The 57,671-nt window shown below is 39.9% G+C and carries 46 protein-coding genes (2 of these 46 cut by a window edge); 26 read left to right on the forward strand and 20 right to left on the reverse strand.

What is annotated here, in order from left to right; genetic code table 11:
* The 6 genes from RIC88_RS01425 to RIC88_RS01450 form a co-directional block, all read left to right on the forward strand.
* A protein-coding gene (locus tag RIC88_RS01425; protein WP_350215639.1) for a Na(+)-translocating NADH-quinone reductase subunit A crosses the window boundary here: on the forward strand, positions 1-573 show its final stretch. It extends 792 nt beyond the left edge of the window; the window shows 573 of its 1,365 coding nt (coding positions 793-1,365); its start codon lies beyond the left edge, outside the window; it ends in the stop codon at positions 571-573.
* Between the two features lie 7 nt (positions 574-580).
* Positions 581-1,771, forward strand: coding sequence for an NADH:ubiquinone reductase (Na(+)-transporting) subunit B (locus tag RIC88_RS01430; protein WP_350215640.1), 1,191 nt, complete (start codon positions 581-583; stop codon positions 1,769-1,771).
* A complete protein-coding gene (gene nqrC / locus RIC88_RS01435; RefSeq protein WP_350215641.1) occupies positions 1,758-2,498 on the forward strand; it encodes an NADH:ubiquinone reductase (Na(+)-transporting) subunit C in 741 nt (246 codons plus the stop codon). Before RIC88_RS01430 ends, nqrC begins: the two co-directional genes overlap by 14 nt.
* A 3-nt stretch (positions 2,499-2,501) precedes the next feature.
* Positions 2,502-3,215, forward strand: a complete 714-nt coding sequence (locus RIC88_RS01440; protein ID WP_350215642.1) for an NADH:ubiquinone reductase (Na(+)-transporting) subunit D — start codon at positions 2,502-2,504, stop codon at positions 3,213-3,215.
* A gap of 27 nt (positions 3,216-3,242) precedes the next feature.
* Entirely contained in the window at positions 3,243-3,854 is a 612-nt protein-coding gene (gene nqrE / locus RIC88_RS01445) for an NADH:ubiquinone reductase (Na(+)-transporting) subunit E (RefSeq protein WP_350215643.1), read from the forward strand.
* Positions 3,855-3,958: 104 nt separating this feature from the next.
* A complete protein-coding gene (locus RIC88_RS01450; protein WP_350215644.1) occupies positions 3,959-4,525 on the forward strand; it encodes a porin family protein in 567 nt (188 codons plus the stop codon).
* On the opposite strand, the gene RIC88_RS01455 is transcribed toward RIC88_RS01450, so the two are convergent.
* The 7 genes from RIC88_RS01455 to RIC88_RS01485 form a co-directional block, all read right to left on the reverse strand.
* Positions 4,514-4,702 (reverse strand): hypothetical protein, encoded by a 189-nt coding sequence (locus tag RIC88_RS01455; RefSeq protein ID WP_350215645.1) that lies wholly within the window; start codon positions 4,700-4,702, stop codon positions 4,514-4,516. The genes RIC88_RS01450 and RIC88_RS01455 overlap by 12 nt on opposite strands.
* A gap of 47 nt (positions 4,703-4,749) precedes the next feature.
* On the reverse strand, positions 4,750-5,469 hold the full coding sequence (locus tag RIC88_RS01460; protein WP_350215646.1) for a DUF547 domain-containing protein: 720 nt from the start codon (positions 5,467-5,469) through the stop codon (positions 4,750-4,752).
* 106 nt (positions 5,470-5,575) lie between these two features.
* Entirely contained in the window at positions 5,576-6,238 is a 663-nt protein-coding gene (locus tag RIC88_RS01465) for a CPBP family intramembrane glutamic endopeptidase (RefSeq protein WP_350215647.1), read from the reverse strand.
* Positions 6,219-8,045 (reverse strand): NAD(+) synthase, encoded by a 1,827-nt coding sequence (gene nadE, locus RIC88_RS01470; protein ID WP_350215648.1) that lies wholly within the window; start codon positions 8,043-8,045, stop codon positions 6,219-6,221. Before nadE ends, RIC88_RS01465 begins: the two co-directional genes overlap by 20 nt.
* Positions 8,042-8,767, reverse strand: a complete 726-nt coding sequence (rnc, locus tag RIC88_RS01475) for a ribonuclease III (RefSeq protein ID WP_350215649.1) — start codon at positions 8,765-8,767, stop codon at positions 8,042-8,044. The genes nadE and rnc overlap by 4 nt, the downstream gene beginning before the upstream one ends.
* Positions 8,768-10,021, reverse strand: coding sequence for a beta-ketoacyl-ACP synthase II (gene fabF, locus RIC88_RS01480; RefSeq protein ID WP_350215650.1), 1,254 nt, complete (start codon positions 10,019-10,021; stop codon positions 8,768-8,770).
* 26 nt (positions 10,022-10,047) lie between these two features.
* A complete protein-coding gene (locus RIC88_RS01485; RefSeq protein ID WP_089358163.1) occupies positions 10,048-10,284 on the reverse strand; it encodes an acyl carrier protein in 237 nt (78 codons plus the stop codon).
* 114 nt (positions 10,285-10,398) lie between these two features.
* On the opposite strand from RIC88_RS01485, the gene RIC88_RS01490 reads away from it, so the two are divergent.
* Both RIC88_RS01490 and pyk read left to right on the forward strand, forming a co-directional pair.
* Positions 10,399-10,827, forward strand: coding sequence for an IPExxxVDY family protein (locus RIC88_RS01490; protein ID WP_350215651.1), 429 nt, complete (start codon positions 10,399-10,401; stop codon positions 10,825-10,827).
* The gene (pyk, locus tag RIC88_RS01495; protein ID WP_502879991.1) at positions 10,828-12,267 is read left to right on the forward strand and encodes a pyruvate kinase; all 1,440 of its coding nucleotides are present in this window, start codon (positions 10,828-10,830) and stop codon (positions 12,265-12,267) included. It abuts the gene before it with no gap.
* 110 nt (positions 12,268-12,377) lie between these two features.
* Here the strand turns inward: pyk and pyrE are convergent, their stop codons facing one another.
* Positions 12,378-13,022 carry an orotate phosphoribosyltransferase gene (pyrE, locus tag RIC88_RS01500; RefSeq protein WP_350215715.1) on the reverse strand — a complete coding sequence of 215 codons (645 nt, stop codon included), beginning with the start codon at positions 13,020-13,022 and terminating at the stop codon, positions 12,378-12,380.
* 103 nt (positions 13,023-13,125) lie between these two features.
* Here pyrE and RIC88_RS01505 point away from each other — a divergent pair, with 103 nt between their 5' ends.
* Positions 13,126-13,800: an NUDIX hydrolase gene (locus tag RIC88_RS01505; RefSeq protein WP_350215653.1), complete on the forward strand. Its 675-nt coding sequence runs from the start codon at positions 13,126-13,128 to the stop codon at positions 13,798-13,800.
* Between the two features lie 424 nt (positions 13,801-14,224).
* Here RIC88_RS01505 and RIC88_RS01510 read toward each other — a convergent pair whose 3' ends face one another.
* Both RIC88_RS01510 and RIC88_RS01515 read right to left on the reverse strand, forming a co-directional pair.
* Complete coding sequence (locus RIC88_RS01510) at positions 14,225-14,560, reverse strand: single-stranded DNA-binding protein (RefSeq protein ID WP_350215654.1); 336 nt, start codon at positions 14,558-14,560, stop codon at positions 14,225-14,227.
* A 157-nt stretch (positions 14,561-14,717) separates the two neighbouring features.
* Positions 14,718-15,797 (reverse strand): RelA/SpoT domain-containing protein, encoded by a 1,080-nt coding sequence (locus RIC88_RS01515; protein WP_350215655.1) that lies wholly within the window; start codon positions 15,795-15,797, stop codon positions 14,718-14,720.
* A gap of 163 nt (positions 15,798-15,960) precedes the next feature.
* On the opposite strand from RIC88_RS01515, the gene RIC88_RS01520 reads away from it, so the two are divergent.
* The 5 genes from RIC88_RS01520 (at position 15,961) to RIC88_RS01540 (ending at position 18,325) form a co-directional block, all read left to right on the forward strand.
* Positions 15,961-16,902 carry an IS1595 family transposase gene (locus RIC88_RS01520; protein WP_350215656.1) on the forward strand — a complete coding sequence of 314 codons (942 nt, stop codon included), beginning with the start codon at positions 15,961-15,963 and terminating at the stop codon, positions 16,900-16,902.
* A gap of 27 nt (positions 16,903-16,929) precedes the next feature.
* Positions 16,930-17,076, forward strand: a complete 147-nt coding sequence (locus RIC88_RS01525) for a hypothetical protein (protein WP_350215657.1) — start codon at positions 16,930-16,932, stop codon at positions 17,074-17,076.
* A 148-nt stretch (positions 17,077-17,224) separates the two neighbouring features.
* Positions 17,225-17,362: a hypothetical protein gene (locus RIC88_RS01530; RefSeq protein ID WP_350215658.1), complete on the forward strand. Its 138-nt coding sequence runs from the start codon at positions 17,225-17,227 to the stop codon at positions 17,360-17,362.
* Positions 17,363-17,655: 293 nt separating this feature from the next.
* On the forward strand, positions 17,656-18,015 hold the full coding sequence (locus RIC88_RS01535) for a hypothetical protein (RefSeq protein ID WP_350215659.1): 360 nt from the start codon (positions 17,656-17,658) through the stop codon (positions 18,013-18,015).
* 70 nt (positions 18,016-18,085) lie between these two features.
* Positions 18,086-18,325: a CDGSH iron-sulfur domain-containing protein gene (locus RIC88_RS01540; protein WP_350215660.1), complete on the forward strand. Its 240-nt coding sequence runs from the start codon at positions 18,086-18,088 to the stop codon at positions 18,323-18,325.
* A gap of 1 nt (position 18,326) precedes the next feature.
* Here RIC88_RS01540 and RIC88_RS01545 read toward each other — a convergent pair whose 3' ends face one another.
* On the reverse strand, positions 18,327-18,668 hold the full coding sequence (locus tag RIC88_RS01545; protein ID WP_350215661.1) for a hypothetical protein: 342 nt from the start codon (positions 18,666-18,668) through the stop codon (positions 18,327-18,329).
* Positions 18,669-19,052: 384 nt separating this feature from the next.
* Between RIC88_RS01545 and RIC88_RS01550 the strand changes: the two genes are divergently transcribed.
* Both RIC88_RS01550 and RIC88_RS01555 read left to right on the forward strand, forming a co-directional pair.
* Positions 19,053-22,820, forward strand: a complete 3,768-nt coding sequence (locus RIC88_RS01550) for a GEVED domain-containing protein (protein ID WP_350215662.1) — start codon at positions 19,053-19,055, stop codon at positions 22,818-22,820.
* A gap of 80 nt (positions 22,821-22,900) precedes the next feature.
* Positions 22,901-23,353, forward strand: coding sequence for a methyltransferase family protein (locus RIC88_RS01555; RefSeq protein WP_350215663.1), 453 nt, complete (start codon positions 22,901-22,903; stop codon positions 23,351-23,353).
* A gap of 51 nt (positions 23,354-23,404) precedes the next feature.
* On the opposite strand, the gene RIC88_RS01560 is transcribed toward RIC88_RS01555, so the two are convergent.
* Both RIC88_RS01560 and RIC88_RS01565 read right to left on the reverse strand, forming a co-directional pair.
* Positions 23,405-24,835 (reverse strand): alpha-amylase, encoded by a 1,431-nt coding sequence (locus RIC88_RS01560; protein WP_350215664.1) that lies wholly within the window; start codon positions 24,833-24,835, stop codon positions 23,405-23,407.
* Between the two features lie 173 nt (positions 24,836-25,008).
* Positions 25,009-27,834 (reverse strand): triple tyrosine motif-containing protein, encoded by a 2,826-nt coding sequence (locus tag RIC88_RS01565; RefSeq protein ID WP_350215665.1) that lies wholly within the window; start codon positions 27,832-27,834, stop codon positions 25,009-25,011.
* A 255-nt stretch (positions 27,835-28,089) separates the two neighbouring features.
* Between RIC88_RS01565 and RIC88_RS01570 the strand changes: the two genes are divergently transcribed.
* From RIC88_RS01570 to RIC88_RS01600, 7 genes are all read left to right on the forward strand, one after another.
* On the forward strand, positions 28,090-29,604 hold the full coding sequence (locus RIC88_RS01570) for a PKD domain-containing protein (protein WP_350215666.1): 1,515 nt from the start codon (positions 28,090-28,092) through the stop codon (positions 29,602-29,604).
* 67 nt (positions 29,605-29,671) lie between these two features.
* Positions 29,672-30,778: a glycoside hydrolase family 16 protein gene (locus RIC88_RS01575; protein ID WP_350215667.1), complete on the forward strand. Its 1,107-nt coding sequence runs from the start codon at positions 29,672-29,674 to the stop codon at positions 30,776-30,778.
* Positions 30,771-31,598: a glycoside hydrolase family 16 protein gene (locus tag RIC88_RS01580; protein ID WP_350215668.1), complete on the forward strand. Its 828-nt coding sequence runs from the start codon at positions 30,771-30,773 to the stop codon at positions 31,596-31,598. Before RIC88_RS01575 ends, RIC88_RS01580 begins: the two co-directional genes overlap by 8 nt.
* A 13-nt stretch (positions 31,599-31,611) precedes the next feature.
* Entirely contained in the window at positions 31,612-34,731 is a 3,120-nt protein-coding gene (locus RIC88_RS01585; RefSeq protein WP_350215669.1) for a SusC/RagA family TonB-linked outer membrane protein, read from the forward strand.
* A 10-nt stretch (positions 34,732-34,741) separates the two neighbouring features.
* Positions 34,742-36,295, forward strand: coding sequence for a RagB/SusD family nutrient uptake outer membrane protein (locus tag RIC88_RS01590; RefSeq protein WP_350215670.1), 1,554 nt, complete (start codon positions 34,742-34,744; stop codon positions 36,293-36,295).
* Positions 36,296-38,551 (forward strand): beta-glucosidase BglX, encoded by a 2,256-nt coding sequence (gene bglX, locus RIC88_RS01595; RefSeq protein WP_350215671.1) that lies wholly within the window; start codon positions 36,296-36,298, stop codon positions 38,549-38,551.
* A gap of 8 nt (positions 38,552-38,559) precedes the next feature.
* Positions 38,560-39,939, forward strand: coding sequence for a sugar porter family MFS transporter (locus RIC88_RS01600; RefSeq protein WP_350215672.1), 1,380 nt, complete (start codon positions 38,560-38,562; stop codon positions 39,937-39,939).
* A gap of 100 nt (positions 39,940-40,039) precedes the next feature.
* Here RIC88_RS01600 and RIC88_RS01605 read toward each other — a convergent pair whose 3' ends face one another.
* From RIC88_RS01605 to RIC88_RS01635, 7 genes are all read right to left on the reverse strand, one after another.
* Entirely contained in the window at positions 40,040-41,890 is a 1,851-nt protein-coding gene (locus RIC88_RS01605) for a glycoside hydrolase family 13 protein (RefSeq protein WP_350215673.1), read from the reverse strand.
* A 3-nt stretch (positions 41,891-41,893) separates the two neighbouring features.
* Positions 41,894-44,983, reverse strand: coding sequence for an alpha-amylase family glycosyl hydrolase (locus tag RIC88_RS01610; RefSeq protein ID WP_350215674.1), 3,090 nt, complete (start codon positions 44,981-44,983; stop codon positions 41,894-41,896).
* A gap of 5 nt (positions 44,984-44,988) precedes the next feature.
* Complete coding sequence (locus tag RIC88_RS01615) at positions 44,989-45,828, reverse strand: DUF8578 domain-containing protein (RefSeq protein ID WP_350215675.1); 840 nt, start codon at positions 45,826-45,828, stop codon at positions 44,989-44,991.
* Positions 45,829-45,832: 4 nt separating this feature from the next.
* Positions 45,833-46,279 (reverse strand): DUF5004 domain-containing protein, encoded by a 447-nt coding sequence (locus RIC88_RS01620; protein ID WP_350215676.1) that lies wholly within the window; start codon positions 46,277-46,279, stop codon positions 45,833-45,835.
* Between the two features lie 18 nt (positions 46,280-46,297).
* Entirely contained in the window at positions 46,298-47,656 is a 1,359-nt protein-coding gene (locus tag RIC88_RS01625; RefSeq protein ID WP_350215677.1) for a RagB/SusD family nutrient uptake outer membrane protein, read from the reverse strand.
* Positions 47,657-47,659: 3 nt separating this feature from the next.
* Entirely contained in the window at positions 47,660-50,698 is a 3,039-nt protein-coding gene (locus tag RIC88_RS01630) for a SusC/RagA family TonB-linked outer membrane protein (RefSeq protein ID WP_350215678.1), read from the reverse strand.
* Between the two features lie 74 nt (positions 50,699-50,772).
* Complete coding sequence (locus RIC88_RS01635) at positions 50,773-52,206, reverse strand: DUF4625 domain-containing protein (protein ID WP_350215679.1); 1,434 nt, start codon at positions 52,204-52,206, stop codon at positions 50,773-50,775.
* Positions 52,207-52,422: 216 nt separating this feature from the next.
* Between RIC88_RS01635 and RIC88_RS01640 the strand changes: the two genes are divergently transcribed.
* The 3 genes from RIC88_RS01640 to RIC88_RS01650 form a co-directional block, all read left to right on the forward strand.
* A complete protein-coding gene (locus RIC88_RS01640; RefSeq protein ID WP_350215680.1) occupies positions 52,423-53,445 on the forward strand; it encodes a LacI family DNA-binding transcriptional regulator in 1,023 nt (340 codons plus the stop codon).
* A gap of 133 nt (positions 53,446-53,578) precedes the next feature.
* The gene (locus tag RIC88_RS01645) at positions 53,579-55,993 is read left to right on the forward strand and encodes a glycoside hydrolase family 31 protein (RefSeq protein WP_350215681.1); all 2,415 of its coding nucleotides are present in this window, start codon (positions 53,579-53,581) and stop codon (positions 55,991-55,993) included.
* On the forward strand, positions 55,968-57,671 hold the 5' portion of the coding sequence (locus tag RIC88_RS01650) for an alpha-amylase family glycosyl hydrolase (protein WP_350215682.1). Its footprint extends 621 nt past the window's final position; the window shows 1,704 of its 2,325 coding nt (coding positions 1-1,704); its start codon is at positions 55,968-55,970; the stop codon falls past the right edge of the window. Before RIC88_RS01645 ends, RIC88_RS01650 begins: the two co-directional genes overlap by 26 nt.

The following is a 57,671-nucleotide window of genomic DNA, read 5'->3' on the forward strand; positions in this document are numbered from 1 at the left end:
GACACCTCTCGATTAGTAGCATTAACCGGATCGCAGATGAAAGATCGAGGCTATGCTAAAATGTATGCGGGAGCATGTTTAAATAAGCTTGCTGAAAACATTGAAGGGACAGATAACCGATACATTTCTGGGAATGTGCTATCAGGTGAAGGAGTAGGATTAGAGGGATACCTGGGATATTATCACAATCAGATTACTGTGATTCCAGAAGGAAAGCATGAAGAATTTATGGGATGGATAATGCCATCTACAAAGAAATTAAGTTTCCACAGAGCATTTGGAATGTTGACATTCCTCAATGGAAAAGATAAAGAGTTTGAAGTAGATACCAACACCCATGGTGAAGAGCGAAACTTTGTCGTAACAGGTGCTTTCGAGGATGTTATGCCAATGGATATCTTGCCAACCTATCTCTTCAAAGCAATCATGGCTGAAGACTATGATGATATGGAAGCACTTGGAATTTATGAGGTGATAGAAGAGGATGTGGCGCTATGTGAGTTTGTAGATGTTTCTAAAAATCCTCTCCAAGAAATACTTCGAGAAGGAATTGAATTAATTAAAGAAGGATAGCAGGAATATGAAGTTTTTGCAGAAAAAGTTCGATCAGTTAAAGCCCCTTTTTGAGAAAGGTGGAAAATATGAAAAGTTCTACCCGATCTATGAGGGTCACAGGACTATCTTTTTTTCACCCGATATTATAACGGGCAAAAAAGGTACTCAAATCAAGGACGCTACTGATTTGAAGCGTTTGATGATGACGGTGATCATCGCCATGTTGCCATGCTTGATTTTTGGTATGTGGAACGTTGGTCATCAGCACTTCATAGCTACTGGTGTAGAGGCCACTATTCTTGATGAATTTTGGATTGGTATCCTGAAAGTCGTGCCAATTATTGTTGTTTCCTATGGAGTAGGACTGCTAACAGAATTTACTTTTTGCGTCATCTATCAACGACCTGTGGAGGAAGGATTCCTTGTAACCGGAATGTTGATTCCTTTGATAATGCCTGCTACGATTCCTTTATGGCAAGTTGCAATGGCTACTGTTTTTGCGGTAGTTATTGGTAAAGAAGTTTTTGGAGGGACGGGAATGAACATTCTCAATGTGGCATTGACAGCAAGAGTGTTCTTGTATTTCGCTTATCCGTCACAGATTTCCGGTGATGTCTGGACTTATCTAGGAGATAAAACACCGGTAGATGGTTTTTCAGGAGCCACAATCCTCGCTTACGGGGCAGAGGCAGCTGCTAATAATACCAATATGATGGAACTAGCTGATAATCACTGGTATGCAGGCATGTTCGATTTCTGGAACATGTTCATGGGTGTTATCCCGGGAAGTATTGGAGAAACTTCGGTGCTAATGTGTTTGATCGGTGCATTCATCCTTATTGCAACCGGGGTAGGGAGCTGGAAAATCATGTTAAGTGTGGTACTTGGAACATTGGCCATGGGCGGATTGTTCAACCTAACAGGAGGCAATAGTTTCATGGAAATGCCCGCACATTACCATTTGGTAATTGGAGGTCTTGCATTCGGCGCAGTGTTCATGGCAACAGACCCGGTAAGTGCTGCACACACCGAAACAGGCAAATGGATTTATGGATTCCTTATAGGAGTTATTACGGTTTTGATTCGTGTGATAAATCCTGCATATCCTGAAGGCATTATGCTGGCAATACTATTCATGAATGTATTTGCCCCGCTGATTGATTTTTATGTTGTTGAAGCAAACAAAAAAAGGAGATTAAAACGTGCGACAGTCTAATTTATACGTTATACTATTTGCCATCGGACTTACCGTGGTATTTGGAGGTGCACTTTCCCTTACCTCAGTAGGGTTAAAGCCATTGCAAGACAAGCAAGTAGAACTAGATACCAAAAAGAAGATTCTGGGTGCTGTGATGGATATTTCTAAAATTGAAGATCCTAACGAAATTCTACGAATTTATTCAGAAAAGGTCAAAGCAATTGTCGTAGACATCAATGGAAACGAAGTAACTACAGACGAAAAGGGTAATCCGATTGTTGCTGAGAAAGTAAACATTCAAAAGAATTCAAAATTCGATCCACAGGAGCGCGTTTATCCTGTTTTCATGTTTAGCGAAAATGGTCAGGATGTAAATGCTTACATTTTCCCAACTTTTGGATCAGGTCTTTGGGATTGGATATCAAGTTATGTAGCCTTTGGGCCGGATTTGAATACAGTGAAAGGGATAGCGTTTGACCATAAAAGTGAAACACCGGGCCTGGGAGCTCGGATAACCGAAGCTACTGTGCAAAATAGATATATTGGAAAAGAAATCTACAATGATCAGGGAGAGCTGGTAAGTATTACCATGGTAAAAGGAGAAGGAAATGACGGACTAACTGAACATGAGGTGGATGGACTTTCCGGCGCAACCATGACTGCAAAAGGTGTGAATGCCATGCTGGAAAAATATTTAGAATGCTACGCTGCATTTATTGAAAAGACTAAATCTCAAAACAGCTAAAATATGAGTACTGAAATAGCAGAAGTGTCAGAAGAATCAGCTGTAGAATTAAAAACCAAAGAGGCTGCAGAGCCTTTATTTTCGAAGCGAAGAAGAAGGATCGTATCAGACCCCTTAAATGAGGATAACCCTATCACCGTTCAGGTTTTGGGTATATGCTCTGCGTTGGCAGTTACTGTTCAGTTTAAGCCAACAATGATCATGTCTATCGCGGTAATTTTTGTGATTGTATTCTCAAACCTAATTACATCGGTGATGAGGAAAATGATTCCAAACCGTATCAGGATTATTGTACAGCTTGCGATTATTGCCACCTTGGTAACCTTGGTTAGTGAAGTCTTAAAAGCTTATAGCTATGATATGTATAAGGTACTGGGAGCCTATGTAGGGCTAATTATTACCAACTGTATCGTGATGGGTAGACTGGAAGCATTTGCAATGGCAAACAAACCTTATGATTCAATTCTGGATGGTTTTGGTAGTGGATTCGGCTATGCATGGATTATTCTCGTGGTAGCTTTCTTTAGAGAGCTATTCGGAGGAGGTACTGTGTTTGTAGGTACACCTCTGGAATTTGACGTTTATGGATCATTGGGGAATTTGATGGGTACTACTCTTCAAACAAACGGATTGATGGTAGACTCAATTGGAGCATTCATTCTCCTTGGTTTTATCATTTGGGTTCAAAGAGCTAAAAACGGTTACGTAGAGCATTAATCTGCAGAAAAACGAAAGAATAGAACAATGGAAGCAATTAATATAGCAATCAAAGCAATCTTCATTGACAACATGATTTTTGCGTACTTCCTGGGCATGTGCTCGTTTTTGGCCGTGTCTAAGAAAGTAAAAACTGCATTTGGATTGGGAATGGCAGTGATTTTCGTATTGACGATTACGGTTCCGATCAACTGGTTGATTCAGGAAAATGTCTTGAAAGAGGGAGCTCTCGCTTGGCTGGGTGCTGATTTTGCTACGATAGACCTTACATTCCTTCAGTTCATCATTTTCATTGCAGTAATAGCAGCGATGGTACAGTTAGTGGAGATGATCATTGAAAAATTCTCTCCTTCACTATATGGTTCGTTAGGGATTTTTCTTCCACTAATAGCCGTAAATTGCTCAATTCTGGGATCATCACTTTTCATGGTGCAACGAGATTATACCATGGTAGAAGCTACTGCATTCGGATTTGGATCAGGGACAGGCTTCTTCCTGGCCATTATTGCATTGGCAGCTATCAGGGAGCGACTGAAGTATTCACATGTTCCGGATGGATTGAAGGGACTTGGAATCACAATGCTCATAACCGGGTTGATGGGACTTGCGTTTAAGTCCTTTATTGGAGTAGCATTGTAAATACAAAATTTTTAAAAAAAGGGGTGTCACACACCCTTTTTTTGTGTCTTTTTATTTAGGTGTATAGCATCTTTTACTTTACTAATACAAAACGAAAAACAATTATGAAAAAGACTTTATTAACATTATCATTAGCGCTTTTCTCAGTTGTGGCATTTAGCCAGGCATCAATCGGAATAGGCTTGAAAGGAGGTGCCAACTTTGCAAATGCTAGTGGTGACAATCTTAATGCCGATGGAATTACTTCATACCATGTAGGTGCTTATGGATTGATCAAATTGACGAATATTGGAATTCAACCCGAATTATTGTTCTCCAAGCAAGGAGCTAACGTGGATGGAAATGACATAGATCTTAGCTATGTGAATATTCCTGTTATGTTGAAGTTCTATCTTCCTGCTGGTCTTAATCTTCAAGCTGGTCCTCAGTTTGGAATGTTGACAAACGCAAAAGATGGGGATGGAGATGATATCAAAGAGTCATTCAAAAACAGTGATTTAAGTGCTGCCCTGGGAGCTGGATGGGATGCTCCTTTCGGATTACAAGTTGGAGCGAGGTACGTATTTAGTTTATCTGATAACGGTGATAGTATTGATGATCCTACGTTTGAATACAAAAACAAAACCTTCCAAATTTATCTAGGCTACAGTCTGTTCAAATTAGGAAACTAATTCTAATAAGAAAGAATCAAAGAAGCCTTGTTCACCTGACGGTGGATGAGGTTTTTTTTGTGAGGTTGGTGCTATGTCTTTCCCATTCACTTCTTTTGATCGGAGATTGGATATAATGAGTAAAACAGCTACTATAATCCCTCCAAAGAGAATTAATATTTGCTTTCGATTTTTCATGGTTAGGTTATAGGTATAAACACCTAACCCATTAATTCCCTTACTCCCTAGCGATCATTTAATGTCCAGTCGTACTCTTGAAACTCTACTGCATAATCTTCAGGAACCTTATAAAACCGGTATTTATTTACGTATTTAATAAGAGAACCCGCATTAGAACTAAATTGATCCCCATACCAATCGAAAATCTTATTTAAAACAACCTTCTTACTCTTTTTATCTACATGGACATAATTAGGACGGTCTATAATCAATTCTGTACGGAAATTTAGCTGCTCCTGAAGCTTGTCCGGATAGAAAGCATTGTCATACAGGAAAGGACAACTTCTCGCACCACAACCCAATGCGAAGTGAATACGTGGATCTTTCGTAGGACCAATGAGCTTGGTAAACTCTATTGCATCCAAAGTCAGGATTTCCCCAGCCACTGTAAATGTATTGACCTTAAAAAAACCTTGAATATCCATTGGACTGTTTACAGGATAGTTATCCGTAATTTGTTTGATTACCAGGATATTGTATGCATTGATATAAAAAGCAGTTCGGTGATCAATGGATAGGTTAGATGTGTTATAATTCGCTATTTGATTTACAAGGTCATTTAACTCGTTGGGCTCTTTTTGTAACGTTTTATAATCTACCAAACCAAATACAACTTCATTCAGCATAAAGCTATTGAAATCATCAAATATGTCAGTGGTATCATTATCCTGACAAAATGATGAAATTGAAAGAAAGGCGAAAGTGATGCTCAAGACATATTTCATGATAGTTCAGGATTAATTTCTCTAAAATACGGGCTGTTTAAGATTTGTTAGCTGACTTACGATGTTTTGCTGCGAAATGTATTTCTGAAGACAATCTTTTGAATGGCTACTTAAGCAAAAAACCGAATACTTCGAGAAAGGGGTCTTTATCTACTACAGTATAGTAGAAGATGGCTCCAAGCCAGCCATGGAAAATCCCCAGGATATATAGGTTTCTGTTTTTTAGATAGACATAAGTGTAAAACAAGGCCAGAATAAAGGTACCAATCATGAGCCACCAGTAGGGGAAATGCAATAGCCCAAACAAGATTGCTGAGAGCACAATGATTGTGCGATGTTTGTATCGGTTTAAATCCTGGAGATTCCCTGCCACAAGTGCCATCAGAAGAAACTGTTGAAGGACACCAAATATTGGATATAGAAAGAGGAGTGGAATGATATGCCAATGCGGATTGAGCGTTCCTTGTAGTGTTCCAACAATCAAACAGGCCATCAATGCCAAAAGGCCAAAAGGTAAAATCTTGTTCAAAACCGCCATGAAATTATCAGTTCTAAATCCCCATTTGGTAAGAACCGATGGTGATTGCCTAACTCTGCGAACTAAATAGACACTCCAAAAACCGAAGATTAATATGATGAATAGGAGCCTTTGATCCCATATATCGTAGAAGAGAAACTTCCCCGTCGCAGTGATTATAACTGCAATGATTTCAACGGCTCGATGGTCGGAGGAGGCCATTCGTAAAACATCAAAGCTTCTCCAACTCATCTTTATACCCTCCACTCAAAATTGGGAAGCGATACCAGGATCGGGGATCAATATTGAAGTCATCAAAATGAAAGCTGGGAGCATAACGCTCACGCTTCCATTGGTTTCGGGTCCATAGCTGAAAAAATTTCTTTAGCCAACTTTTCAGCGTTTCTTGATCATACTCTATTTTAAGGATATCAAAAACCTGCTTTGGTGAGCGGCCATTTAGAATGGCTTCCCTTTCTATTTTCATAAGGACCTCATAAGGCATCAGGTCATCCTCATCTGTTTGGTGCTGATCTTCCGGACGTAGTTCAGCAGTGGGCGTGAGAGCATTCACTTCTTTCAGCCCTTTGAATCCAAGCTCCTCTTCGGCATATTTCAACCATTGTAGTATGAAGTGTTTGTCCACTCCGGCAATAGGAGAGATGCTACCACTTGTGTCGCCATCCATTGTTGCGTACCCGACATCTCCCTCGCTTCGGTTAGAGGTAGCTAATAATAGCTTGTTTTCGAGGTTGGCTAACATCCAAATGATCGGCGAACGAGCCCGAGCCTGTATGTTTTGTAGTGCAATGTCATCTTGTTCCCAGGTTAGTTTTCTCCCTATAGCCGCTTCGATCGTCGACCGATACTGATCAACTTCGGAATCAATCTCCCAGCCATAAAATTTTGCCCCCAAACTACCAGCTAAATGTTTGGCGGAATTGAACGTATCCTCAGAGGAGTTTTTAGTGGCCTGATAAGCAGTTGTCAACAATTGCTCTGTAATGGTCTCGGTAGTTGCTCCATCTAACCGAAAGCCCATTTTTAGTTCCAGCTCAGCCTTTCCTAGCTGATTCAAAGCGGTACGAATAGCAAAACTCACCAGTGTTGCAATCGTGCTGGAATCAGCTCCACCGCTTAGTGATAGTACAAAACCATTGCTCCGACTTTTTCTGCAATAATCGAATAAAGCGAGCGAGGCAGCATGCGCGAATTCCTCATTTTGGCTCTCATAATCCGGTTTTATGTTTGAAACTGCAGTGTTAGCATCAAAATCTACGTCTACTGTAAGTAGTCGATAATCATGAAACCACAGCCGATGATTTCTACCAATCAGCTTTCCTTTTTGTGCGATTAAGATGTCCCCATCATAGATCATGCGACCGGCCTCATTACCTAACAGGTTTGCATACAGGTATATACAATTATACTTTTTTGAACTTTCTACCACTAACTCTTCTCTAAAATGAGCTTTTTTGAAGGCAAAGTGGGAAGCGCTTGGATTAAGAACCAAGTCTACTTTTTGATCAAGGTGTTCACACGGTCGATCTTCTTGCCATGCATCTTCACAGATTTCGAAAGCAATGGAGATTCCTTTATGATCAATTTGGATATGCCCGAAAGGAAACTCTTTTCCGTCGATTGTTAAACGGTTGATTTCACCTGTTGTCCATGGAGTGAACCACCTAGGTTCGTAATGAACTCCGGCATTAGCAAGTTTTTGTTTGGCGTAGAAGCCTTTTATCTCACCATCAGCTATGAAGCAGGTAGTATTGTAAATTTGGTTATCGAACCGAACAGGCAAACCTACAGTAACAGCGATTTCCTTAATAAGGGGGATAATATCGATTAGTTTTTCTAATGCTTTTTCAGGAAGCCATTGACTAAAAAACAAATCTTCGCAACCATAACCAGTAATGCACAGCTCCGGAAGGCATAAAATGTCCACTCCCGCACTTTTCGCTTCATCAATCGCTGACTTTATGTTTCGAAGGTTATTATCCCAGTCAATTGGAGTCTGGTTGAGGCACGCACCTGCAAGTTTTAGTTTTCGACTCATTCGTCTAAGTTAAGTTGCTCATAGGTTTTCTGAGCAGCATCTTGTTCCGCTTTCTTCTTGCTAAAACCAAAACCTTTGGCTTTTGGTGCGTCATTGAGAAACACCTGAGCAGTAAATTTTCGATCCTCTTCAGAGATGATCTCAAAACGCAAGTCTTTACCCTCTTTTTGTGACCATTCCAGCAGTCTGCTCTTGAAGTTGGTTGTTCTGGAGATCAATTCATCAAGATCATAATGAGGCTTTATTAGTTTCTTGATGATAAACCTTTTACAGAATTTAAATCCATGGTCCAGGTATACCGCTCCGATTAAAGCTTCCATACAATCTCCGTAGACAGAACGGTGAGCGCGAGAACTTTGATTGTATTGAACCAGTTCTTTCAAGCCAATTTTTTGGCCCAACCGATTGAGTGATTCCCTGTTGACTATTTTAGCACGTATTTCCGTGAGAAACCCTTCTTCTTTGAAAGGATAAGTGCGATATAGGTGTTCTGCGATGATCATACCCAGAATAGCATCTCCAAGATATTCGAGTCGTTCATAGGAATTTTTGATTCCCTGATCATTGATGGCGGCTACACTGCTGTGTCGCATCGCTTGCTTGTAAAGAGCGAGATTAATAGGGGATCTACCAGTGATCAGTCCGAAAGACTGGCGAAGTTTTTTTTCAGATTTGAAAGAATTAAGAAGTCGGCCCGATAATCTTTTCGGAAACGATGACACTTATCCGTTGTATTTACCGATAATAATAGAGGTATTATGTCCTCCAAATCCAAAAGTATTGCTCATAGCAATATTGACTTCACGCTCTTGTGCCTTATTAAATGTCAGGTTCAGATTCGGATCAATTTCCGGATCGTCCGTGAAATGATTAATGGTTGGCGGAACGATTCCTTTTTCTAATGCCATAAGACAGGCAATGAACTCTACAGCTCCTGCGGCACCTAGTAAGTGGCCTGTCATGGATTTGGTAGAGCTGATATTCATTTTAGCTGCATTACCACCGAATACACGTTGGGCAGCTTTGATTTCACCAGCATCTCCTAATGGAGTTGAAGTACCATGTGTATTAAGGTAGTCTATCTTGTCAGCACTAAGTCCGGCATCTTCCAGTGCATTTCTCATCACCAGCTCAATTCCAGTTCCTTCGGGATGTGGTTGCGTGATGTGATAAGCATCAGCAGACATACCACTACCAAGTACCTCTGCGTAAATTTTTGCTCCTCTTGCTTTTGCATGCTCCAGCTCCTCCAGCATGATAGCTCCTGCACCTTCTCCCAGTACAAATCCATCTCTGTCTTTGTCATAAGGTCTGGAAGCTGTTTCCGGAGAATCATTCCTTTCGGAAAGGGCTTTCATTGCGTTGAATCCACCAATACCTGATTCAATGACACCTGCTTCAGATCCACCTGTTAGAATAGCATTTGCTTTTCCGAGCTGGATGTAAGCGTAGGCATCAGTAATGGCATTGTTGGAAGACGCACAAGCGGAAACAGTTGCGAAATTTGGTCCCATGAATCCATACTTGATGGACAATAGTCCGGGAGTAATATCTGCAATCATTTTAGGAACAAAGAATGGATTGAATCTTGGAGTGCCATCCCCCTTTGCGAAATTGATCATTTCGTCCTGGAACGTACTAAATCCTCCAATCCCTGATCCCCAAATTACACCTATTCGGGATTTGTCAACACTATCCAGATCCATCCCTGAATCATTGATGGCCTCCTCACCCGTAACCATTCCGTATTGGGTGTTTGGGTCCATTTTTCTGGCTTCTTTACGGTCCAGAAAATCGGTTGGCTCAAATCCTTTTACCTCACAGGCGAATTTTGTGCGGAATTTTTCGGTATCAAAACGAGTAATAGGAGCCGCACCACTTACTCCTTTGGCTAAAGAATCCCAATATTCATCTTTAGTATTTCCCAAAGGGGTAAGGGCACCAATTCCGGTTACAACGACTCGTTTTAATTCCATAAATTTTATAAGCTAAGTTGGTTGACTTACTTAACGTTTTCTTCCAGGTAAGAGATAGCGTGACCTACTGTTGCAATGTTTTCAGCCTGGTCATCCGGTATAGAAATATTGAATTCTTTTTCAAATTCCATGATCAACTCAACGGTATCAAGTGAGTCAGCTCCTAAATCATTGGTGAAGCTTGCTTCTGGAGTTACCTCAGACTCTTCTACACCTAGTTTGTCAATTATGATTGACGTTACTTTTTGTGCTATTTCAGACATTTTTGTAATGTTTGGTTATAAAATGAGATGCAAAGAAATATATTCTCAAACTAAAATCAAATTAGTAGGTCAATACATCTGTGTTGCTAATTTAGGTCTTAGCTTGCACATAATATGAAGAAAAACAAATTAGATGGTGGCTACTCAATTGATTTTGAATTGTTTGGTCTGGTTTGTAATAAAAAAGAGTACAAGCTGGCCTGGCATCTAAATCAATCTTTGGATATATCTCTAATCAAGCAAGAGGATATAAGGATAGAGTATGCCGACAATACTTCCATTTTGATCTCGAATTATTTGTATGAAACTGAGTATGTACTTTTCGAGCTTCTACAGAATAAGCTGGTAGGAAGTGGTAGCATTAAAAGTCAATTACTGATGCCAGAATTAAAACAGTTTGACTATTTACTGAAATTCAAAGATCAAACGCATGAGCTGACCTCCGAAAACGTTAGTGTAAGAATTAAAGAAATTCCTATCATCGAGTATGCAATGAGGCTTAATTTTGATACTTTAAAATCGAAAGAAAACCTGCTTTACTGAATGAATCAAATGCCTATTAATAAACGGACAAAAATTGTAGCAACTATTGGTCCGGCCAGCAATAACAAAGAAACAATAAGGGAATTGGCAGATGCAGGTGCAAATGTGCTTCGCCTTAATTTTTCTCATGGAAGCCATGCTGATCATGTTAAAGTGATTCAGCATATACATGAGGTAAATACCGAGACCGAATTAAACCTGGCTATTCTTCAGGACTTACAGGGACCTAAAATACGTGTTGGCTCGGTGAAGGACAATGGAGTGGAAATAAAGGAGGGTCAAAGACTTGTAATCAGTACCGATGAGGAGATCGAAGGCACCTCGGAAAGAGTGAGCACTGTTTATAAGGAGATTGTAAATGATGTTAAACCGGGAGATACTATTCTCATAGACGATGGAAACCTCGAGTTGAAAACAATATCTGTCTCTGATGACGAGGTTATAACGGAGGTGATCTATGGTGGTATTTTGAAGTCTAGAAAGGGCATCAACCTGCCGGACACTAACGTTTCGGCACCTTCATTGACAGAAAAAGATTTGGAAGATTTAGCTTTTGGCCTCAAGCAGAATGTCGATTGGGTAGCTTTGAGTTTTGTTAGGAAAGCAGATGATATCCGTGCTTTAAGAGCCATCATTGATAAAGCTGGCAAAAAGACAAAAATTGTTGCCAAGATTGAAAAGCCGGAAGCATTGAGAAACATTGATGATATCATAGAAGAATCTGATGGCATCATGGTTGCCAGGGGCGACCTGGGGGTGGAAATTCCGATGCATGACGTACCTATCTGGCAAAAGAAAATAGTGGAGAAATGTAATCAGGCAGCCAAACCGGTAATTATTGCAACTCAAATGATGGAGAGCATGATTGAAAATCCACGACCGACACGGGCCGAGACAAATGATGTGGCAAATGCTGTAATGGATGGCGCAGATGCTTTGATGCTTAGTGCAGAATCTGCTGCAGGCAAATATCCGGTTGAGGCAGTACAAGCCATGTCTGAAACGATAATGGCAGTCGAAAAAGAAGCCGATTCGATCTACAACAAGTACTACGACAAACAGTTTGAGTCGTCTACCCGCATGAACGATTTATTAATTAGAGCGGCATGTCGATTGGCAGAAAATACTTCAGCTAGAGCACTTGTTTGCATGACTAAATCAGGATATACTGGCTTCAGAACTGCCATGCACCGATCGAAATCTTCAGTTTATCTATTTACAAATAATGAAAAACTGCTTAGACAAATGAACCTGGTTTGGGGCGTGAAGACTTTCTATTTTGATACGCAGGACAATATAGACATGACATTGGAGCAAATTGAGCAGAAACTTGTAGCAACCGGCCATTTGAAGAAGGGAGATATTTTTATTAATACTGCATCTATGCCTCAGCACTGGCATGGACATACTAATATGATGAAGGTGCAGGTAGTGGAGTAGTTTCATTATTTCACGATTTTTTAAGAGAACTCCGCCACTAATAATACGAGAGTGTAGAATACAGGCTATTGTCTCAATAGCATTTCGATGACGGTTTAATCAATAAATGACTAAGATTTCCAATTTCCGGGGTTTTCGCGCCACTCCTTTAGGGTTTTGAGTACCTCGTTCTCAAACATGCGTTCATCCTGCGCATGATCAAGTAGATGGTTGTAGTCACTAAGTACTACCAGATTAACCCCTTTTTCCTGAAAGTTATCCTCTGAAACCTGGAAGCCGTAAGTGAAAATAGCCATCATCCCAACAACTTCAGCTCCAGCCTCACGGAGTGCCTCAGCAGCAGCTAGCGAGCTACCACCAGTGGAAACAAGGTCTTCAATTAAAAGTACCTTTTGTCCTTTATCAATTTTACCCTCGATCATATTTTGCAACCCATGTCCTTTAGATTTTGATCGAACATAAATAAAAGGAAGGCCTAGGTCTTCGGCTACTAATGCGCCTTGCGGTATTCCGGCTGTCGCAACTCCAGCTATAACATCAATCCCATCAAATGAATTGGAAATGGCCAACGAAAGTGCGGTTTTTATTTTTGATCGGACATCCGGGAAGGATAGGCTTAATCGATTATCACAATAAATAGGAGATTTCCATCCTGAGGCCCATGTAAAAGGCTTCTCGGGGCTTAATTTTATTGCTCCAATTTTTAAAAGATCTGCCGCGATCTCATCGGCTAGTTTAGGATTGTAAATTTTGATGCTCATGGGGTACAAAAATAAAACTCCAAAATTACCCATCAATAATACTGAAGGCTTGTTTGATTTTTAATTTATAGTTTAATTGCCTAGGTAATTCTGTACGATGAAGATTTTTATAAATGACATCCCGGTTTATATCCTTTCTGAAAAGAAAGTGAACATGAATCGGGCGTATGGGCTGATTGTGCGGGAGTTTGAGACCATTGTGCCGGACGTACTGGTAGATGATACTTTGATTATGAATGCTACATTCGATCAGATAGACGGACTACTTAAACTTATGACAGATAAAAAGCTCAAAAAAGTCCATTCGATTTTCATTTCATCCCGGGAAAAACGGGCACTTATTAATTACCTCAAGAGCAAGTTCAAGGTGATAGAAGCCGCTGGGGGTATTGTGGAAAAAGATGGTAAGCTTCTGATGATCTATCGTCGTAAGGTTTGGGATATTCCTAAAGGCAAGGTGGATAAGGGAGAATCTATAGAAGAGTGTGCCATACGTGAAGTAGAAGAAGAGACAGGCGTAAAGGGAGTGATTGACAAAGAGATTGATGCTGTCTGGCATACTTACACCACTAAAAAGAAGTATATCCTCAAAAAGACTCATTGGTACGCCATGCATTGCGTAGATGACAAACTGATGGCACCTCAGAAAGGGGAGGGGATCAAGAAAGTGGAATGGATGGATTTAGAGCAGGTTCGAGTCGCACTACATGATTCCTATCGTTCAATCCGGTATGTCATGCAGGAATATACTAAGTTGATGAAAGAGGCTTAGAATCCTTATTAGATAATTTTTCTCTGTAACTGGGCGAATCGAAAGAAGGTGTTCAAAAAAAGGATCCGCAATTTTATGGTTGAACGAAAACTGCAATCGGATATGTACAAACTTATATTTTCTATCAAGGTAGAAGCTGTGGGGTGTCCATTAAGGGATAGTCCTTAAAAGCCAGAGGGTAATCGTATTGTGGATGTCAACCTGCACATACGTATAAAGAGTAAGTCAGGTAAAAGGTGCATTTTTTGATTTCATTTTTAACTGTGTATTGAAGATAAATAAAAAGGCCTGAGTTTATTACCCCAGACCTCACTTACACAGTTTTCTAGATACTACCGAGTTTTATACCCAGACCACACACAGTTTCTTAAATACATCAATAAAACTGAAGAAGCGACCCCTTTGAGGGTAGCTTCTTTTTTTCTTAATCTTTTTTCCCCATCATGTGGAGTTCATTCAGATTGATTTCAGTGATGTATTTTTTCTCACCATCCTTTTCATACGATCGATTGATAAGCTTGCCTTCCATGGCGATTTCACTTCCTTTCTTTAGATAGTTTTCTACCACATCTGCTTTTTTACCCCAAACTACAATGTTGTGCCACTGCGTGTCTTCCACTTTCTCACCCTTGTTGTTGTAGTAGGTTTCATTTGTTGCAAGAGAGAATGTTGCCATTTTCTTCCCACTGTCAAAAGTTCTTACTTCTGGTTCGTTACCTAATCTACCAATTAGTTGTACGCTGTTTTTTAAACTTGTCATGATATAAAAATTTATAATTGTTAAAAATTCACCTGATGGTAGATGAATGTGTCGTTTGACGATAGCAAAGGTTGGGAGGCTTGGATAGGTGATTCGGTTTTTAAATGTTTGTAGTGGCAACTATATACAAAGTGGGACACGAGCTTAATCTTTTTGATTAGGAATCAAAAAGGCTTAGCTGATTTGGTTTTTCAATTGTTTCACGTAATAATGCTACGAACCTAGATGTATCAGCGTAGTAATTTGGATAAGTAAGTCGCAAGGTGTCAATACTATCAGATGAAACAAGGACAATATTTTTATTTGTCAATCTGTTTAATCTTTCTAATCGCAAGTAATCTTCTGATGCTCTATTCAACCCTTTTGATCCAGATGGATATGAGAAAATATCTATCAATTTTTCTTCTGGGTCTAGTTCAATTATAAAGTATCCTTTCCGGTATCTCGTTGTAAAGTCTTGTGTTAGATTAATAGCTGTACTAAAGCCCTCTAACATATTTATAACATCCAGTTTACTCTCTAAAGCAATTATTTCATCTTTAAGGGCAAAAATGTCATTTGATGTAGTAGGAACTATAGGAGTTCCTTCCTTCAAGGCAATTACCGAACTAATAAGAGAAAAAAACCTTCTCCAATCTTGATCTCCACCACCTAATTTAAGGTTCTGATTAGTAAAAGAATCAATTGTTTCAACCGCAGTAGCCCATGCGTGTTGCCATAGTGTTCTAAGTTGAATTTCGATTTTTAGACTATTGTAAACCTTATTTTTATCGCTTAAATATTTATATACTAGATGCACACTACGGTACCCTGTAAATCTTGGTTTCTCGAAAACATAGTCATCGACTGAATGTAATTGATGTTTTAATCCTCGAGAAAATCTACTTGTGTAAACATTAGTAATCTCGTGTAAGCAAGTAACATTTTTTACAATAGCTCTACAACCGCCAATATCTTGTATTTGAGCTAAATTCAATCCACTTATTCGCTCTAACTTGGACTTAATAGAACTTAAACGCTTTATTCTTTGCCCCACTAAAGCGCTTTCATCTACTTTTTTAGCCTCTCTTCTAAGACGTATTTGAAATGTATTGAGAGGAAAATTGTGGCATGTCCTCCAATTATTAATAACGCTATAGGTGTGGTTAAGCTGATCTTCTGAGCAGTCTTCTCTCAATAAAGCCTCCCCAGCTCTATTAACTTCTCTTTTTGAATATTTAGGTTTACTCCATGCCATTTCATGCGAATTTAATAAAAAATACGTCATGCGTTTTAAATCAAGTGTCATGCGAACTGGAAACGCACTGAGCGTCAATAAGATATAGATATATTTTTTATTAAATATTAGGTATTTAATGGGACAAGATGTATCTTTACACTATTGTTAAACGCTAATAGTTATGAACTTCAAAAGCATAGTCGACCTACTTACATACTTCTCTGACGAAACCAAAGCAGTTGAGTATTATGAAAACATCCGATGGGGTGACGAGCCAGCTTGTCCACATTGCGGATCGGTTAAGCCGTACAAGACTAATCGTGGTTATAAGTGCAGAGAAAAGGAGTGCCACAAGAAGTTCACAGTAAGAACAGGAACGATCTTTGAAAACTCTAAGATTCCTTTCCGTGTATGGTTTGCAGCTATCTACTTAGCTACTTCCAGTTCCAAAGGTGTTAGTTCTGTTCAGTTAGCTAGACAAGTAGGAGTTACCCAAAAGACTGCTTGGTTCGTACTTCATAGAATTAGAGAAATGCTGAAAGACAAAGCACCTACTATGTTAGGTGAGAAAAGTGCAGTTGAAGCAGACGAGGCGTATATCGGGCAAAAGGATCAAAATAAGCACTTCAATAAAAGAAGATCCGCAGACAATAAGCTATTAACTAATGATGGTTCACCATACAAAGACAAAAGAGCCGTTTTAGGAGTGATTGAGAGAAACGGCAAAGTAGTTCTTAAGCACGTTCCTAACGCTACTAAAGAGAATATGGTAGCATTTATCGAGAAGCACGTTCCTAAAGGTTCTAAGCTCTATACTGACGAGTTTAGAGGATATGCTTCTCTAGGTAGAACTTACGACCATGCAACTGTTAAACATGCTCTGAATGTTTATGTAGCTGGTGACGTTCACACTAACACCATTGAGAACTTTTGGAGCATACTAAAGAGAGGCTTGTATGGTATTTATCACTCTGTAAGTGATAAGCATTTAGAGAGATACTTAGACGAGTTTGCAGCTAGGTTCAATAACCGATTGCTAGGTGAAGAGGGCAAGTTTGTGAAGTTCCTAGAGGATAGCGAAAGCCCTCTTAGTTATAAGAGATTGACAGGGAGGCCAGTTTAACGACTGGCTTTTCGTTATCATTGTATTATGAAAGACAAGTCATCACCACAAGCCAAGTTAGCAGCTAAAGCAATTCGTCATAGGATTGAAGAGGGCAATCTAATGAAAGAAGTAAAGGACATTTTAAACAAAGAATCAGATGAGCAAAAAGGAGAAGAAGGAGAGAAAGGGTAAGTACGAAGAAAAGCTCCAAATCGAAGGAACTTTAGAAGAAGTTCTAAAGGTGTCCGTTCCTAAAAAGGAGAAAGAAAAGAAATGAATTGGTACGACATAGCCCTACTGATCGGAATGGTTGTGTTAGGACTGTGGTTAATGCGTAAGTATGAGTATTACAGATATAGAAAGAAATGAGTATCAGAGGGAGAACACCCGAAAGGCTTTAGAGTATCTTGCTAATGCTCCTAAGTTATCAAGTGAAGAAGCGATCGAGCAGATCAAAAGAAATAGAATAGATTGGTAGGAACGTTTCAGGACGTACGGCTAAGAGCCTCGAAAATGTAGAGACAAACTATTAGCCACCTATGATTAGTTCTTTGATTCCATAAGTCTAGTATTGGGACTTAAAATCCCTGGAGGTTCTGACCTCAAAAGAACGACTGATTGACTACAAATTTTAAAGAGACAAGCCCCGTCTCAGTAACCCAACTTTATGACTTTGTCCCACTTTGTATATAGTTGCCTTTGTAGTCATTTATTATCCGTTTGTAGTCGTTTGTAATTGGATTTATATCTGTAAATCAATACTTTAGAATTATGGAAAATAGAAAATGTCCTGAATGCGGGAGAGCAGTTCATGGTCGGGTTGATAAAAAATTTTGCTCAGATGCCTGTCGAAATGCATTCAACAACAAGGTGAATTCCGCCGCAACTAACTATATGCGAAATGTGAATAATACACTCGCCAAGAATAGGAGAATACTACAAGAATTGAACCCGGAAGGAAAAAAGAAGTCGCATAAAGATAAGTTACTAAAGAAAGGATTCGATTTCGATTTTTATACGAATAGCTATACTACCAAAGCAGGGGATACCTACCGATTCTGCTATGAACAAGGATACTTGATGTTGGATGAAGGTTTCGTTTTGTTGGTAGAACGGAAGGATGAGAATTAGATGTTTTTAGAATAAATGAAACAATTATGGTTTTTATCTGCTTATGTATATAACTAACAATGTTGACAGTATGAATAAGCCTACCATAGCAGATAAGCAACCAAAAGCCGTAGAACTGGAGGAAGGAAAAACCTATGCATGGTGTGCATGTGGTCAATCCTCTAATCAACCATATTGTGATGGTTCACATTCTGGCACAGAGTTTTCTCCGAAAGTTTTCAAAGCTGAAGAAACAAAGACAACATATCTATGCATGTGCAAGCACACCAGCAACCCTGGTTTTTGCGATGGAACACACAAGAACTTATAATCTACCAATTTGCATGGTCAAGATTAGCATCTATTACAGTAGTTGAGTCATCAATAATCTTAAATGGTTGGCAGTAGCATGTTTCCGGGCATTGAATAAAATCACAAGCAAAACTATTACCATCTCTTAAAAAGAGACTGTAATCACCTTCTCTCAATTTGATCGAATAGGTTCCATCGGTATTTGATCTTACACTATCCACAAGCAAGTCCCAATCAAATTTTTCATTTAGCCGAGTAATAAAAACCGTCGTAACAATTGGTCTCGGTTCGCACGGTGGCACACCAGGACCAGGCATGCAGTTACCTTCATAAATTCCTATGGTTCCTTTTAGTAAACCCATGTTTTGTTCTTGTTTTTGACCAATGCAAGAGGTTGATAACAAGCATGTTGAGAAAATTATTACCAGAAAATTATTACACATAATGTTATTATTTATTCTTGAATCTAAATGCAACCACAATTTAAGGAATTCATCTATGATAATACTGTGTTAATCGACACAGTGAAACATTTATTATCATTTGATAATACAGTTATATCCTTTATTAATGCAATTAATAAGTCATTTTAGATAGCAAATTGTGATTATCAAAATAAAATACTGAAAATTTATTAATATTATACTTAATATTTTGATTTTGTATTTTAGATGCAAAGCTTGTTGGAAGTGCCAGAAAAATACCTTTATATTCGTCGGATTAATTGATAACCTAATCGTTTTATTATGAGAAGAAACAAGCGACAGGTTAAGGCGATGTTGCTCGCCTTTGCCATGTCCACAACTATTACTTTTGCCCAAACTCCACAGCAAAGGCAAGAGATTAGCAACAAGTACGACAAATCAAAACTTACCCAACTCAATCAAAACTTCAGAGCAAAAGAAGAGAGCCGAAGAGCCGAAGCAATTAATATGGCTTCACTCCGAGGTTGGGAAATCCTCAAAGCAAATTCAGATGGATCTGTTGATGAATTGGTGGCAGTCTCAAGAGATGGTCATCCAATCTATTACACCATTTATAATGAAGATGCTGCTCGTTCGACGAGAGCAGATCATCTAAATATTGGTGGATCCCTTGGCCTTAGTCTGGATGGGCAGAATATGACTGCTCATGTTTGGGATGGAGGACCTACGAGAGTTACTCACCAGGAGTTTGACGGCCCTGGTGGAAACAACAGGGTTACCATCAATGATGGTGTTACCGGACTGAATGGAAATAGCTTCCATGCTCAGCATGTAACGGGAACTATCGTTGCTTCTGGCGTACAAGCTGCAGCAAAAGGTATGGCTCCAAGAGGACTGGCCCTTACGCATGATTGGAACAATGATCTTTCGGAAGCAACCACTGAGGCTGCTAATGGTATGTTAATTTCTAATCACTCGTATGGATACAGGGCTAACCTGGTACCTGACTGGTACTTTGGTGCTTATTTGGAAGAATCCAGAGATTGGGATGCGTTGATGTACAATTCACCTTATTACTTAATGGTGGTTGCTGCAGGTAACGATGGTAACGATAATTCATCAAACGGAAACCCACTTGCAGGTCAATCCTCTTACGATAAATTAACTGGTCATTCAACATCCAAAAACAACATGGTGGTTGCAAATGGTCAGGATGCCAACGTAAACAACGACGGTTCATTTAATTCTGTTGTGATCAATAGCAGCAGTAGTGAAGGCCCAACGGATGATTACAGAATCAAGCCGGATATTACCGGAAACGGAACAGGTGTTTATTCTACCTATGACAACAGTGATGTTGCTTACAATTCTATTTCAGGTACTTCCATGGCTTCTCCCAATGTGACCGGAACTTTATTACTTCTTCAGCAGCACTACAACAATGTAAATGGTAGCTTCATGAGAGCTGCAACATTGAAAGGGCTGGCTTTGCATACGGCGGATGACGCTGGTGTTTCCGGTCCTGATGTTGTTTACGGCTGGGGACTTTTAAATGCCAAGGCAGCTGCAGAAGCAATTTCTGATAATGGCAATGGCGCAATCATTGATGAGCTTTCACTTTCTAACGGAGGTTCTTATACATTGAATGTTGACTCTGATGGAAGTAGTCCACTGATGGCTTCTATTTCATGGACAGATCCTGCCGGAACCGCAAATACTGGAACAGCTAACCAAACCACTCCGGTTTTGGTCAATGATCTTGATATCCGTGTAACAAAAGGAGGTTCTACTTATAGTCCATACAGACTTACAGGAATCAACTCTAACAATACCGGAGATAATAATGTAGATCCTTATGAGCGAGTGGATATTTCCGGAGCTTCTGGATCTTATACCATTACAGTTACTCACAAAGGTTCACTTTCCGGCGGAAGCCAAAATTTCTCACTTGTGGTAACAGGCGTAACAGGCACACCTCCGGTTTGTAATGCAACTACTCCAACAGGACTATCTTCATCGAATGTTGGTTCCAGCACAGCCACTGTTTCGTGGAACGCTGTTGCGAATGCGACTTATGATATGAGATACAGACAAACAGGTACTTCTACCTGGACAACTGTAGCTGCGACGGGTACATCTTTTAACCTTTCTGGATTAACTCCACAAACGCAGTATGAAGCACAGGTAAGAAGTAAGTGTCCGGATAGTTCTACATCGTCATATTCCAGTTCAATAAACTTCACTACAACTGAAGTTCAACTAAACTACTGTTCATCCAATGGAAACAACACCAATGATGAATATATCAGCAGAGTTCAAATTGGAAGCATTGACAATAGCACAGGTGCATCTTCAGGAGGATATGGCGACTTCACTGGTCAGTCTACTAATCTTGCTAAAAATGCATCTGCTACTATCACCGTGACTCCAACATGGACTGGAACAGTTTATAACGAAGCATATAGTGTATGGATCGATTATAACAAGGATGGTGACTTCACAGATTCAGGGGAGCAAGTATGGACACAGTCTGCTACGCAAACCTCTCCGGTTTCAGGAAACTTCACTGTACCAAGCAGTGCGGTAGAAGGGAATACTAGAATGAGAGTATCTATGAAATATAATGGTATTCCAACTTCATGCGAGTCATTCCAGTATGGCGAAGTTGAAGATTATACGGTAAACATCACCGGAGGTGGTGGAGATACCGAAGCTCCAACTGCTCCTACGAACCTGACTGCATCTAATGTGACTGAGACTACTTTAACACTGAACTGGACTGCTTCGACAGACAATGTAGGAGTAACCGGTTACGATGTGTATCAAGGGTCTACTAACATTGGAACAGTTACAAGCACAACAGCCAATGTGACAGGACTTACCGCTGGTACTTCTTATACTTTCACTGTGACTGCAAAAGATGCTGCAGGAAACGCGTCTGCAGCAAGTAATGCTGTAAATGTGACCACTCAGACTCCAGGAATGACGTGTTCTTCAACCGAGACTCTTCCATATAGCGAAGGTTTCGAAAGCAATGACGGATGGACCCAAATTACCGGTGATGATGGTAACTGGGTGCGTGATGCAAACGGAACCCCTTCATCAAACACAGGACCAAGCTCAGCAGTGGAAGGCTCTTATTATATGTTTCTTGAAGCATCTACCAATGGAAGTGCAGGACAGATTGGCAGCAATGCAACGGCCATCCTTGAAAGCCCATGCTTTGATCTTTCCGGTGAGACAAGTGCAACTTTCTCATTCCAGTATCACATGTATGGAAGCAATGTAGGTTCGCTTACAGCTCAGGCTTCTACGGATGGAAACAGTTGGACAAATGTTTGGACACTGTCAGGCAATCAGGGCAACTCATGGCAGGCTGTCAATGTTGACCTTTCTTCTTACCTTGGAGGTGATGTGAAGTTGAGAATGGTTGGAACGACCGGAAATGGATGGTCCAGTGATATAGCTATCGATGACCTTTCTGTTACAGCTGGTAGTCTGCCAACTACTGTGACTCTAACATTGAATTTTGATAACTATCCAGAGGAAACCAGCTGGGCAATCATGGATGGATCGACAACTGTTGCTTCTGGTGGAACATATCCTTCACAGCCTGATGGATCAACTATCAGTGTTGACATTGATCTGGATGCAGGATGCTATGATTTTGTGATCAATGATTCTTACGGTGATGGTATCTGCTGCTCTTATGGAAGTGGCTCTTACAGCCTGACCGATGGAAGCACGACTCTGGCATCAGGTGGATCATTTGGATCTAGTGAAACCACTGCATTCTGTGTAGGAGGAGCTACGTCTTCTTATGCCACTCAGTCATCAGTATCTTCTTCTTTAGGAACACCTGTGAGCGTGAGTATGTATCCTAACTATAATGTAGGAGACAGATTGACGATAGCTTCTAACAGAGATGAAGCTACTTACTCCATCACAAATCTTAATGGCCAGATAGTTGACAGAGGTCAGATTGTGAACGGAAGAGTGAGTGTTGGACATCTTAATGCAGGTATGTACATGATCCATCTAAAAGATGAAGGTGGAAAATCCATCATGAAGAAGTTTGTAAAAGAATAACTTAGACCTGACCTAAGTGGAAGCCCTGTTCGCCATCCGGCGGATAGGGCTTTTTATTTCAGGATTGCTATCTTCCCGGGATGAAACTTAAAATCCCACCAGTTATTGTTTTTTTCATGGCACTAGGTATCAACTTCGGTGCACACTATCTGTTTCCTGAGTATTCATACGGTTTTCTTTACCAAACATTATTGTCCAGGATATTCCTTGGGATGGGCGTGCTGGCACTGTTTTCAGGCATCATTTCTTTTCGCATAAAAGGAACAACCGTTGATCCGCTCAATCCGGAAAAAGCATCATCATTGGTACAATCAGGTATTTATAAATACACGAGAAATCCGATGTATTTAGGGATGGCACTGGTGCTACTAGGTGGGATAGTCAGAATCGGAAATCCCATTGGCCTCTTAGCCATAATGTTCTTCATCTGGTATATAACAAAATTTCAGATTAAGCCTGAAGAAGCAGCCCTCAAAAAGATTTTCGGAGCTGAATACGAGAAGTTTTGTAATAAAGTGAGGAGGTGGGTTTAAAAAAAGCAAGCTGTTGGCAGCTTGCTTTCCAAAATATTTTTTGTTTCAAAGTTAAATATTCGGTGACCAAACACTGTAGCTGTTTGGTGGACATTGGATTTGTACCCATCCACCACTTTGTGTTGTTGGATACCACCCGGAATGACCAGTAAAATCTTTGATCTGAGTACTGTACCAATTGGTAGGCACCCATCGGGTTTTCCAGGAGCCGGAGTTGTTGATGTAAACAATCAATCCCGGGTTTCCTCCGTATCCATTTCTCCTAGCAACATACTCGTCGTTATCAACATGGAGGATACTGGTGTTACCTGTTGCTTTGTTGTTGTGAATCCAAATAAGGTTATTGAGCTTGTTTTTATCTAACCATTCTTCATAGTCCCGATAGAAAATAGTAGGATATCCTTCGTGGGTCAGAATATAGGCATAGGCTAGCATCTTATTCCATATTTCATCTGTGTCATGATTAGTAACAAAGGTTACCGCTTTATATGGGTTACGTTTCCACATCATATCATCATTGAGTATGTTCAGGTTGTTCCCATCAAAAGCATCATTCATTTTGTAATAGCATGCAAAGTCAAATACACTGCTGTTCGCAGAATTGGCCCATGATTCAAGCCAGTTTACATTAGAGTCCCAGAGTTCTCCAACGGAAAATCCGCCTACTGCATTGTTCCAGGCAGCTACCACCCACGGATCAAATCCTTTTACATAATCGAATCTCCATCCATCAAAGCCCATAGTGTTTTTGTAGTATTTAGCGACTCCATCTGAGCGATTCCATAGCCAGTCCTGCACATAGGGTACATCATGGCATAGGTCAGGGAATCCTCCGAATGCTCCAGCGTCACCTCCATGAACCCAATTTGGGTGAAAATCATGCTGTGAACGTAAAAACTTGCCCGATGCTACTCCGCTAAAGTCTGTCCAGGTATTTGTGCCAGTGTATTGATTGGCTTCCAGTTGGCCACCGCTGTTGTGGTTTAAAACAATGTCAGCGTATACTTCCATGTTTTCTGAGTGCGCTTTATTGATGAGGGATTGAAGCTCTGACTTAGAACCAAAGCGTGTCTCTACTGTTCCATTTTGATTATAGTTTCCAAAATCAAAATAATCGGTTGGGTCATAGCCCATCGAATAAGGACCGTTCTGAGCCTTTGATACCGGAGGAAGCCATACAGACTGAATGCCGGCATTGGACCAGGCTGTTAACTTACCTTTGACAGTATTCCACCAGGTGCCGCCCGCGGGCACATCCCAGTAAAATCCCTGCATCATCACTCCACCACCTGGACCTGCGGTGAAACGTCCTTTTTCACTATCGGGTTGAGTACTGAAAGGTTTGCCATCATGATTGGTTACCTGAATAATTTCTGTAGCTTCCTGCGTCTGATCTAAATCAGATACCTCTGTAGCTTCATCACAACTAAATAGGAACATTGCAATCCCCGTTCCTAATAGGGCTTTAGTGAGTCTTCTCATAACATTTTTATAGGTTGTTTATCTAGATTAAGATAATTATTAATGAGATTATTTTTATTAAAAATGAAAGTTAAATGACTGATTATCAGTGATTTTTACATTTCATCTAATCCGAAAACGTTTGCGCTTTGCGAAATTTTCAATATTCCACGGCAACAAGATTTTAAAAACCCTTAAAAGTTGTCCAGATATTCAACAAGGTTAGTTTCTCTAGTGATTCCAAGTTTTTTCCTTAATCTATATCTCGCCAGTTCTACACCACGAATTGTAATATTCATTAGGTTAGCAATGTCTTTAGTACTCATATTCATTTTTAAATATGCACATAGCTTAGTCTCTTGTGGGGTAAGGTGTACCTCTTGCTTGATCTTGTGAAGGAAATTACCATGAACCTGATCAAAGTGATGTGCGAAAGTTTCCCAGCCCTCATCTTTGTCAATATTCTTTTCAATTGATTTCACAATTTTATTCAATGAATCTGTGTTGTCTTTTTGACTAAGGGTATCGTTCAACTTTTTCCGAATGGACAATACGAATTCGTTTTTGCTAAGTAAGTGCATAGTTACTGATGCTAACTGATTGTTCTTATGGGTTATTTCTTGCTTCAACTTTTCATTTTTCAGCTCCTGAATCTGCTGATTAGTTTTCTCAGAAAACTCATGAATCTCACGCTCCTTGGAGCGGATTTCTTCTTCTTTACTTTGACTTAAGATTTGTTTTTCCGTCTTATGTTTTTTCTCTCTTGAATAGAGAACACTAAAAAAAGTAAAGATGATAAACATGAAATAGAGTGTATAGGCAATGTTTGACTCATACCATTGAGGTGTTATGGTGAAAGTATATGTACTGATCCTACTCTCATTTCCGTAAATATTGAGTGACTTGATTTCAAATTGATATTCATCTGTAGGTAGGTTAGTATATTCTTTCCAGTTTGTGTCAGTCCATTCAGACCATTCCTTTTCATAGGGTACTAATCTATATGCATATTTAATGTCGTCCATCCCATCAAAGTATGGAGTGGAATATTCAAATCGAATCACTTTGGGACTATCCATCGTGGTAGATTGAAAAAAGGTACCCGAAATTGTATTTGTTTGATTTTCTTGGTTGGTTATCTCTACACGTTTTAAGTATGTGTCAAATACATCCTTGATCGATCTGTCCAGGTTTGGATCGTATCTAATAAAACCTTCCTTAGCCCCCACAAGTATATCATTATTTATCACACTTATGTTTTCCAGGTCATCACTGATATATCCGTTAATCTTTCGAAATTGTTGTTCTTCTGATTTGTACACACCGATAGATTCTTTTTTGAGTAAACCAAGTTGTCCTCCGGCGATGTAGAATATCTGGTTATTGTTTGCTTGCTTTATTTTACTCACGTGACGGTTTTCAAACCATTTATTTAAAAAAGGATGTATTTCGAAGCGATCACTTTCCGGGTTGTAACGATAAACTCCTGTCTCTGCTGTAAAAATGAGCTCATCGTCAAGCCGATAAACACTGATAAGTATATCTGTAGGAAATCCGTTTTCAGCACCGTAATGTTCAATAGTATGTATGGTATCCCCTTGAAGCTTAATTTTATAAGCACCTTTGTATCCATGAGTCATCCATAAGGTACTATCATTGGCAAATTCAAAAATGCGGGAAGATTCATTTAAGCCCTTCAGGTTTGACTTCACAGACGGTATATTTCCTTTCTTATCAAATAAGGTGAAGCCTTCGTAAGTGCCTCCAATGAGTTGGGTATCTGTTAATTTGGAAAATTTCCACACCCCTGTTTCATTATAAAATTGACGGATATTTTTGTTATTCAGAATAAATGCACCCTCATGATGGCTCAGCATGATAGCGTCTTCAATGACTTCCACGTTGTTAACCAGTCCTTCGCTTCCTTTAATGAGTTCATATCGATTTGTTTCTTTCATTTCAGCGATGGTGCCTTTTGGTTCAAAAAGTCCACTACTTGTTCCTAAAAAAATGTTATTGTTTAGAGATGCGGCTGAATATCCTGTTCCTTCAAGACCTACATTTTCATTGATAAGAGAAAAAGGTGAGCCTAGTTCAATGACACATATCCCATTGTTCAACCCCGCCCATAAATTATTGAAATCATCTTCATAAAGTGCGATGACAGTCCTGTGATTCAGCCCTTTGTTTTTCGTGAGGTGCAGGGTGGGTTGTAAGTCACTATTAATAATTAGCAAACCATTATTCTGAGTGCCTAACACTATATTTCCATTTCGCAATTGGAGAACCCTATTAATTTTGGCACCCATCAAAAAATCATTAAATGATGTTTGGATGAGTTTGATACTGTTCTCTTCATATGAGTAGATTTCACCATCATAGGAAAAGATCAGATATCTTTCATCACTTTTTATTGCCCCTCTATAGTTTTCACCACTGCTATTTTTTAATAGCTCAAATTGAGACTGACCATTTTTCATCCTATAAAGCCCTCTGGAAGTACCCGCTAATAATTCATCATTACTTTTGAAAATAAATTCTGCTGGAGGAATATCCATTGGAATGATCTGATATTCTTCAATGAGCATAATTGTACCGTAAACATTAGCGTAAATACGTTCATTAAAAGAGACCAAATCCCATACTTCATCTGTTGCTATTGAATCTGGAATTAAATAAACAAGGTTATGATACGTCATACCTCCTTTTATTCGTTCAAAATAACCTAGCTGCCTTTGTCCACCTACATAAATTCGATTGGTTTTTTCTTCAACTATTACTGATCGGGATTTAGTGGTTCCTGCTATGCTATAATTATTCCAGGTAGCACCATCAAACTCTAAGAGCCCATAGTTGTTTGCTACATAGATGTATCCGGACGTATCCTGATCAATTCCCCAATTTTGTATCCCCCCGTTGTATTCTGATGGAGTATAGGTAGTGATTAGGGGTAAGGAAATTAGGTTTTGTTCCCTTGCAGTATTTGATTGAGATACGACAGAAACAAATGGAATTTGCAATAAAGTCCATAGTAATGGGAGCCTTTTCGTATAGTTCCAAAAATTTTTATGAGAAATCATTGAGAAAGTAAAATATGTACTTATGCTATCAAATTTACATTTTTTATAGTTTTTGATGTATTAATTAAAATAGAGTGATGAGTTTTTGATGTAGTGTGTTTTTCGTTTTTTTAAGCTTTTACCCCCTAATGTTGATTACTCGAATCGATAAAAAAATCGAAAGTGGTTCTGACTTTAAAACAAAAATTAGCCGAAATGAAAAAATTCAATTTTTTAAATGTGTCAAGGGCGGTAATGGCATTTGCCCTTTTAATTGTCTTCACTTCATGTAGTGATGATGATGGGGGATCTACTACTGAAGATCCAATCGCGAGTTTTCAATTTGCCGTTAGCTCAGAAAGCTTCTTGGAAGTTTCATTTACCAATTTTTCTCAGAATGCAACTACATATGCATGGGATTTTGGTGATCAAGCGGGTGTAAGCACCGATGCTGATCCAACCTACACTTATAGTGCTGCCGGTACTTATACGGTTACTTTAGTTGCTGCTAATGAAGCAGGAGCTACTTCTACCTTTTCGGAAGAAGTATCTATAACTGATCCAAATTCAGCTTTGACTCTCTTAACTGGGACTGAGTCAAAAACATGGAAACTATTCAGAGAAGGAACAGCTATGTCATTAGGACCTAATGCCGATGATCCAGCTGCCTGGTGGCCTGGTTTAACTAACGATGGATCCAGACCATGTCTTTACAGACAGACATTTACTTTTACTAGAGACGGATCATACATTTTTGACGATATGGGTGAATTCTGGGCTGAATTTGGTGTTTTCAATAACGTTGAAGGATGTGATTCGAATGTACGAGCTGAATCTTGCTTTGAAGCAACAGCTGCTAATATGGTTAATGCTTGTGGTGACGATGTAAGTGCATGGCTGTCAGGGACTCATTCATATACTTATGATCCAGCCGCAAATACTATTACACTTTCAGGTGAAGGTGCATGGATGGGAATTCCTAAGTTAGGAAATGATGGCGCTGGGAATATAGTACCTTTTAGTGAGGTTACTTTCAAAGCGACCATCACCCAGGAAACAGGTTATGATGTGCTAAAATTAGAATTTGATTATGGCGATGCTGGGTACTGGCCTGTTTATTACGTAAACTATTCTGATGCTTCTTTAGAGCCCGAGCTTGTAACTGAAGCTACTGAGTTTGGCGAGGATTTAGATAACATTACACCAACCACAATGTCTCATACTTTTGAGTCTGAAACTTCATTTGAACATTTGGGAACTATTGCTGGCGGCTCTACAATCGAAGTGGGTGCTGATGATCCAACCGATGCTTCTGCTGCTAAGGTCGGTCAGTTCAATAGAACAGATGCTCAATTCCAGGAAGCACAACTAACAGGAAACCCTGATCCAAAAGATATTACATTCACTAATTTGACAACAATATCTCTAGAGGTATACCTACCAAGCACAAATGATTACAGCGGTTCTTTGACTAAGAAAGTAATTGTTGGTTTTGCAGATCAAAGTGCAACTGAGCAATGGTGGACAGATTTATATCAGTATGAATCTGCTGATTTAGCAACTGATGAATGGGTGACTGTTACTTTCCAAATTGATGCTCCTAGCTTCGTTAGTGCTGGTACTGGAACACCTTACGATAGGGAAGATCTTGATATGTTTTACATTCAGATTGGTGGCGGAGACCATACAACTACAGGAACATTTTATGTAAGAAATCTCGTAATAGATTAATAGTTAATTTTTAAGCTGTGCAGAAAGTCTGCACAGCTTTTTTTCTATTCTTAATAATTCAATTCTAGTGAAGAACTCCATGACTATTTGCTTGTTACTTCTTCTAAGAATTTGTACCTCGTGTTCAAATGCAGATGAAGCCCCAATTTTGGAACCTGCAAATCTTACAATTGAGATTGCTGTTTTTTCAGATGGTTCAGGTTTGGCAGAAATAACTTGTCAGGCTGAAAATGTAGTAGAATACACACTTGATACTGGAGAAGATGGGGTGGAGCTGTTGTCCAATAGTGATGGATTTTTCTCACATACCTATTCGAGTACTGGAACATATGCTATTGAAATAAAAGCAATAGGCACAAGCGGCAGGTTTTTGAGAGAATCTCGAACAATAGTTATTCAGGTTGGTGAAGATGGACCTCCTGCCGATGAAGGTTACACAACACCTCTAGCTTATGACGGAATGAAACTGATCTGGCAAGATGAATTTAATGGGTCTAGCCTAAATGAAACATTCTGGAATTACGAAATTGGTACAGGCTCAAATGGATGGGGTAATAATGAACTCCAATACTACAGGGAAGATAATACGAGTGTTTCAGATGGATACTTAACCATCGAAGCACGAAAAGAATCATTCAACGGAAGATCATACACTTCTTCAAGGCTGACAACCGAGGATAAATTTGACTTCAATTATGGTCGGGTTGATATAAGAGCCAGGTTACCTGAAGGACAAGGCATTTGGCCGGCTCTTTGGATGTTGGGTGCGAATTTCAGAAGTGTTGGATGGCCTTCTTGCGGTGAAATAGATATAATGGAATTGATTGGTGGTGGAGATGGAAGAGATGATGTGGTCTATGGAACAGCCCATTGGGATAATGATGGAACAAAAGCAGATTTTGGAGGTAATACTCAGCTTTCATCAGGAAAATTTAGTGATCAGTTCCATGTGTTTACAATAATATGGGATGCCAATTCCATCACATGGTTTCTAAATGATCAACAATTTCACACGATGGATATTACTCCTACAGCGTTATCGGAGCTCAGGAATAATTTCTTTCTAATCTTTAATGTAGCTGTTGGAGGTAACTGGCCAGGTTCACCTAATGCAACTACGACATTCCCTCAGCGGATGTTTGTGGACTATATAAGGGTTTTCCAGGATGAATAGTCTAGCCACCATTCCCTTACTGTATGTTTTTATGATAGCTTGTTTGGGTGCGTCTCAATTGAGCGATTCTCCATCAGGTTATTCATTGAAATGGGAGGAAAATTTCAATTCAGGAAAATTAGATTCAACCATCTGGACCGTAATAGAAGGTGATGGATGTCCAAACTTGTGTGGATGGGGTAATAATGAACTCCAATTTTACAAAAATGACTATGAAAATATTCGTCTGGAAAATGAGATTCTGGTTATAGAAGCGCACAAAAAAAACTATAAGAATAAGAAATTCACAAGCGCTAAGCTGGTCACAAAAAATAAGATTGACTGGAAGTATGGCAAAATAGAAGTTAGAGCAAAAATCCCTCAAGGGCTAGGTACCTGGTCTGCAATATGGATGCTCCCTACAATTGAGGGCAGGTCAAGAGAATGGCCGACAGATGGAGAGATAGATATTATGGAGCATGTAGGGTACAATAGAGGGATGATATACGGTGCAGTACATACTGAAAAGTATAATGGTATGCATGGAACTCATAAATCTGACAGCATCTATATAGCAGATGCACATTTATCATTTCACAACTATAGTATCGAATGGACAGAAGAAACAATTACATGGTCTGTAGATGATCAAAAATACTATAGCATTACAAGAGCCAATGAAGGTGTAGCAGGCTGGCCCTTCAATCAATTTCAATATCATTTAATTATTAATCTAGCTGTTGGTGGAAATTGGGGCGGCAAAATGGGTGTAGACCCTGACGTTTGGCCTCAAAGGTTGGAAATTGACCATGTGAGATATTATCAATTATTAGAAGACTGAATCATTCAACCATATGACTAATAAGTATAAAATTTTTCTAGTAACCCTTTTTGTACTCATGGCATCATGGGTAATAGGGCAGGAAAGAACGGTTTCAGGAACTGTAACCGATCAAAATGGCGAGTCGCTACCAGGCGTGACTATTCGTGAGCGATCAACCACCAACGGTGTAATTACCGACCTTAATGGTAGGTATATGATGGCTGTTTCATCTTCTGAGGCAGTCTTAGAGTTTTCATTTATAGGATTTGAAACGCAGGAAATAGCGGTTGGTAATCGATCGACAATTGATGTAAGCCTATTTGAAGCTGTAGGAGAACTTGAGGAAGTTGTTGTAATTGGGTATGGAACTCAGAAAAAGAAAGTTGTTACCGGTGCAATAGAAAGCGTTTCATCAGATGAAATTTCCAGCACACCCATTGTAAGGGTTGATCAGGCATTGCAGGGACGTGCCGCCGGTGTTAATCTGACCAATTCATCAGGGCAGCCCGGGGAGCAGCCGAATGTAATTATCAGAGGAATTGGTACCAATGGGAATGCTCAACCCTTGTTTTTGGTAGATGGTATTGCAGTGCAGAGCATTGACAATTTGAATCCTTCCGATATTGAATCAATGGAGGTGCTAAAAGATGCTTCATCTACTGCAATTTATGGTACACGTGCCGCTAATGGAATTGTTCTTATTACTACCAAAAAAGGGCAAAGGGGTGGAGTTAGCGTAACTTATTCAGGGTATAAGGGAGTTCAAAGTGTTGCGAAAAAAGTGGACATGCTTAATGCACAGCAGTACCAGGATCTCATGGCTGAAGCTGGGGTTGTTAATCTGGCGAGAGAGCCATTTGACCCAAATGAGATACCTGCAAATGATACCGATTGGCAGGAAGAGCTTTTCACTAAAAATGCACCAATTGAAAGCCATTCAATTTCCATATCAGGAGGTTCTGAGAAAAGCACATTCTTATCAAGTGTATCCTATTTTAATCAGGAAGGAATCATAGGTGGTGAAAAGTCAAAATTTGAAAGATATACCGCACGACTGAATACCCAGACAGATGTAAATAATTGGCTTTCATGGGGAAATAACTTCAATTTTAGCAATGTAAAAACCCGTGGAGTAAACAGCAATGGTTCTTTTAATGGCGCTTATAACAGTGCATTAAACATGGATCCTTTGACTGCTGTTTTTGAGAATGATCCATCTGTTTTGACTGATCCGACTGATAATTACGCTGGAAATCCGGTTGTGACTGATGCGAATGGCAATGTATATGCCATTTCAAACAATATAGGTCAGGAAATTGTCAACCCATTGGCAAGGTTAGAAATCCTCAATTTCAAAGTAAACAAGGATCAGTTTGTTGGGAATGTATACGCTAAAGTAGAGCCTATTGAAGGGCTAAGCTTTAAATCTGATATTGGAATGGATTTGAGCTACCTGAAGTTTGATGATTACACAGACTTATACTTCCTGTCATCAACGACGAACAACTTAAATAATACCAATCTGAGTAAACAGTTTATCCGTTCTCTGACTTTGCAGGTAGAGAACACATTATCCTATACTAGAAAAGTAGATGATCATAATTTCAATTTCTTAATAGGTGCATCAGCAGTTAAGAATGACTCAGAATTGCTTTCCGGATTTGGTGAAGGAGTAACAGTTACAAACCCTGATTTAAGGTACCTCAGTCTTGCGATTGACTCACTTGAGCGGACGTCCGGGGCAGCATGGCAAAACAGATTGTCTTCTGTTTTCACCAGATTAATGTATGATTATAAAGAAAGGTATTCAGCTACTCTTACTTATCGAAAGGATGGTTCTTCACAGTTTGGCCCAAATAATCGGTATGGTAACTTCATGTCTTTCGGCGCAAGCTGGTTTATAAGCGATGAGGCTTTTTTCCCACAATGGGATCAGATCACATTTGTCAAGCTGAGAGGTGGTTGGGGAGTAAACGGAAATGATAAAATCAGTCCATTTGCTTACGTATCTACGATTGACTTTGACATTAATTACTCATTTGGAGGCGGTGCTACCAGGGGAGCAATCCCAACTAATATTCAAAATGAAAATATTCAGTGGGAAGAGTCTCAGCAGTTGAACTTTGGTATTGACGCAGGCTTCTTTAATAATAGACTTTCTGCTACTTTGGATTATTACAATAAAACAACTAAGAAGCTTCTATTAGTGCCATCCAGTATACCAGCCACAGCTGGATTAAATCCGAGCTTTAACAATGTTGGTGAGGTAGAAAATAAAGGAGTGGAATTGTCGCTCGAGTGGAGGGATCGTAAAGGTGATCTCAGCTACTCTGTTGGAGTAAATGCTGCTTACAACAAAAATACCATGACCCGAATTGATGGAGAAGGTAGCTTCCTGACGGGATCATCTTGGGCATTGGCAGGTGAAGTTACACGCACCTTCCAGGGTAGCCCCATTTATACATTCTTTGGGTACAAAGCAGATGGTGTTTTCCAGTCACAGGCAGATGTATTTTCTCACATATCAAGTGACGGAACCCCAATTCAGCCAAGTGCACAGCCTGGTGACATACGCTTTGTAGATGTAAATGGAGACGGAAGAATTACTGCGGATGACCGAACCATCATTGGAAGCCCAAATCCGGATTGGGTAGTTGGCTCTACGATTAATGTTGGGTACAAAAACTTTGACCTCTCCATTCTTATGAATGGGCTTTTAGGTCAGGATATTTTCAACGGCATCAACCGACCTGATCTTCCAGCCTCCAATAAGCAAAGCTGGATATTGGATCGCTGGACAGAAAGCAATCCTTCTACCACTGTTCCAAGGTTTGTTGCCAATGATGTCAACGGAAACTATACACGGCCAACAGATTTGGTGAATATTAGAGACGGTTCTTTCATTCGAATGAAGAACATCCAGATCGGATACAATTTGCCAGGTAGTGTCCTTGAGCGATTTAAATGCGATCGATGGAGGTTATATATCTCAGCAGAGAATTTATTCACGTTCACAAGCTACGATGGACCCGATCCTGAAGTCGGAGCTCGGGTATTTGATGGTAACCCGGTCTTATCAGACAGAGGGATAGACCGAGGAATCTACCCCCAGGCTCGAACTTTCAGAATTGGAACTTCTATAACTTTCTAAATATAGAATCATGGGAAAAATATATAAAGTATTAACGCTTACAATAGCCCTGACCACCTTCACAGGATGTGGTGATGACTTTTTGGAAATTACTCCTCAAGGCTCAATCAATACGGAGAGTTTCTACAAAACCGAAGAAGAAGTAGAGCAGGCATTATTTGCAACCTATGATGTGTTGGGACACCAAAAAGGGGTTGGCCTTCCTTACGCACCTGTCATTTTAATCTCTGATATGTTGTCTGATGACGCATATGCCGGCGGACAGGATGCCGGAGATGGTTTCGATGAAAATGAATTGAATACATTCAACATTCCCACTGGTAATCAAATTGTCAGATCACTTTGGAAACGCAATTATTGGGGTATTTATCGGGCCAATTTCACATTGGAAAAGCTTGGTGAACTGGAGAATGCTTCAGCTGCCTTTAGCACTCGAATAGAAGCAGAAGCCAAGTTTCTAAGGGCTTATTTCCACTTTGAATTAGTAAGTCTGTTTGAAAATGTTCCGGTAATGACTTTTGCTCCAAAAGGAATAGAAGCTTCAATTATCGCACAGTCAACTCCGACAGAAACGTATAATCAAATTGCTAGCGATTTGATCGATGCAATAGCAGGCCTTCCAACCTCAGTGACAGGAAGTGATCTGGGAAGGGCAACTACCTGGGCTGCAAAATCATTGCTCGGAAGAGTATTTCTTTTCAGGGATGGTGTATACAATCAGAATATGGAGGCAAATGGTACTACTATTGATGCAGCTTACGTGCTTGCAGAGCTGGAAGATGTAATCAATAATAGCGGTCATGATTTACTGCCTGATTATGCCACTGTTTTCTCAAATGCTGGTGAATTTAGTGTGGAGAGTGTTTTTGAGATTTCGTATTCTGATAATCCTCCGCGCTGGGAGTGGGGTAATGAGGAACGAGTAGAGGGAAACCTGGCGGCACAGATGATGGGTCCAAGGGCGCTTCAGGAAAATACACATTACAGAGGGTGGGCATTTGGGACCGTGTCTCATAAATTATACCAGGACATGACTGGTGATCCTAGACGGGATTTGACTATTCTGCATGAGTCAAACATAGGAGGTACGGTCAACAAAACTTTTCAGCACACCGGGTACTATTCCAATAAGTACTCAACTGATCTTGAAGCTAAGGGTACAAGTGGTCAGCTCGAACATAATAACACGACAAATGAGCGTATTATCCGATTTTCAGATGTGCTTTTAATGGCAGCTGAGTTGGGTCAAAACGTAAACTATATCAACAGAGTAAGACAAAGAGTTGGGCTGGGCGACTTGGCTAGCTACACGGAAAATTCACTATTTAATGAAAGAAGGATGGAGCTTTCTCTCGAGGGATTACGCTACTTTGATTTGTTGAGACAAGGAATAACTGTTGCTGAAGCTGAATTAACTGTGCAGGGTGTAAGGGGACCGGAGTACATCGATGACCAAGCACTTTACGATGTAACGTTTAATCCGGCCACCAAAGGATTCCTTCCAATACCGCAGGATGAAATTGATCTTTCCAACGGAGTACTAATACAAAACGAGGGATACTAAATGAGCCATATAATAAAATTCGGCTTGCTGATTTTTACAGCATTCATGCTCAACTCATGTGCAAACAGGGCTGTTGAAGAAGAAAGTAAAGGTGAAGTTTTTGTTGATAGCCTGCTTGCGGAAATGACCTTACGAGAGAAAATTGGTCAGATGAACCAGTATTCGGTAGGCGCAGAAATGACCGGACCCAATGCTTCCGTGGATCATGCGGAACGCTACCAACGTTTTATTAATGGTGAGGTGGGTTCTGTCTTAAACACGTTAGGAGCTGAGGATACACGTAAGCTACAGCAACTGGTGATCGATAGTACCCGTTTGGGTATTCCATTGATTTTTGCATATGACGTCATTCATGGCTATAAAACCATGTTCCCGATCCCACTGGCTGAGTCAGCTTCCTGGGATCTTGAAGCTATAAAACTGTCAGCCAGAATAGCTGCCGCAGAGGCGTCAGCAGCTGGTATCCAATGGACATTTGCGCCAATGGTAGATATCTCTCGTGATGCCCGTTGGGGCCGTGTGATGGAAGGGGCGGGTGAAGATCCTTTTCTTGGTAGTCAAATAGCAAAAGCCAGAATCGTGGGCTTCCAGGGTGAAGATTTATCTCAATCCTCGACAATTGCAGCCTGTGCCAAACATTTTGCTGGTTACGGGTTCGCAGAAGCAGGTAAAGATTATAACTCAGTTTCGGTGGGAAAAAACATTTTACACAACTCTGTTCTACCACCGTTTGTTTCGTCTGTTGAGGCCGGAGTGGCGACCTTCATGAATGCCTTTAATGACATTGATGGAGTGCCGTCCACTTCAAATGATTATTTACTTCGGGATCTACTTGGAGAAAAATGGAATTTTAATGGTGTCGTTGTTTCCGATTGGAACTCTATCGGTGAGATGGTCAACCATGGGACGGCAAGAGATAAAAGGGATGCTTCCAGACAGGCAGCCATCGCTGGATGTGACATAGATATGGAAGCGGATTCCTATATCAGGCATTTGGAGGAGTTGGTAGAGTCAGGCGAAGTTTCAGCTGATTTAATTGATCAGTCGGTTAGACAAATTTTAATGCTCAAATACAAGCTTGGTTTATTTGATGACCCTTTCAGGTATTGTAGTACAGAGAATGAAAAAGCACAAATCGGCCATGCGGATCATAGGAGTGCTGCACGTGATGTTGCATCTAAATCAATTGTTCTATTAAAAAATGATGGCGATTTACTCCCACTTAAGAATATAAAGAAGGTGGCTGTCATTGGGCCATTGGCTAAAGACAAGGATTCTCCATTAGGCAACTGGAGAGCTGCTGCAGAAAAGGGTTCAGCAGTTTCACTATATGAAGGAATAACATCTCGCTTTGGGGATGATGTACAGCTATCCTATGCCGAAGGATGCAAATTATCTATAGGACCAAACAATTTCTTTGATGAAGTTGAAATTGAAGAAAAGGATAAATCTGGTTTTACAGAGGCTGTAAGAATAGCGCGTAATTCGGATGTGGTAATTATGGCGCTGGGAGAAACAGCTTATATGTCTGGGGAAGCACGAAGCAGAGCCGACATAGGGCTGCCAGGTATGCAACTAGAATTACTGAAAGAGGTGTACAATGTGAATAAAAATATTGTACTGGTTCTGATGAATGGTCGTCCATTGACCATTCCTTGGGAAGCTGAAAACATTCCAGCTATTGTGGAAGCATGGCACCTAGGTTCAGAAGCTGGTCATGCTATTGCTGATGTGTTATCTGGTGATGTAAATCCATCCGGTAAGCTAACGATGAGTTTTCCCAGACATGTAGGACAGGTGCCCCTGTATTACAATCACCTCAACACCGGACGTCCGGCAAGCGATGCAGTGTTTTATGCTCATCACATGGATGTAGAAAACTCTGCGCTATTTCCCTTTGGATATGGATTGAGCTATTCAAAGTTCTTTTATTCTGACTATTCTATTCAAGCAAAAGACGGAGGAATCAATGTCAAGGTAACTGTAACAAACAAGAGCTACATAGACGGAGAAGAAGTAGTGCAGCTTTATGTCCGTGATAAAGTAGCTACAATCTCACGCCCTATTCTGGAACTGAAGGGGTTTGATAAAGTGAAAATCAAAGCGGGTCTATCCAAAGAGGTGAATTTCCAACTAACAAAAAAGGAATTATCTTTTTACAATCATAAAGGAGACCTTGTGTTTGAGCCTGGAGAATTTGAAATATCAGTAGGTAGCAATAGCATGAATCTGAAGACTCAAACATTAAACTTCTAACCTAACCTATGAAAAAGCAAAGCCTTCTTTTAATAACAATCGTTTCCTCACTGGGAGGTTTATTGTTCGGGTATGATACTGGGGTAATTAATGGAACTCAATTTTATTTCAGTAAGTATTTCGAATTAGAAGCTGCCATGAAGGGTTGGGTGGTAGGTAGTGCCTTAGTAGGCTGTTTTGTTGGAGCACTTTTCTCCGGATTGATAAGTAAAGCATACGGTCGAAAAAACTCTTTGATTTTGTCCGCCGTTCTGTTTACCATCTCAGCCTGGGGATCCGGGCTGCCGTCCTTTTTACCGCAATCAGTTTCCTTGTTGGTGTTTTTTAGAATTATAGGTGGGCTGGGAATCGGTATAGCCTCCATGAATGCACCCACCTATATAGCGGAAATTTCTCCAGCAAAAATTCGGGGAAAGATGGTAACCTTTTACCAACTGGCCATCGTTGTGGGATTCTTTGTTGTGTTTCTGGCAACCTATGCCATTGGTAATACTGGAGGTCCGGAATACAATATAAATCAGGGCTGGAGATTGATGTTTTGGTCAGAGTTAATTCCTTGCTTGATATTCTTATTCCTTTTGTTTGTGGTTCCTAAAAGTCCCCGTTGGCTAATCCTAAAAGGAAGAGATGAGGAGGCTAAAATGATTCTGGCCCAGCTGCATGGGGAATCCATGGCGGAAAAAGAGTTTAGTGAAATATGCCTTTCAATAGATAAAACAGATAAGCCTAGTATTGGTGAATTGTTCGCCAAAGGAATTCTGCCTATTGTATTGATTGGCTCTGCACTTTCAGCATTACAACAGCTTACAGGCATCAACGCGGTGCTCTACTACGGAGCAGACATTTTTGAAAAAGCACTTGGATTTGGGCAGCAGGATGTTTTGAAGCAACAATTACTGTTGGCCGGGGTGAACCTTCTCTGCACATTCATTGCCATGGGCACAGTGGATAAGTTTGGTAGGAAGCCTTTGATTTATTTGGGTTGTCTTGGTATGACCACCGGATTCTTAATGCTCGGCATTACGCTGATGAATGATCAGGTCGGACTTGTTTCACTTATTGGAATTTTGGTTTTTATCGGATCTTTCGCTTTATCAATGGGGCCTGTAGTTTGGGTTCTGCTTTCTGAAATGTTTCCAAATAGAATAAGAAGCTTAGCAATGTCTGTGGCAGTAGCCGCCCAGTGGGGAATGAATTATATGGTTTCTCAATCGTTTCCTGTCATCGTGGAAAGTGAAGCTAATCAGGGACCTTTTTGGAATCAATCATTGCCTTACTTCATATTTATAAGTTTTATCCTTGTTACTTTAATCCTGACCTACAAGTTTATCCCTGAGACCAAGGGAAAATCCTTGGAAGAAGTAGAGCGTTATTGGGAGAAGGGATAACTGATTTACGAAGTAGAAGTGACCATCTCCATCTCCACACAGACTCCTAAGTTTCACTCCTGCAACTCACTTAAAGGAAGGGAAGTATCTGGTTGGTATCCTACCTCTTCAACTCAAAAATAGCAGTCTGCTTAGGACTCACTTTGAAGTTTGATCTTATATCAATGGTGGTGTCGTCAATGATATTGATTCCAATTGAGTAGTTGTCAAGCATCTCAGAAAATCGATCACGGTTTATTTCAACCTCTTTCTCATTTCGATTCATCACAACCATGACAGCTTCCTCTTCAGTATATCTGAAATAGATATATGTGTTGTTTTCCGGTATGAAATGAACCAGTTTTCCGCTGTGAATCGCCTTTGCAGTCTTCCTCCAGTTAGTGATTTTTTTCACAAACTCGAAGGCCTCAGTTTCCTGCTCTGTCCTTTCATTCGGTTTAAAAACAGAACGATCATCCTCAACCCATCCACCAATCATATCGGCTCGCTGCTTAGCCCAGCTCCCGGCAGAGGAGTTGCCCAGCATGAGTTCAGTTCCATAGTATACTTGTGGAATACCGCGCATGGTCATTAGATAAGCATACCCCATTTTAAACAAGTCAAAATCGTTGTTCACACGATTTGCGAATCGTTCAAGATCATGGTTATCCAGAAAAATAACATTTTTCATGGGATCGGCATACAGCCTGTCTTGCGAAATGGTGTAATACAATCTTCTGAGCCCGGTATCCCAACCAAAATCTTCCATTAAGGCCTTGTCAACAGAAAAGGTGACCTGAAAATCAGTAACGCTTGGGAGTTTTGAATCGTATCCTGCTGTACCGGGAGCTCCGGTTTGCCAATAGGACTCATGTGCCACCTCATTCACCCATGATTCACCCACTACATTGAACTTAGGATAGGAGGTAAGAACCTCATTCACCCATTGTTCCAGGTATTCTTTATAGGGATATACATAGGTATCCATTCGAATTCCATCCACACCTGAGTATTCAATCCACCAGATCGAATTTTGAATAAGGTATTTAGCCAACACTGGATTTCGCTGATCAAGGTCTGCCAGCTCAGGCACAAACCAGCCCTTGATGAGCTTGTCGGTATCGTATTTTGAAGCATAGGGATCTGACTGGACTTCACCTCTAAAGTTAGTGGTGCCGTACTTTTCAATATCGTGGAGCCAATCACCTGATGGGAGGTCTTTTAGCCACCAGTGCTGATCTCCGATGTGATTGTGGATCATATCCATAATTACCTTCAGACCCATCTCGTGACATTGTTCTACAAAAGCCTTGAAAGCTTCATTTGTTCCAAAACGTCGATCTATTTTGTATAAGTCAGTTGCTGCATAGCCATGATATGCTCCGTATGACGGTTTCATATCATTTTCAAAAGTAGGTGTAAGCCACACGGCCGTCATACCGAGTTCTTTGATATAATCCAGGTGTTGGCTGACCCCTCGTATATCACCACCATGACGTGCATCCGGATTATTTCTATCTACTCCCTCTAGCATTCCCGCAATCGTATCATTTGATGGGTCACCATTGGAAAAACGATCGGGCATCAGTAAATAAATCACGTCACTAGCATCAAAACCAAGGTTTCGATTGGTATCATTTGTCCTGGACTTTAACTCATAATCAATATTCGTTTTTACATCGTCAACATCAGAAAGTACTATTTCAAATATCCCTGGTTTGATATCTTCATCCAGCAAGAGATTCAGCACTAAATAGTTTTTATTGGATAAGCTTTCGATAGATTCAATACTAATTCCTTCCCGATCAATCGATGGCGTCAAATTTCCTAAACCTTCACCGTGTAGCATGATTTGCAGTTCTTGGGTTGGCATATCTGACCACCAGAATGGCGGATCGATGTGATGGATGGTTTGACTGAATGGATGTTGTAAGCATCCAAAAATCATTAGTAGTACCGATAATAATCGCATTCGCTATTCTTTTATGAATTTAAGCGTTTTGGTTTTGCTATTGCTGCTTAGGTTAATAAAGTAAAGACCTTCTACCAACACAGACACGTCAATTGTTTTTTTGAAGGATCCTTGTAAAACAGATTGTCCTGCAAGGTTTAAAATTTCAAAAAAATCAAAGTTGAAATTATCTGAAATATGAATTGATTTATTTGCAGGATTCGGGAACACCACCAGTCGATTTTCTGCTACAGATAGTAAAACATTATTTGCTGTGATTGTTATCGATTCCGAACTTCTTTCTCCGACTTGATTAAAAGAACTTACATAGTAATTATATTCTTGTCCTTGGCGGACATTTTCATCTAAATAGGATACAACATCTGAAACTTCAGCTATAAGTGTATATTCAGAGTCATTACTAGAACGATATATTTTATAGCCAGAATTAATTGATGAATTATCAGTCCAATTTAATTGTATGCCTTCTTCCAAATCAATTACTGTAAGTTCGGAAGGTGCAAGCGGCTTTAAGTTTGAGTACAGTTCAGGTTCAGTTGGATCTAGCCTTACGTCAGTGTAAATTCTGAATTCTCCCGGTTGTAATGTAAGGGTTTGAGCTCCATCCACTTCAAGGGAATCTCCCTGATCAAAATAATGATACCATTTGCCATTGTGAGGGAAATTAGCATCGAGATTTTTTTGCATTATGTCAAAATTACCAACCACTATTGCGTTCATCTCATTTGGGTTGGTTGGGTTATCCAAGTCATTTTGTTTCAACCAGAAATAGCGAGACAGATTTGACCCTCCGAAGAAGGTAACTTCGGAACTCTGAAAGATCGAATAGCTGGTTTTCAATGCTATAAGTTGCTGTGTTACCCTGAATAAATTTTGATTTTCCACATTCTCAAGATAGCTCCATGTGGTTGGTTTTATCGATAGTCTGCAATTTTCGCTTATCGATCCATTAGTACACCTATTAATGGAATAATCAAAGCCTGTTTCCCCAAATTGCCAAAGCATTTTTGGGCCCGGGACTGTATAAAAGAATGAAGATACAGCCATTACTCGCTCCAAGGCGGTATTATAGTCAGTGGTGGAGTAAGACGAGTTGCCATTTCCGAACTCTAAACACTTATACATAAGTCGCTCTTCGTCATGACTTTCCATGTAGCCAATGAGGTTATTTTCACCCCAGCCTCTTTGGGAGGCTGAGACACCACTAATATTACTTTCAGAAGAGTAACCCATAGCAAGTTGTCCATAGGCATGTGTCATATTACCCCATAGCATCATCCCATAATCGGATAATTCTTTTTCCTCGGTGTTATCAGCAAAATGCTCAAGAATAATATATTCGTCAGGGTTTACAGCCCAAATTTCATCGGCCATTCTCTTTAAAATAGCGATCCTACTTGCATCATAAGCTCCCCAATCACCATATCCCGAGGTTTCTTTTTGTGTGAAGCCCTTAGATAAATCAAATCGAAAACCATCGATTTTAAATTCTGTCATCCAATAATGGTTGACACTATCCAGGTATGATTTTGTATAATCACTTTCATGATTAAGGTCAAAGAAGAAACCTAATACGCTGTGAGGCGGGCTAATATTGAACCAGGGATTATCCGCTGTGATTTCACCATCAAAATACATTACAGCGTTGGGGGCAGGAATATCATGATGGTTCATTACTATATCAACTATAACAGCAATACCTACCTTATGAGCCTCATCAATAAATTTTTTCAATTGATCTTTAGAACCATAGGCCTTATCCGGAGCAAACATAAATGTGTTATTATAGCCCCAACTTTCATTCCCGTTGAATTCAGTAATCGGCATTAATTCAATCGCATTGACTCCCAAATCACTTAGGTAGGAAAGCGTATCAATTAAGTTCTGGTAGTTTCTATTTCCACTTCCAAAGTAGTCTCGTATCAGTAATTCATAAATGACCAATGCATCCTTAGAAGGGTTTGTAAAGTTTTCTATTTCCCATTCGTAGGATGCCTGATTGGTTTCAATCACAGAAGCACGTTGGTAGTACCATTTGTTTCGATAAGCTTGTATCGGATAGGAGGGTAGGTCAGGGTAAGTTGAGCTTCCAATTTGATCGTCTTCAGGGTCAGATATTTTTTCTGAATATGGATCGGCAACAAAGATGTTTTCATCTACCATATATTGAAATATGTATTCCTGATTCGGCTGCAATTCAGAAATTTCCAACCAAAAAAGATCACCATCTTTATTCATGAGATAATTGGGATCAATTTCCCAGTTGTTAAAATCACCTATAACATAAACTGAGCTTTTTAAAGGAGCCTCCAGACAAAGGGTAACCATTGTGATATCATTTTCATGATAGTTGATTCCTTTTTTTATCCCATCCGGGATTGACACAACAGGAGTGGATGTTCTTAAAATATACTGAAAATCAACCTCATCTGTATCTGAACCATTGGTTGCTTCTATAGACACAGAAATTTTTCCTTCTGTTTCAGTGACCTGATGAGCATACTCATAAGTGTCAATATCAGTAACGGTCTCTATTTGTGAACCACCAATGGTAAGAGTAAAAGCTGAGTTTTCCGAGGCTTGCACTTCAATATTTATAGTCTCACCCTGCGACACCAGGAAACTTGAACTAAGAGGGCTATTTAAAATTATTCCATAGCCTTCCTGCAATAAGTCAATGAAAATATCAGAGTTTGAGTCTGATTTGCCTTCCCTACTTCCATCGGCGTTTCTGAATACCATTCCGATGCGATAGATGGGAGCTGTTGGTACGTTGTAATAATCTCTTGGATTTATTGTGATTTCCCATTTATCTGTTTCACCCTCAACAGGGGTCATTTCCCCTATACCATCATCACTACCCCAGTTTCCGACTACATTTTGCCATGAGGATCCATTTTCTGAATCCAGAATTACTCCGGAATGCATATATACAGTGGATGCTCCTGCTAAACCAGAAGTACCCTTTGTAGCGTCATATATGATTGTAATCTCCTGGTCAGCGTTGGGTACCGCCGGATCTGTAGTAACCTGACAAAAAAGACTGTACCCAAGTAGCACAGTCCCCAATGATAAAAGCGACTTTATTTTCATTCCTTTTAGCATCCTCCCCCTGCAGCATCACAGCCTAGCTCAAAGAATGCGTCTTCATCAACCCGATCGTCAGATGAGTTCATTTCTTTCTTTCTGGCTATAAAAAGTAGTTGATCAATTTCAACTCCATCCGGCACGCCTGTAAAAAAATCATCTGGGATTACAGAAAATATAAACTGTCCGTTTCCAAGGTTAGTCATTTTAAGTGCCGGGTTTGAACCTACATTTTCCATTGTTGAAATTGGATACTCTACACCACCGGCAAAGGCAGAAGCATATACATAAACCTCGTTCAGGTTTTGCATACTTACTTTCTCTTCTTCGGAGTTGTCATAATAGAAATTGAAAATATCATTTGAAAAGACAGCCTTAGGTCGCGCAAAAAGTTTTGCACTTTCAAATGGAGGAGGAATCAGAAGCGTGTAGTCAGAAGTCTTAAACTCTCCACCTCCAGCGCTACAATCTCCACCGCCACCGCCATCTTTCTTCTTCACCAACATCGCAAAACCCTCCGCATAAATTACAGAAGCATCTACACCGTAAAATTCAGTTGGCACCATCGTATAGCTCCAGAGGTTGGAGCCTACATTTGTCATTTTAAGTTCCTCATTAGAGTTATTCCATTGACCGTTAGCAAATTCAGCAGCTCTACTTTCTTTGGGCTTCCATGTCCATAAATATAATGGTCCCGGATCATTTATAAGTTTCTCGCAATCACCTTCGGTAATGTCTATGGTTATAGTTATTTCATCACATGGCAACCATTCTTCAGGTTCAATTGTGATCTGACTAGATCCTGTGTAAACAAATCCGAATGTTGCAATTATTCCTATTAACTTCTTCATAACCTTATTTTCTTTTGAAATAGTACTCATAGCTTGATATTGTCTTTTCCTCACACTTCCGCTCAACTGCCAATATTAATGTGTCGCTATATTGTCTTACCGGCTCTTTTAGCTTTAGCTCAATGCTGTTGTTCAAAATGACTGAAGTTGGAAATTCATCATCATCAAATGCCCAACTTCCAGAGTTATCAAGAAAATTCGGACCGCTTCCATGTGAGTAAGTAAACGTTTCACCAGTGAACTCAATGGCTGCCGATGAACTCAAAAAGAGTGCGCTGATATCAGTGAATTTCTTGTTAAGGTCTAGGTTATCGACATGCCTTACTCGAACGAGATTCCATTCGTCCTGGATTGCTGCTGCATCATTAAACGGTTCTCCTATCTCAAGGTCATCAACAGAGTTAGTACACCCAATTAAAATTGCTAAAAAGTAAAGTTTATATGTTTTCATTTCATCTCAGTTAATTATTTAACATCCTCCACCCGGGTTATTCTGAAAACCCTGAAACTGTTCTTCATTTGGAAATAGAAGGATCATTCCATTACAATTCCATTCGTCTCCTCGAATTAAAATGTCCTCACCTTCAGCTCCTCTTCGCTTGAGTTGCAATATTCTATCTCCTTCAAACGACATTTCGATACGTCGCTCATTTTGAATAGCATCAAGTAATTGTGCTTGACTTACAGCCGGACTAATATTAACAAGTCCTGCTCTGTTTCGAACCTGATTTAGATCATCTCTTGCTTGATCCAAATCTGTTCCAAGCATTGTTAATGCTTCAGCTCTAAGTAGGAGCATATCTACAACATGTATCAACGCGACATTAAAATAATTCGAATTAAACTTAGTAGTAACGTAAAACTCACTTCCATCTTCTCTGGTAACAACTTCAAACCACTCCGATCGATCGTCTAAAGCATTTACAGTTCCCAATTCATACAAGTCCTGGGATACCCGTAGGAAAGGATTCTGAACATCACTTCTATAAGATCCGGTAAATACATCCGATCGATTATCATCTCCAGCGTTGTTGCTTAATGTATAAAAAATATGCTCTGAAGTAATGTTTTGTGAATACCTCGCATTGATGTTATTGGTTAAAAAATATGGTGAACCATTATCTAATACCTGATTGACAAAATAGATTGCGGAATCGTAATTAAGCTCTTGAAAATAGACTTTTGCCAGGAAGCCATTTGCAGCAAAACTTGTAGCGTACACTCCATTATTATCAGGAAGATTTGCTGCTGCAAATCTCAAATCGGCAATAATTGCATTGTAGGTCTCATTAACTGAAGAACGATTTACAGGTTGAGCACCCGTAGTAAATCTCAAAGGAACTCCCAAGTGTGAGTTGTCATTACTATAACCTGGAAGGTGTGCCATTAAGTTTACCGCGTCAAAATGTGCTACGCCTCTTAAAAATCTAGCCTCTGCAATCATTCTAAGTCGATCTGATTCTGCCATATCAATTCTGTCGATTTCTTCTATTAATAGATTGGATCGATGAATCATGAAATAAGGCTCTTTATAAAACCCTTGAACATCTTCATTGAAGATATTGGTATTATGATTATACACTTCAAGAAGAAAGCCTGTAATTAAAGAACCATCTAGGTCATCAGATAGAATATCCGCTATACGCTGATTAAGACCATTTTTATAGTTAGCTAGCACATCATAGCTTGAATTCAATAAATCCTGAAGGTCCTCCTCAGATTGAATTGCTTGATCTGCCGGTATATCACTAGCGGGAACCTCTGTTTCCAATATATCCTCGCATGAAAAAAGACATATTGTAATGAGCAGTATTAATATCTTATTCATGTTTTAAAAATTAATGTTTATTCCAAGGTTTAAACTTCTCTCTTGTGGGGGAGTCAAAAAGGTAATGCTACCACTCATATTTCTATCTGTGGCATTTTCAAAATCTCTGGCGATTTCCGGGTCAAGTCCTACGAAATTTGTGATAGTCAGGAGATTTGTTGCAGAGAATGTTATTGATGCACTCTTTATAACCTCTGAGATTTTCGGAAGCTGATAAGATAAGCTTACGTTACGTAAACGAATAAAAGATCCATCATGAAGCCAAAGGTCGGTATTAATATCTGCGTTAGCAGATCCGTGGTTGGCGGATTCACGTGTCAATCTTGGATAAGTCGCTATATCTCCCGGTTGTCTCCATCGATCAAAAAGATCTCTACGCATATTCCAGTCAGTGATAACCCCAAGTTGTCGCTTTGATGAAGAATCATAAATATCACCACCTTTAGTAAAGACAAAAAGGAAAGAAAAATCCCAGTTTTTGTATTTGAACTTGTTTGTAATTCCTCCAGTAAAATCAGGAAGAACACTTCCGACTGGTACTCTGTTTGCTGGATCCCAGTTCCTGGTTACTTCACCATTGATATCCAAATAAAGTGGATCACCGGTTTGAGGATCAACTCCGGCAAATTTTACAAGGAAATTTGTGCCTACAGGTTGCCCGATTATAATGCGTGTGTCATTAGTCCCACCTTCAATAGCATCCTCTGAGAAATCACCAATTGATTCAATTTTATTTGAATTTCTTGAAATATTGAAGTTGGTTGTCCAGAGGAGGGTGCTATTATCAATGTTTGTTGTTATTAGAGAAAGCTCTATCCCCTGATTGGAAATTTCTGCGAAATTATCAAAATATTTATCGTCAATACCTGTTTGAGGAGGTAGTGCAATCTCTCCAATTACCTCTTTAGTATATTTATAATAGTAATCTAATTCGATTAGGATTTTGTCGTTCATCAAGCCCAGCTCAAATCCAGCATCGTAGCTACTTGTGGTTTCCCATTGTAAATCTGGATTTGCATAGCGTACTGGGAAAAGGGTAGGGTTAAATGCGTATCCAACTCCGTTACCATCTCCTCTTCGTTGAAATGAATCACGCCATTGGTTGGGTGGGAAGTCTGAGTTACCAGTAATTCCAAAATTGGCTTTGATCTTTAATAGACTGATGAGATTATTACCTTTCAAGAAATCCTCTTCACTTAAGAACCAGCTTGCACCAAGAGTAGGGAAGAAACCATATTGATTCTCAGGTCCAAATTTGGAAGAGCCATCGGTTCTCAATGTGGCTTGTAAAAAATACTTATTAGAAATATTATAATTGAATCGAGCAAAAAAACTAACAAACTTGGTTACTTCACTGTTAATTCTTGTCCCTGCATATACTGTATCAGGAACCATCTCAGGATTAAGTCTTAGCTGTTTTTCGACATTTTCTTCTCCCTTGCCAGTTAATGCATTACGAACAGACTGTTGATATTCCGCACCAACCAAAACTTTGAGAGTGCTTTTATTAATATCAAAGGAATAATCAGCTGTAAACGTACCGTTATAATTGTCTACTTCTGAGATGTTGGCAAATGCCTGTCCGACAATATCATCCCTGCCTACCCATTCTCCGGCTTCCCATTTGTCATCGTTCGTTTTAAAATAATCGTAAGAACCTCCAAGTGATAAGTTGACTCCATTTTCCAATTGATGACTGACATTTAAATTAGAGATTACTCTGTGGTCAATTGTATTCCAATCGATGAGTGCTTGTTGTCTGACAGGATTGGCAATTCCCTCTCTAAAGGATCCATCATCATTATATACTGGATAAATTGGAAGAGAGGTAGACATAGCGTTTCCTAATCCACCACTCCATGCTGCATTTACTCTTTCGTTGTTTCCTCTCACATAAGATACAGATGCGGCTATTTTGGTCTGATCAGTTATTGCATAATCTGCATTTATCCTTCCACTAATTCGCTCATAGCTATTTCCGGCTAGATAGCTTTCATTATCAGAATAAGAAATACCTGAGTATAGCTTAAGCTTTTCCCACCCCCTGTTCCAGGAGAAGTTATGTTCATGTTTAAATCCTATTTGAGTAGTCAAATCCCACCAGTCAGTATCTATATTTCTTCTTTCTATTTCTTCCCAAGTCATATCGTTGGGAAGTGTTGCTCTTCCAGTATTACCATCATTTTCCCATGCCTCCTGATATAGTTGGAGGTATTGAGCAGTGTTTAGCATTCTGGGTTTAGCCACTGGTTCAGATATTCCCATTCTTGAGGAGTAATTGAATGAATTTTGATTCGACTTTCCTCTTTTTGTGGTTATCAGGATTACTCCATTAGCTCCTCTCGAACCATATATACCAGCCGCCGCAGCATCTTTTAATATTTCAATTGAAGCGATATCGTTAGGGTTAATTGTCGCAAGGGGATTGGTGTTCATGGCTCCTTGATTTCGGCTGACATTTGTGAATTGACTTTGTGTGATAGGAATACCATCCACAACATATAAAGGGTCTCCACCTGCTGAAATAGAGCTAATTCCACGAATTCTAATTAGAGAACCTGATCCTGCTAGTCCACTACCCTGAATGACCTGTACACCTGAAGCCTTTCCTTGCAATGCAGCTTCAAAAGAGGGTGCTTGAATATTCTGTATTTCTTCACCGCTTATTTTTGAGATTGAACCAGTGATCTCTCGCTTTTTTAGTGTACCATATCCAACAACAACAACTTCCTCCAATTCAGAAACATCAGACTCTAGCTCAACATCAATTGTGGTTCTTGCATTGACAGGTATCTCCAGGTTTTTGTAACCAATATATGTAAAAACAAGAATGTCACTATTTTTTACGTCGATCTCATAGTTTCCATCAATATCGGTGGTGGTCCCGTTAGTAGTGCCTCTGATCAGAACACTAACACCAATGAGTTCTGTACCATCCTCAGAATCTACTACTTTTCCTCTTACCGTACTGCCTTGCGCATAGGACCAGGTCGAAATAAATGTAGTTAAGATCAATAATGATGATGAAATAAGTTTCTTCATTATTTTATAATTGAAATTAGATATGAAATAAGGTGGCAAAATGCCACCTTATTTTAACTTGTTTTAAGAAGATTTTAGTTTGAAGGCTCCTCTCTCCAATATGCGTAGTATAGTTTAATAGTACTTCCGTCACTATCTGCATCTACATTATAGTTGGCAGTTGCATCACTACCTGCTGTGTTTGTAGCCTGACCTCTCCACCAATCTGAGTAACCTTCATTGTATCTAAAAAACTGTACTATCTGACCTGAAGTAAGTGCAAGGTCAATATAGTAACATCCGTCGCTTAATTTGGTAAGCTTATACTGATCGTCCACGGTTCCCCAAATATCACCATCAAAATTTCCAGTGGCATAAATATCATCACTAGTAGCAGCAACATTCACAATAATTCGGGTCATGTTTGAAGCCACGGCTTCTTCACCGCTATCATCACATGGAAACTCAACAAGGTTCAATACTTCGTCTTCTCTTCCTGAATTACCTTCAGCATCCGTTGCAGATAATACCACTTTGTAAGATCCAAGTGCATATGCACTTACATCAATATCTTCTGAGAAATTGCCGTTCCCGTCAATGGTGACTGTTCCGGATGCTACTTCTGAATCATCTTCATCAACTACAGCATACGCAACTGATGAAATTGCCGCCTGAGTAGTGATTGCCGGTTGTATATTTCCGCTAACTGTATGGGTATCAGACACCAATGAGCCATCAATCGAGATAATAGTACCGTTTGAGTTGTTGGAAACTTCCGGGTTATAATCTCTCCAAGAACCTATAGTAAAAGTAGCTTTCTTAGCATCTGCTTCTACTGTGTTATTTCCTACCAATTCAGCACCGTTTTCATCCTTTTGTACCTTTTCCCATACAAGTCCTCTTACAAATTTGAATTCAGCTCCTGTATTCGGAATCTGATGGTAGAAAGTGACTGTACCTTCAGAATCTGTATAGATTGATAAGGGATCAGACCCGGTATCTACAGTCCATTCAGTTTCCTGATGGGTTCCTACCATATAAATAGTATTATCACCGGTGTAATCCGAAACTTGATCTGGAACTGATTCAACTAAAATTGTCGTTTCACCATCTGTATAAACAGGATAAGCTTCAAGATTTACAGAAGAGCTTGAGACGTTTCCAGAAGCATCCTCTACAGTAACTTCAAGCGTGTGTGCACCTAATACAACATCCGCAGGAATTGCAATATTCTGATTGAAAGAAAATGATTCGTCAGCAATATCAACTTCATCAACTTCAAATATGGTTACAGTTCCATTTCCGACGCTAATACTTACTGAGCTAATTTCAACATCATCGGAGATTGATATTGACGTTGCGACTTGACTGGATGCGGAAATAATAGCTCCTTCTGATGGAGCATTAATCGTGATAGTTGGGTTATCCTGATCAACTACACCACCTTCATCATCATCACCACAGGATGAGACGAAAACTAGGCCCCCTAAAACCATTAAAAAAATCAGGGATTTCAATGCATTTTTCATCTTAATTTGTTGTTAAATTATTAGTTAATTTTTGCGAGATTTTATGCTAAAAAATTGACTATTTCTTAACACTCACTATCCGAATTTTATGAATTCAGTAATGAGAGACAACACTTTTACGAAGTTTTTACAGACTTTTTTTTCTGCAAACGTTTGCGTTTCAGACTTTTACAAAACAGTTAAACCATAATTGGGTCATTTGGCTATATTTCTTGTATGAAAAGGCAATCAACAACCATCAAAGACATAGCACGTGAACTGGACATATCACCTTCAACGGTTTCAAGAGCTTTGAAAGATCATTTTGAGATCAGTGAAGAGACCAAGAAAGCCGTTAGGCGCGTTGCTGAAGAATTAAACTATCAACCGAACTCTTTGGCTTTGAGTTTGCGATATAGCAAATCCAATACCATAGGAGTGATTGTACCTGAGATTGTTCACTTCTTTTTCTCAACAGTGATAAGCGGGATCGAAGACATTGCACAGAGCAGGGGGTATAATGTGATCATCACCCAGTCTAATGAGTCTGTGGCCCGGGAGATGATGAATATCCAAACGCTGTTCAACAACAGGGTGGATGGTGTGTTGGTTTCCCTATCAAAAGAGTCTTTTGACTACACGCATTTTGAAGCGATGATGCAAAAAGGTCTCCCCATAGTATTTTTTGATAGAGTGGCAGATACCCTGAACACGAGCAAGGTTACGGTTGATGATTTTTTAGGGGGATATCAGGCCACTGAGCATTTAATCAAACAAGGTTACAAACGAATCGGTCATTTGGCGGGTCCAAAAAACCTTGACATTACCAACGCACGAATGGAAGGTTTTAAAAAAGCGCATGTTGATGCGGGCTTATCTGTTGATGAGGAATTAATCATTTTTGATCAGGCTTCAAACGAAGGGGAAGCTTATGCCGCCTCATTTGAGTTATTAAAGAATAAGAAACCTGACGCTCTCTTTGCCTCAAATGATCTGGCTGCTATGGGAGCCATTAAAGCAGCCCAGAAATATGGAAAGAATGTACCGCAGGATTTTGGAGTTGTTGGTTTTAGTAACTGGCAATTCACGGCACTTACAAATCCGTCAATTTCAACAATTGAGCAACCGGGCTTTGAAATGGGTCAGCATGCAGCCGAGCTTCTAATAAAGGAAATAGAATCGGAAGATGAAGAAGTTACAGTTGAATCATTGAAACTACCAACCAGCCTTTTAGCACGAGATTCTTCAAGAAAAGTATAGTCTTTTTACAAAATCTTCATAATCAGGGGCTTTCGCAACCGTTTGCGTTATTTTTTTCGAATCAACCTTACAAAGTCCTCTGATTTAATTCATTAATTTGAGCACATCACCATGTTAATACTGGACTTAAAATATGTTGGATATAACCAAAAGGAAACATAATAAGCGAATTGAAGTTGGTGGCAATTTCAAGTCGTATTCCTTATCAGAATATGGGCTGATCATTGAGACGGACAGCCATCAATATGATGTGTCATTTTACAATGATGGAATAGTAAGAGTTCATCAAAAGTCTGAAATTGCTGACACAAATCCTTATTCGGTAGTTCAAGATCCGATAGAAACCACTTTTGATGTTGAAGAAAATGATGGTTCTATAGTGGTAACATCTACAAACGTAGATGTCGTTATAAACAAACACCCGATATTGTTTACCTTCCTCAATAAGGAAGGAAGGATTATAAATGAGGATGAACCGGGTTTAGGAATACAATCTCAGGGCGAGCAAAAAACTGTTTACAAAAAGCTTCAGAATGGTGAGAGATTTGTAGGGTTGGGGGAAAAAACCGGTCCACTTGATCGAAGAGGTAAAGGTTATGAAAACTGGAATACCGATCACTTTGCCTATGACATTGAGGCGGATCCCTTATATGCATCCATTCCTTTTTACATTGGAATTCATGGCAGCCTAAGCTATGGGATTTTTGTAGACAACACTTACAAAAGTCATTTCAATTTTGGTGCTTCTAACAATCGCTTTTCAAGCTTTTCTGTTGATTCCGGAGATTTAAACTACTACTTTTTCACTGGTTCTGTCACCGAGATCATTCAGTCATATACCTGGCTAACAGGGAGGATGAATTTGCCACCCATGTGGAGTATTGGGTACCAGCAGTGTCGTTACAGCTACTATCCGGATACCGAAGTATTGGATGTAGCAAAAAAATTCAGAGATAAGGATATACCGGCTGATGTGATCGTACTGGACATCCACTACATGGACCAGTACAAAATTTTCAGTTGGGATAAAGAAAGGTTCCCAAATCCGGCTAAGATGATAAGCCAGTTGAAGGAAATGGGTTTTGAAGTAGTTGTGATCTGTGATCCCGGTATCAAAACAGAAGAGAACTACCTTCCATATGACTCAGGTAAGGAAGAAGATGTCTTCTTAAAATATTCAGACGGCAGATACTACGAGGGTGAAGTTTGGCCCGGATGGTGTCATTTCCCTGATTTCACCAAGCCTGAAACCCGCCAATGGTGGACTGGAATGATGAAATTTTACACAGATATTGGAATCAAGGGATTTTGGAATGACATGAATGAAATAGCTACCTGGGGGCAGATGCTTCCTGAGAATATCGAGTTTGAGTTTGAAGGTGAAGGAGGCACTACAAGAAAAGGTAGAAATATTTTCGGATTGCAGATGTCTCGAAGTGCTTACGAAAGCGCCGTTGATAATTTGAACGGAGAACGTCCTTTTGTCTTAACAAGAGCCGGTTTCGCGGGGGTTCAGCGATATAGCGCCCTTTGGACAGGCGATAATGTGGCCAACGATGAGCACATGCTTTTGGGCGTTAGAATGGTTAATAGCTTAGGACTTTCCGGAGTTCCTTTTTCAGGGTATGATGTGGGAGGATTTGCTGGAAACGGGCAAAGTAACCTATTTGCCAGATGGATTCAGGTAGGGGCTTTTTCTCCATTTTTCAGGGGGCACTCTATGATCAATTCACATGATTCAGAGCCATGGTCTTATGGTGAAGAGGTTGAGGAGATTTCAGCAAACTACATACGGCTCAGATACAAACTTTTACCCTACATCTATCATGCATTTCTACAGGCTTCCGAAGACGGCATTCCGGTATCACGAAGCTTATGCATCGACTATACGGCCGATCCGAAAATTTATGAGTCTGACTTTGAGAATCAATACCTTTTTGGAGACAGCATTTTAGTAGCCCCATTGGCTAGTGACCAGCGATTTGGCAAAGTTTATCTGCCTGAAGGTGATTGGTACGAATTTTTCACCGATGAAAAATTAAAGGGTGGTGTTGAGATGATAAGGGAATACGCACTGGAGCATTTGCCATTATTTGTGAAAGCTTCCACTGTTATTCCTGTTTACTGTGATACGACCCACAATTCCACGCATGTAGGTGAATGCCTGGAGCTTCATATTTATAAAGGGCTTGAATTCTCTCAAACAGAATATTATGAAGATGATGGTGTTTCATTTCAAAGCTTAGAGGGACATTACCACCGACGAAGGGTTAGCTACGATCCATTAGTAAGTGCCATTAAAATAGATCAGGCAGCAGGTGATTATCAATCTAAGATCAAGAAACTAAAACTTGTCTTACACGGATTTGATAGTGATGAATTGAAAGGTTGGAAATCAGGGAGCCTTCGCAAAGGAAACTACTCCTATGTAAAACCTATTTCAAATTTTGATCCCTTTGAAAAAGATCGCAGAGATAACCTAAAATCAGAAAATGTATTTTCTATCGAAACAGCATACTCAAATGAGGAAATGGTTTTTAATTGGTAGTGTATTTATACTATTTGGTTGCAAACCAGATAACAAAGTATACACCCTTGAACCGCCCTTGATCCTTGGTTTAGCATCACCAATTCAACTAGACCTTCAGTCAACCCGGGTGGTGTTGGAAGACTATGTGCTTGATCCATCGAGGTTGGATTCAATCACCACAGATGGACCTTTTAATCTTAAAACCGAACATTCTATTTTGACAATTACCGGGAGACCAATGCAAGAGCTTTACAATCTTACTTTTTGGGCAGAAGGTGTAGGTGAGAGCGTCTTACTAAAACGAACAAGAAAGACATTGTATTCATTCTTGTACGCTTCTGACGGAACTGATAAAAAGGTCATGATCAAAGGCGAGTTTAACGCCTGGAATCCAAATAATACAATTCTTGAAAAAACAGATAGCTCGTTTACTACATATGAACTCCTGTCCCCCGGGACTTATCAATACCTTTATGTGGTGGATGGCAAGGAAATGCTTGACCCACAAAACCCTGATTCCATTTCCAATGGAATGGGCGGCTGGAATTCAGTGATAAATATTCCAGGACCTGATCCGAAAACAGTCCCAACCATCAAGGCCGACAGGTATACAACCGGCTCCATTTTCTTCATGTCAAACAATTCCGTATCCGGACTATATGCATATTGGAACAATACACTCATCCCCAATGATTTTATACGATTTAATGATGATGAAATCTTAGTTCTTATTCCTGGAAATGCTGCGGAAGTCAAAAGATCTAAGATTAGGTTATGGGCCTACAATGAAGAAGGAGTAAGCAACGATGTGATGATTCCCCTTCATCAGGGAAAAGTACTCACATCTTCTGACGAACTAAACCGCTTTGACAATGAGGCAATGGTCATGTATTTTCTCATGGTAGATAGGTTCAATAACGGGAATCCGTCAAACGATAAACCGTTAAATATTCCAGAAGTTCATCCGAAAGCCGACTATTTCGGAGGCGATTTAACAGGAATTACTCAAAAAATCCAGGAAGGCTATTTTCAGGATTTAGGTACGAATACGATCTGGCTATCTCCGATCACTCAAAATCCGGAGGGGGCATTTGGCAAGTACCCTGAGCCTGAGACCAGCTTTTCTGCTTATCATGGCTATTGGCCCATCTCAAATGTTCGGGTAGATCATCGGTTTGGTACCGATGAAGAGTTTCGGACATTGGTAGATAAAGCCCACGATTCTGACATGAACGTACTGCTTGATTATGTAGCAAACCATGTACATGAGCAACATCCGATCTATCAGCAAAACCCGGATTGGGCAACAAATCTCTACCTTCCGGACGGTTCATTGAATACTGAAAGATGGGATGATCACCGATTGACTACCTGGTTTGATACCTTCATGCCCACCCTTGACCTCTCGCAAATGGAGACTGTAGATCCCATGACGGATTCAGCGATTTTTTGGCTAAAAGAATATGGTATTGATGGATTCAGGCATGATGCCACTAAGCATATCCCGGAGATTTTCTGGAGGGTGTTGACGCAAAAAGTTAAAAAGGAGGTGGTTCAAAAAACCGGACAACCGGTTTTCCAAATAGGTGAAACCTATGGGAGTCATGAGCTGATCAAAAGTTACATAGCTACTGGTATGCTGGATGCACAGTTTGATTTTAATATGTACGATCGGGCTGTTTCTGCCTTTGCCGGA

Source organism: Ekhidna sp. (assembly GCF_040220215.1).
In the GTDB taxonomy this organism is placed as follows: domain Bacteria; phylum Bacteroidota; class Bacteroidia; order Cytophagales; family Cyclobacteriaceae; genus Ekhidna.

Bases quoted from the DNA above. Each gene is read 5' to 3' on its own strand.
- RIC88_RS01490 (WP_350215651.1), top strand. From the start codon at position 10,399: ATGAAGAAAAACAAATTAGATGGTGGCTACTCAATTGATTTTGAATTG.
- RIC88_RS01540 (WP_350215660.1), top strand. From the start codon at position 18,086: ATGAATAAGCCTACCATAGCAGATAAGCAACCAAAAGCCGTAGAACTG.
- RIC88_RS01635 (WP_350215679.1), bottom strand. From the start codon at position 52,206: ATGAAAAATGCATTGAAATCCCTGATTTTTTTAATGGTTTTAGGGGGC.
- RIC88_RS01545 (WP_350215661.1), bottom strand. From the start codon at position 18,668: ATGGGTTTACTAAAAGGAACCATAGGAATTTATGAAGGTAACTGCATG.
- RIC88_RS01610 (WP_350215674.1), bottom strand. From the start codon at position 44,983: ATGAAAATAAAGTCGCTTTTATCATTGGGGACTGTGCTACTTGGGTAC.
- RIC88_RS01615 (WP_350215675.1), bottom strand. From the start codon at position 45,828: ATGAAGAAGTTAATAGGAATAATTGCAACATTCGGATTTGTTTACACA.
- RIC88_RS01460 (WP_350215646.1), bottom strand. From the start codon at position 5,469: ATGAAATATGTCTTGAGCATCACTTTCGCCTTTCTTTCAATTTCATCA.
- RIC88_RS01505 (WP_350215653.1), top strand. From the start codon at position 13,126: ATGAAGATTTTTATAAATGACATCCCGGTTTATATCCTTTCTGAAAAG.
- RIC88_RS01585 (WP_350215669.1), top strand. From the start codon at position 31,612: ATGACTAATAAGTATAAAATTTTTCTAGTAACCCTTTTTGTACTCATG.
- RIC88_RS01535 (WP_350215659.1), top strand. From the start codon at position 17,656: ATGGAAAATAGAAAATGTCCTGAATGCGGGAGAGCAGTTCATGGTCGG.
- RIC88_RS01530 (WP_350215658.1), top strand. From the start codon at position 17,225: ATGAGTATTACAGATATAGAAAGAAATGAGTATCAGAGGGAGAACACC.
- nqrE (WP_350215643.1), top strand. From the start codon at position 3,243: ATGGAAGCAATTAATATAGCAATCAAAGCAATCTTCATTGACAACATG.
- RIC88_RS01580 (WP_350215668.1), top strand. From the start codon at position 30,771: ATGAATAGTCTAGCCACCATTCCCTTACTGTATGTTTTTATGATAGCT.
- fabF (WP_350215650.1), bottom strand. From the start codon at position 10,021: ATGGAATTAAAACGAGTCGTTGTAACCGGAATTGGTGCCCTTACCCCT.
- RIC88_RS01570 (WP_350215666.1), top strand. From the start codon at position 28,090: ATGAAAAAATTCAATTTTTTAAATGTGTCAAGGGCGGTAATGGCATTT.
- RIC88_RS01550 (WP_350215662.1), top strand. From the start codon at position 19,053: ATGAGAAGAAACAAGCGACAGGTTAAGGCGATGTTGCTCGCCTTTGCC.
- RIC88_RS01640 (WP_350215680.1), top strand. From the start codon at position 52,423: ATGAAAAGGCAATCAACAACCATCAAAGACATAGCACGTGAACTGGAC.
- RIC88_RS01555 (WP_350215663.1), top strand. From the start codon at position 22,901: ATGAAACTTAAAATCCCACCAGTTATTGTTTTTTTCATGGCACTAGGT.
- RIC88_RS01450 (WP_350215644.1), top strand. From the start codon at position 3,959: ATGAAAAAGACTTTATTAACATTATCATTAGCGCTTTTCTCAGTTGTG.
- RIC88_RS01440 (WP_350215642.1), top strand. From the start codon at position 2,502: ATGAGTACTGAAATAGCAGAAGTGTCAGAAGAATCAGCTGTAGAATTA.
- bglX (WP_350215671.1), top strand. From the start codon at position 36,296: ATGAGCCATATAATAAAATTCGGCTTGCTGATTTTTACAGCATTCATG.
- RIC88_RS01590 (WP_350215670.1), top strand. From the start codon at position 34,742: ATGGGAAAAATATATAAAGTATTAACGCTTACAATAGCCCTGACCACC.
- RIC88_RS01525 (WP_350215657.1), top strand. From the start codon at position 16,930: ATGAAAGACAAGTCATCACCACAAGCCAAGTTAGCAGCTAAAGCAATT.
- nadE (WP_350215648.1), bottom strand. From the start codon at position 8,045: ATGAGTCGAAAACTAAAACTTGCAGGTGCGTGCCTCAACCAGACTCCA.
- RIC88_RS01620 (WP_350215676.1), bottom strand. From the start codon at position 46,279: ATGAAAACATATAAACTTTACTTTTTAGCAATTTTAATTGGGTGTACT.
- pyk (WP_502879991.1), top strand. From the start codon at position 10,828: ATGAATCAAATGCCTATTAATAAACGGACAAAAATTGTAGCAACTATT.
- RIC88_RS01455 (WP_350215645.1), bottom strand. From the start codon at position 4,702: ATGAAAAATCGAAAGCAAATATTAATTCTCTTTGGAGGGATTATAGTA.
- RIC88_RS01645 (WP_350215681.1), top strand. From the start codon at position 53,579: ATGTTGGATATAACCAAAAGGAAACATAATAAGCGAATTGAAGTTGGT.
- RIC88_RS01560 (WP_350215664.1), bottom strand. From the start codon at position 24,835: ATGAGAAGACTCACTAAAGCCCTATTAGGAACGGGGATTGCAATGTTC.
- RIC88_RS01630 (WP_350215678.1), bottom strand. From the start codon at position 50,698: ATGAAGAAACTTATTTCATCATCATTATTGATCTTAACTACATTTATT.
- RIC88_RS01625 (WP_350215677.1), bottom strand. From the start codon at position 47,656: ATGAATAAGATATTAATACTGCTCATTACAATATGTCTTTTTTCATGC.
- RIC88_RS01485 (WP_089358163.1), bottom strand. From the start codon at position 10,284: ATGTCTGAAATAGCACAAAAAGTAACGTCAATCATAATTGACAAACTA.
- RIC88_RS01430 (WP_350215640.1), top strand. From the start codon at position 581: ATGAAGTTTTTGCAGAAAAAGTTCGATCAGTTAAAGCCCCTTTTTGAG.
- RIC88_RS01520 (WP_350215656.1), top strand. From the start codon at position 15,961: ATGAACTTCAAAAGCATAGTCGACCTACTTACATACTTCTCTGACGAA.
- RIC88_RS01465 (WP_350215647.1), bottom strand. From the start codon at position 6,238: ATGAGTTGGAGAAGCTTTGATGTTTTACGAATGGCCTCCTCCGACCAT.
- RIC88_RS01515 (WP_350215655.1), bottom strand. From the start codon at position 15,797: ATGGCATGGAGTAAACCTAAATATTCAAAAAGAGAAGTTAATAGAGCT.
- RIC88_RS01510 (WP_350215654.1), bottom strand. From the start codon at position 14,560: ATGACAAGTTTAAAAAACAGCGTACAACTAATTGGTAGATTAGGTAAC.
- RIC88_RS01600 (WP_350215672.1), top strand. From the start codon at position 38,560: ATGAAAAAGCAAAGCCTTCTTTTAATAACAATCGTTTCCTCACTGGGA.
- RIC88_RS01605 (WP_350215673.1), bottom strand. From the start codon at position 41,890: ATGCGATTATTATCGGTACTACTAATGATTTTTGGATGCTTACAACAT.